This window comes from Sphingomonas cannabina (assembly GCF_021391395.1).
Classification (GTDB): domain Bacteria; phylum Pseudomonadota; class Alphaproteobacteria; order Sphingomonadales; family Sphingomonadaceae; genus Sphingomonas; species Sphingomonas cannabina.
This window is the reverse complement of sequence record NZ_CP090059.1, coordinates 3,747,239-3,804,909: the sequence shown is the minus strand read 5'-3', so window position 1 is coordinate 3,804,909 and position 57,671 is coordinate 3,747,239. Positions and strand designations below refer to the sequence as shown.

The window sequence follows — 57,671 nt, the reverse complement described above, 5'->3', positions numbered from 1 at the left end:
CGAAGGGTCGGTAGCCGTGAAGCTGCAGTTCGTTGAGGACATGGTCGGTGGGTGAGGATTCGTGGTGCGGTTCGCAGTCGTGGTGCTCGCGCATGGGATGCTCCGTCGGTTGGACCGCGACCGTCGCGGCCTTCATGGCGACGAAGCCCACGGGCCGGACGGGCGGGCACCCGGAGCGCAAGCGCAGGGCTCGATGGCTAAGGCCGGCTATTTTGCCTCGCGATGGAAAGCGGCCTTCAGGCCGCGCCGGAAAATAGTCGGCCGCCGCCATTCCCCGGCTGGCCGGCTTGTGGGCCGATCGCCCTCTCGAAGGCCGAGGCGCGGTCCCCCTCCGACGGATTGACGCATCCGCCGAGTACGGCGGCGGCCCGCACGTCCGTTCTCCTGTCGTCTATGCCGCCAACGCCATGAAGCGAGCGACGTCCTGCGGCGCGACCTGCAACCGGGCTTCCATGCGCAATGCGTCCAGGCCGAGGGTGCGCAGATCCTCGTTGAAGTCGCCCAGCTCCGGCGAGATGACAATCGCCTCGATCCCGGCCGTGTTCGCCCGTTCGATCAAGCTATCGCGCGCCCCGTCGCCGGCCGGATCGTTGTCGCGGACGATGTAGAGCCGCCGCAGCGTGTCGGGGAACAGGATGGCGGCGAGATGCGCCGCTGAGAGCGCCGCCAGCATCGGCATCTCGGGAAGGACCTGGCGGAGCGACAGGACGGTCTCGATGCCTTCGCCGGCCGCCATCACCTCGCCGCCGACGCCGAAGCGGACAGCGTTGCCGAGAAGATCGCCCATGGCCCGCCTTGGCGTGTCGATCGGCGCCTTGTCGCGGCGGTGCGGATCGAGCCAGGTGCGATGTGCGCCGGTGATTTTGCCGTCGAGGCTGGTGACGGCTGCGATCATCGCGGGCCATGTCTCTGTCGGGGAGTGCTCGTCCGGGCGATAATAGCAGTGCGGGTGGAAATGCAGACTTCCGGTTCCGCGTAAATCCGTAATGCCGCGTTCCCGGAGATACGCCTGTACGAGCGTGCCGTAGATCGGCTGCGACATGCGGATGAGACGGCGGGCCGCTTCGGGCGAGCCGTGCGGCGCCGGGCTCTGCCGCTGCTGCTCGCGAGGTTCCGGCTCAGGGGGTGGCATGCTGAGGAAGGTCCGGGCCTCCTCGGCGACGTCCTTGAAGTCGACAAGGCCGCAGCTTTCGCGGATGACGTCGAGAAGATCGCCATGTTCGCCGGTCGCTGCGTCGGTCCATTTGCCGGCTGGACCCTTGGGCGTGTCCTTGAGTCGGACATACATCGAGCGGCCGGGCGTATTACGCGCGTCGCCGACCAGCCAGTAGCCGCCCTCGCGGCGGCCGCTGGAGAGGTAATGGCTGCAGACCGCCTCAGCCCGATCGGCGAGACGGAGCGCAAGATCATGCGGGTTTTGCGCCATTGGTCGTCTTCCCATAAGAAGAGGCCCGCCGTTGCCAGCGGACCATACTGCAAGTCGTTGACGTTCTTCGGCCGCGGCCGCTTCGGGAGCGTCGTCGTCCATCTGATCTTTTGCGAAGAACTCGGTTTCGACTATGGCCTTTTCGCCGTCGATCGCCGTAGATTCCTGCCTGGTTTTGCCGGTTTTGGCGGCCGCCCGGCGCCAGGATGACGCGGCGGCGGCGCTGCAGCGCGAAGCCACCCGCGCGCTCGGCGGAGCTCCGCATAGCGGCAGGCCTCTAGTACCCACCAGATGTAAGGTTGACATTACATCTGGTGGGTGTAAGGTTGTCCTTACATTGCGGAGGTCCCCATGTTCACGCCGGCGGCAAACAATCGCTACACCTTCCAGACGGTCATCTGCTTCACAATCTACGGCTTGATCAATTCACTGGCGATGAGCGGCGCATTCGAAGATCTCGGCGCCGGTGCGAAGTGGGCGCTCGGGTTGGCCGTCGCGCTTCCCGTCCTCGGCCATGTCTGGGCTACGCTCCGGTTGATCCGCAGCGGCGACGAGTTCGCTCGCGCTCTGACATTGAAGCGGTTCATTCTCGCTTGGGGCATTAGCGTCACTCTCTTTGCCTCGTGGGGTTTTCTGGAGAGCTATGCGGATGTGGTCCACGCGCCGGGATGGCTGATCTATCCTCTCTTCTGGCTGGCTTTTGCGTTCATTACGCCTTTCGTCAAAACGAGCCGCGGATGAAGAACCACCTGCGGGAGCTGAGAAACGGACGGAAATGGACGCAGGAAGAGCTCGGCGCCCGCGTCGGCGTCTCGCGCCAGGCGGTGATTGCCCTGGAGACGGACAAGCACGATCCATCGCTCGATCTGGCCTATCGTATTGCCGCCGTGTTCGGTGCGGACGTGGAATCCATTTTTCCTAACCCGCACCTCGACGGCCTCCTTGGCGGATCGCGCTGACCGGCTATCGAACTTGACCGCTCCTTGCCAACCAGGGCTCGTCAGCGCCATTCTCTTTCTAGGGCTTATCGCCAGTTCACCGGCACATCGCTGGAACGTGCGACGCTGAAGCTCGGCGATTGCTCGCCGGGCGGCGTCGGGATCGGCGTCAATTGCATGACACAGCTCGTTCTGGGACCCGAAGACCGGCGCGGCTCCGCAGAACCGCCCGATGGCTTTGGGCGGGTCAACGGCAAACGGGAGGTCGCGGTCTGGTACAGGCGGGTAGCATCAACCGCGAGCTGGCGATCCGCGAGAGATCTGTTACGCGATCGCCATCGCCACCGAGCTGGTGCTTAAGGCGTTCCTTGTAGCTGAGGGCTGGAGCGACGATCGCTGCCGCCGAGATGTCCGCCACGATCTGGAGAAGGCGCTGGCCTTCGCCAAGGCCGCTGGCCTGAAGGCGACGGCCGAGCTGAATGGGATCGTCACCGTGCTGAACGCCTATTACCCGACGCATGGCTTCGACGGCTTCGTCGTGCCGGCCGGCGACGCGGCGTTTCCGGCTAGGGCCCGCGCGATCGTCGCGGACCTGTTCGAAGCCGTCCGGCTTCAGGTCGAGGCCTCGGGCGGACGATAAAGCTCGAACGGATTGCCGTCGGCCAGATGGCCGAACGGGGTGAACACATATTTCGCCGTCATCGCGCCCGACGGCGCAGATGACGTAGCGGGCCTCGCCCGTCGCGACCTCGGTGCATTCCATCAGCGCCAGGTCGCCGCTGGTCGCGGCGCGCAGCAGCGTCTGGAAGTTGGCGCGGGCATGGTGGGGAATGCTCATCGCACGCCTCCCTCGGCAATCCGGTCGGTGAGCCAGCGCCCGGTACTCATCCATTCGAGCGTCCGGCCGGTCGAAAGATCGAGGAGATGGGCGCCGCCGGAGAAGCCGTCGACGACGGGGTTCGAGGCGATGTTCGCCCATTGGAATCCCCAGCGCCCGGTTAGGCCGAGGGCCTCGGCGCAGCGGGTCACGAAGGTGATCGCGAGCTGCTGGTCAGCGCTGCCGGGATCGCGCAGCCAAAGGCGGGCCGGTCCGTATTCGGGCGAAAGCGAGAGCAGGAACGGCTCGGCCGGCGGGTCGTCGCGGGCGTTTTCGCCGATGAGCGCCGTGTAGATGTCGAAGGCGCGCGCCGCGTTGGCGGCGGTGCCGACGTCGAGCAGGCAGGAAAAGCGGCTGAGAAAATCGGTCATGGCGGGCTCCTGAAACGAAAAAAGCCCGGCGCTGGGCCGGGCTCGAAAGGGATTGAAAGGTGGTCGGGCTAGTAGCCGAACCGCCAGGACGGCCAAGCCTGGCCGTCGTCGGCGGCTCGCACGGCATCGTCGAGATCGGCGGGGTCGCCCTCGACGACGGTGGGGGCGCGGACTGGCGTCTCGTCGATGACGGTGACGCGGGCAACGAGCCCGTCCTCGACTTCGACATGCACGGGAACGAGATATTGGAAAACGACGCGCCGGGGCGCCGGGCTGGATTGCGACATGGCGCAGCTCCTTGGGTTGGAGGGATGGGCGGAGCGGCCGAAGCCGCCCCGCCTGCGCGATCACTCGGCCGCGACGAGGTGGCGTTCGTCCTCTTCGCCGGCGGACTCCTCGTCATCGCCCGCGAGGAAGTCGGGCAGCGCCGCACCCTCATCCTCGCCGCCGGTCTGGGTTTCCGGCGTCGACGCCTCGGCCTCGGCAACCAGGCGCAGCGGTTCCGGCAGCCAGCCCGTGTCAGCCAGCAGGCGCTCGGCCTCCTTGGCCATGTCGCCCTTTTTCAGATGGTCGATGAGCTGCGCGGCCTGCTCGCCGGCGCCCTCGCGGACCGCCTGCAGGATGCGGGGCTTGGTGACCCGGTTGAGGTAGTTGCCGAAGGTCGCACGCCAGCCGGCCTCGACAAGATCGAGCCCGGTCGCCCGGCTCAGGCGGTCGGCCTGGGCGAGCCGCATGTCGAGCGTGTGCTGCGACACGCCGTTGCCGCTGTACGGGTTCGGGCGCTCATAGAGCGCGTTTACGCCATAGCTGACGCAATGCGCCAGGAGCGCCATCCGGCTGGCGTCGTCCAGGCCCGCGAGCCAGTCCCAGAGGGCGTCGTCCTCCTTCGGGATGTCGCCCGCCCAGGCGGCGTGGCGGTCCTGCACCGCGCGCGCGGACGGGCTGTCCTTCAGCGCATCGTCCTGGGCCGGGAAGAAGACGTGCTTCACGCCGGCTTCCATGGCGCCCGTGTACATGCGGGTCATGAAGGTGTCCGAGACGAGCTTGTGGAGCAGCGCGGTCAGGGCGACGTGCGGGTTCTCCGCGACGGCGTTGCGCAGCGCGAGCGTGCGATAGGCCGTGAGCTCGATGACTAGGCGCTCCGGCAGCGGCTTGATGACGCCGTCATCCTCGTCGTCCTCGGGCTCGGCAGGCTGGCCGCCGATGGTGATGACTGCCCGCTGCACGACGGGCTCGGCCGGATCGCCGCCGGCGCCCACGCCGATCTCGCCCTCGGGCTCGATCGGCGCTTCATCCTCCGCCCGCACGTAGCCGCGGTCGATGTCGAGGCTGCCGTCATGGGCGACGCTGATGAACACGCCCGCGCGAGCGATGTCGTCCGCCTCGAAGCGCACCGGCCGTGTCTCAAAGGCGGCGAGCGCCGTCTCGATCTCGCCGAGGCGTTGATCGACCTCGTCCGGCAGCTCGTCGGCGTCTTCATAGTCGGCCTCGAGCTTCTGATATTCGGCGTTGAGCGCCTCGACGGTGGCCTGCTCCTCGGCCGAAAGGTCGAGCGGTTCGCCCTGCAGCTCGCGCAGGCCCCGCGTGGCGTCATAGGGGAAGCTGACCGCGACCTCGATCCACTTCCAGCCTTCGGCCGCGATCGTCTCGGCCGCGGCCTTCAGCTTCTCGGCGACCAGGCGGTCGAGCAGACCCGCGTCCTGCAACCAGCCGCCATCGTCGGATTGGAAGAGATCGCGCATGGTGAGGCCGCCGGCGGCCTCATAGGCCTCGACGCCGACGAACACCGCCCGCTTGTCCGAGGCGCGCACCGTGGTCTCGGTGAGCATGCGCCGGATTTGGTACGGCTCCTTGGACCAAGCGTCCTTGATCGCGTCCCAGACCTGTTCCTGGCGGGCATGGTCGTGCGACACGGTGAAGGCCATGAGCTGCTCCAGCGTCATGCCGTCCTCGGCATAGACGTCGAGCAGCGCGGGCGACGCGGACGCAAGCCGTAGACGCTGCTTCACGACTTGGGCCGGCACGAAGAAGGCTGCGGCGATGTCTTCCTCGCTCATGCCCTTGTCGCGCATGTCCTGGAAGGCGCGATACTGGTCAAGGGGATGGAGCGGCGCGCGCTCGATATTCTCGGCGAGCGAGACCTCCTCAGCGAGGATGGCGCTGTCTCGCTCGCGCACGACGCAGGGCACCGGCGCGATCTTGGCGAGGCGCTTTTGCTTGACCAGCATCTCCAGCGCCCGGAAGCGGCGGCCGCCGGCGGGCACCTCGAACATGCCGGTCTCGTTGCCCTCGGCATCGGCGACGGGCACGACGCTAAGGCTCTGGATCAGGCCGCGCCGGGCGATCGATGCCGCGAGATCCTCGATCGAGACGCCAGCCTTCACGCGCCGGACGTTCGACTGGCTCAAGACCAGCTTGTTGAAGGGGATGTCGCGCGAGGACGACAGGACGATCTTTTGAGCTGCAGTAGCCATCGGGATTTACTCCGCGACGGGCGGCCGAGAGCCTCTCTCTCGACCTCCAACCCGTCACGAAAATCCCGTCCTCCCTCTCACTCTCCACTGGCTGGCACCCCAGGCGTGGCGACGGGAGACGCCGAAACGCAGACCCGCCGCCACAGGATCTACGGATCTACGGATCTACGGATTTACGGACTTCCTGGACGTCGCGCTTCTGTGGACGGCGTGAAGCATGCGCTCGGCGTGGCGGATGCTACCGGTCCGGCGGGCCATCTCGGCCCAGGTTGATATCGGATAAAGGCCCTCGAAAAGGATATCGCGTTCGATGCCGAGACCGAGCGGCAGCCGCACGGCTATCATCTCGGCAAGACTGAAGGAGCCGAGCTCGGGTTCACCGAGATCGGCCAGGCCGAACAGGGTGTCGCCGTCCGCGTCGAGTTCTGTGGCGAGCCAGACCCCTTCACCGAGCGGGTTGAAGAACTTCACCACAGGGATGTGGTCGGCCTCGCGCTGGCGGCCGTTGGCGAGAAGCTGCTCGCGCAGTTCGGGCATGAGGAGGATCATGCCGCTCTCCTGTCGATCGAGGGCTCGGCTGAAACCTCGGCGCCTTCGGCCGGCACGAAGCCGAGCAGCCAGTCGGCCGCCTTGCTCGCTTGTGATGCGGCCCGGACGATGGCGCGGTTGTCGTCGCGCAGAACCTCCAGCCAGGAGCCGATATAATCCGCGTGCCGCACGGTCGGCACGATGCCGAGCGACGCGCAGCAGAAGGCGGCGTTCATTTCGGCGACCAGCTCCTCGAACGCGTACTTCTTGGTGCCGAAGCCGCCGGTCATATCGCGGCCGAGACGGGACAGGTGGCCAGTGGCGTGACCGAGTTCGTGCAGCGCGGTCCGGTGCCAGTTGATTGGTTCGAAATAGGCCTGGGGTGGCGGGACCTGCACATAGTCGAGCGCTGGAACGTAGAAAGCCCGGCTGCCTCCGATGCGGAAGTCGATGCTGGTCGCGCGGATCAACGCCTCGACCTTGGGCTCGATCAGACCGGGTTGGGGAGGCGGCGCGCCGGCCGCGACCTCCTCCGGCAGGCCCTCGCATTGCGCGGCGTTGAACACCGTGAACCGCTTCAGGAACGGGATCGCCTGGGCCTCGTCGCCGCTCTCGCGGGCGCGCCTCTTTTCATCGTCGGGCACGAAGCGGTCGGCATAGACAACTGTCGTGCCACGCTCGCCCTTGCGGACAATGCCGCCGAGCGCCAGCGCCTGACGGAAGGTCAGCCAGCTCTGGCCGGGAAAGCCGTGTTCGACGACAGCACCCCAGAGGATCAGCACATTAATCCCCGAGTAATGCCGGCCGGTGGCGGCATTACTCGGCATGGCGAGCGGCGCCTCCGCTGCCGCCGTCCCCCAAGGCTGGACCCAAGGGATACGGCCGGCCTCCAGCTCGGCGATGATCTTACCGGTGATTTCGTCATAGAGGCTCGCCCGGTCCTGGCCGGGGCGAGCAGATGCGGTCTTTCTGGACATCGCGGATCTCCGCGACGGGCGCCGGGAGCCTCTCTCCCAGCCCTCAACCCGTCACGGCAAGGCCGGGCCGCACTCTCACTCTCGGGGGCGTTGCGGGGTCTCCCCGCAGAAGGGGTCGGCCGAGACGGCAGGCTCGGCCGCAGGGGAAGGCTTTCCCCATACAATCGGTGCCAACCTCATTCGTAAAAATGGGGCGATCTCCGCACACGGGCCACAGGCTCGCGCATTGCAAACTGTCAGAAATCCACGCATATTTCTGACAGGGGGATGGCCATGCAACGCTTGACCGAACAGATTCTTTCGCACGCGAAGGGGCTGCCTGAAGGTACGCCGGTCGCGGCCAAGAGCTTGCTCCATCTCGGAAACCGGGCGGCGGTGGATCAGGCTTTGTCGCGCCTTGCCGAGCGGGGGCAACTGCTTCGGGCTGGGCGGGGTGTGTACCTGCTGCCTGTTACGAGTCGGTTTGGTGTGAGGGCTCCGTCTGTGGAGCTAGCAGTAGAAGCGATCGCTGCTCAGCGCGGTGAGGTCATCGTCTCGAGCGGCGCGGCGGCTGCTAACCGTCTTGGGCTTACCGCACAGGTGCCGGCTCGGTTGGTCTATCTGACGTCGGGGCGCTCCAGGAAGATGAGACTTGGAAAGCAGATCATTGAGCTTCGCCACGCGCCACGATGGCAATTCGCGCTGGCTCAGCGGCCCGGGGGGGAGGCGATACGCGCCTTGGCGTGGTTAGGACCCGACAGGGCCGAGATAGCCCTGCAGACCCTGAAGCGGAAGCTTGCACCCGTTGCATTCAACGAGTTGGTCGCGGCGGCGCCGCAGCTTCCGACATGGCTGGCGCGAAGTGTCGGGAAGGTCGCGCATGGCTGATGCTCTCCAACTCCCCGGGTTCGAGTGCGCGGTTGTCGTCCCTTCCGGCAACAAGTTGACCGCGGCGCCGATGTCCTGGTTCCGGAGCTAAGGCATTGCGACAGGCGGCGAGACGATCCCGAATAAGACGCGCACCGGCGATCGAACCTGCGCTTGGCTGGACCTATCTCTCGCGTGAAGCGCTCGCTCGCGCGAAGGCGCAGATGGACGAAGAGTCCATGGGCGTGCGCGACGAGATCGGCTTCCTGACGATTCACCAGCGATACGCCGACCACTTCTTTCCCGGTACGTCGGTCTTGCATACCCGCGCGCGTTACGCGTTGTTCGTACCCTGGTTGTTCGAGGATCTCGCGGGCATAATCGGACCGGCTGCGCAGCGCGCCTTGCGTGAACGCGAGAGATTGCTCGCAGGACGGCTGAAAGACGCAGGCGAAGCCCAGGTGATCGGCGGCCGTGTCTTTCCAAATCCCTCAAGTCAACCGCCGTCTACCGTCTATTGGAACGCGCTTGCGGTTTGGGGGATCTTGCGTCCGCGGCTGGACGGTCGGACGATTTCTCGTGGACAGGCGCATCGTTTACTGAAGACCGTCGGCTCGCCCACCGACGACGATGGTCAGCCTCTCCTGAGCTTCGAGCCGCCTTTCGTGCGACTTCCCGATCGTCCGAAGAATTGGCAGAGCGGAGACATCTCGCTTCGTCTGAAGAAGGCGGAGGCCGGGTTCCTGCGCGAGCGCCTAGCGCAGTTACGCGGCAATGGTGGCCGTGAACTGTCGCTGCTGGCGAGGCTGGTCAGAACCGAGGTTGCGGCTCCTGCCGAGATGTGGGCCAACGAAACATACGCCATCGCCGGCGCCGATCATGGCCCGCTCATCCGCGCGCGGCAGGCAGCTAGTCTCGCAGGCATCGGCCGCGCCGTCTACGACGCGCTGCTGGAGCGGATCGTCGAGATCGATGACAAGCGGCAAGTCTCGGCCCGTCACCGCGAGCATCTCGGGGTTATCCTCGCGGAGCAGGGTCCGATCGCAGCTGGGCTCGATATAACGGCGCTCGAAGCGGACATTGGACCTCTGCCGGCGAAATTGCTTGCTGTGGTGACGGCGACGAGGGACTGGATTGCTGCGGGATCGGGGAATCCTGTCGCGCTTTCCGACGTCTATACCGCAGCCGAGGCGCGCAAGGGACCGCGCGCGCGGCTTGCGCCGACCCCCAATGGGCGGGCTCGGCGACTCGAGTGGTCGAGTGATGAACATGGCTTGGCCGGACCCCTGCATTACCGGTGGCAGCAGGTCAGTACGCTTCTCGATGATCTGGCGGGTGCCGAATGAGCGGCGCGGCCGACAGTTGGCCAGCTCTTTCGTTTCTGGAAGGCCTGCGTCCCGGCCCTGACGAGAATGTCGAATTGGCGTTGCTGGCGTCTTATTCGGCAGACCTTGGATCCATCGGCGCGGCCTTGCTAGCCCTCGCCGGCAAGGACAATGAGGCAGGGCGAGGCAGCCCCTCCGATTTCGCCGATGCCGTTGAGCGTTTGCGCGGGAAGGTGCGGATCATCATCCAGCGCGGCCGGCTTGCGAAGATGCGGCGAACGCCGCGGATCGCGGCGGTGCTAGACCAATTCGTGCGGGAAGTCGATTTCGACGAAGCGACCCATAGCTGGCATCCCAAGGCAGCGCTGATGCGGACACGGAGCGAAAGCGGCGAGACCGGCTGGCGGCTCTGGATTGGAAGCCGAAATCTCACCGAGTGCGTCAATCGTGACATAGGACTTCTGCTTGTTTCGGGAGAGAATGGCGGAGGCCCGATCACAGGGGCAGGTGATCTGGCACGCGCGTTAGCTGAGCGTGCCGAGCTCAAGGGAGTCCGGCCTGCTTCCCTCGCGACTGCGGTTACGAAGATCCCGTGGCGCGCGCCCGCCGGCGTGCGCGTCGAGCGAATTCGCTGGTTTACGGGGACAGGAGAACTGCAAGCCCCAGTTCCACCGGCGGGGGCCGATGAAATCGTCGTCGTGAGCCCGTTCATCGATAAGAATTTCTTGGCCGGACAAGTGTCGAAGGGGCCGAAGCCGGCCCGTCGCGTGCTGCTAACGACCATGCGCGAGATCGAGCGGGTCGGCCCGTCGCTCTCCTCGTTCGACGATTTGTTGGCGCTGGATGCGCCGGATTATCCCATCGGCGACCCGGAGCCGGAGCAGGCGAACACCGGATCGGCATCTGACGCAGACACTGCGGATGACGAGGAGGCAGAGATCGGCCGAGGCCTCCATGCCAAATTGCTGTTCGTGCGCGCGGGACGAAAGCGGACCCTATGGCTCGGAAGCGCGAACGCCACCATGCGGGCGTGGACGGGCCGCAACGCGGAGGTCATCGCCGAGTTGCAGATCACCGAGGCTCTGGAGAAAGGTCTGAAGGCGTTGCTCGACTCGGCGCGGATCGTCGAGGCGCCGGATACCGAATATCAGCCGGACGCCGCGGCGCTGGAAGAAGAAGCGCTCGAGCGAGCTCGGGCGCAGGTCGCAGCGCGGTGGGCGAGCACGCTCAGCATCGACGGGGATGAGATCCGTCTCGTCCATGGTTCCGATCTCTATCCCGATGGACCGCATCCCGAGGAAGCCGACATCCTGCTCGAAGTCGGCGCCTTGCACGGCGAACTCAAAGCTTGGCTGCGGCGACAGACAACGGTGGCGCTTGGGCCGACGCTTCCTGCCGAACGGAGCGAATTCGTGCGCTTGCGTGTCAGCCGCGGTGCGAAGGGGCTTTCCTGGCTGCAGCGCGCCCCTGCCGACCCGCCTTTCGGCGAAGAGCGCGATCGTGCGGCCTTCGTGCGATTTCTGGGAGCGAGGGGCTTTCTTCTCTGGCTGGCAGGACTGTTGGCTGATGACGGCCGCGATGGGGAGGATGACTGGACGATCGAGAAGCAACAGGATCGTGCAGCCCCCGGTGCAAATCCAGCGCTTGACCCCGCACTGCCGACGCTGGAGGAGATGCTCGCGGCCTGGTCGCGCGATCAGAACAAGTTTCGCGAAATCGAACGCCGCGTTTCAGAATACCTGCCGGCGGTGCTGGAACAGGCCGGCCAGGAAGACCCGCAAACCGCTGCGATGCTGCGGCGCTTCGAGGAGCTTTGGGGCAAGCTGCGGGTCGGCCTCGGCGAAGAGCGCAAGGGGAAGCGTCGGTGAGCGCCCCCAAGCCGTTCCAGGCAGCGGCCGTCGATGCCGCGCTATCCGCCTTTGCGAATCAAGGCGGGCGCCGACGCTTTCTCGTGGCCGATGAAGTCGGTCTGGGAAAGACCATCGTCGCGAAGGAAGTCGCGCGCCGTATGTCGGAAGACGGTGAGCGGCCTCTCGTTATCTATTACATCGCCAACGGCCATGCGGTCTCCCATCAGAACAAGGGGCGCGTCGTCAGCTTCCTAGACGAGCCGGAACGTAAGGCGGCCGTTGCGACGCCGGATCGCCTTTCCCTCATCGCCGTCTCGAAGCGGCCCGACAAGCCGGTTCTGATCTATGCTCTGACGCCGGCAACGTCCTTCCCCGGCGCGCGTGCTCGTCTGACCGGCGGAAGAAAAGAAGAGCGGGCATTTCTCAAGGTGCTGCTCGACCGGGCTTACCCGGCGTTCGCTCGCGATCTCGATCCGGCCATAATGCGCCTGAGCGTTGGCGATTCCTGGGATTGGCTGGTCGAGGATGCCGAGAGGAAATTCGCCGCGGCGCCACCGCATCTGACACGGCGTTTTCGCGAGGCGCTGGCGGCTGAATTTGGAGAGCCCGTGCGCGAAAGGCTCGAGCAAGCTCTGTATGGTGACGAGGAGCGGAAGATAAAGCCGCTCAAACCGACCACCTTCGTCGGTCATCTTCGTCGGGCACTGGCGCTGGCGACCCTACGTCATCAGGCGCCCGATTTGGTCATTCTGGATGAGTTTCAGCGTTACAGGCAGCTATTGGACGAAAAGGACGCCGACCCGCTCCTCAAGGCCCTGCTGGAGCCGCACGGGTCAGTGGCTCGGCCAGCGATCCTGCTGCTCAGCGCGACACCCTACCGGCTGCTCAGTACCCGATGGGAGGAAGCCCAGGGCGCACTCGCGCACGCCGAGTTGCTGGAGTTGATCGAGTTCCTCGCCGGCTCCGATGTCCGTGACCGCGCAAAGTCTCTGTTTTCTGATTTCGGCGACAAGTTGCGGGACATCGCGGTGCATGCGGAGGCGACCGATCCCCGCCTGGAGATCGAGATCAACGAGGCTGCCGGACTCAGAGATGCTCTTCGCGCACTGCTGACACCGGTCATGTCCAGGACAGAGCGGGACAGCGTCGCCTCGGGCGATCCGTTGGCTGGAACGCAATTCCTTGCGGCGGAGCCGATAGCTGAAGACTTCCAAATCTATCGGCATCTGGCGGATAGCTTTCCTGAAGACGTGCGATACGAAGCGCTGCCCTATTGGTCGTCCGTCCCACTGCCGGCCCAATCCCTGGGGCCTCGGTACGCGGCTTGGAAGCGCGCAACCATCAAGGCCGCGCCGAAGCTCACGAAGATGACACGGGAGCGCCGCAACAAGCTGGATGCGCCAGCGAGGTGGCCTGACGCCAAACTCAGGGCACTCAGCGCCGCAGCGCCGGCGAAACTTCTATCCCTGCCGTGGGTAGCGCCATCCCTACCATGGTGGCCGCTTGCCGGCGGCTGGAAGGGTAAAGTCGCCGACCCGAAGCTGCTGATGTTCAGCCGGTTTCGGGCGACTCCGCCGAGCGTGGCGGCGCTCCTGAGTTTCGGCGTCGAAGCGTCATGCCTTCCCCAGCAACGCGGTGGCTACGAGAAAGCCTATCGGCGGCGTCGCTTCAAACTGGCGGCCGTTCCCGGACCGGTCATGGCCGCCTTTCATCCGTCTCCATGGCTCATCCGGCATACGGATCCGCTCGCGAAGGCGGGAGAGACGGTCGGTGCTATCCGCAAGCAGGTGAGACGGCAGATTCTCGCGGCGCTTCCCAAGGGGATCATCGGGAAGGACACGGTGAAGGCCCGTCGACGGCACCGATCCATCGGCCGGACCTTAGCCGCGATAGAGCGGGCGGCCGGGCTGTCGGAACAATCTGCCGCCGCCTGGAGCGGCGCCGTCGGTGAAGATCGCGGCGCCCGGTCCGCTGTCCTTAAATGGCGACAAACGCCGACGATCGAGCGCCTCTCGCCAGCCGAACTCGACGATCTCGTCGACTATGCCATCGGCGCGCCGGGCGTGGTGCTCGGTCGGGCGCTATTGCGCCATGACCCGACAATCCTTGATCCGGCGCGTTATGGTGAACTCGTACAATTGAGCTGGCAGGGCTTGCGCGCGTATCTCGACAATCCGGTGATCCTGTCGTCCCTGCCGGGCAAGAACGCGGTCGATCAGGTGATGGGCGCCGTCGTCGATGGCGGTTTCGAAAGTGTCCTCGACGAGCATTTCTGGCTTCGTGCGCAGAATCTTCCAGAGGGCGCAGCGGGCCTCGCCAAGGATTTGCAATCTTCGCTCGGCCTGCGGGCGGGTAATTTTAGCTTTCACAGTGTTGGCGGGCCAGCACACAAGATACCGGTACGATCCCATGTCGCTGTTCCGTTCGGCGACGCCGAGGCGGAACCGGCCGGCAAGGTGAATGGAGCACTCGCGTCATCCGCGCCAGCGCGGCCGGACGAAGTTCGCCGAAGCTTCAACACGCCGTTCTGGCCGCACGTGCTGGCAACGACGTCGGTGGGGCAGGAAGGTCTGGATTTTCATCCCTGGTGTTCGCATGTCGTCCATTGGGATTTGTCCTCCAACCCGCTCGACCTTGAGCAGCGCGAAGGTCGCGTTCAGCGCTATGCTGGGCTGGCGGTGAGGCGGCGACTTTCGAATATGTTGGGCGAAGAAGCTCTTGGACACGCGGTTGTGTCGGGCGGCTCTGCTTGGCATCACCTGCAGCGCCAGGCGGAGAAGCTGGTTGATGTGAGCGGCCTTCGACCTTGGTGGGTGCTTGAGAACGCTGAGATCAGCCGCCACGTCTTCGAACGTCCATTTGGCCGGGACATGAGCCGCTTCGCCCAACTTCGCGAGCAGCGCATGATCTACCGACTGGCGTTGGGCCAGCCCAACCAGGAGGACTTCATCGAGATTCTTGCGCGCGGCGGCGAGGCGACCCGCATGCTGCTGAGCCCGCTTGTGCTGGATCTCTCCGCTATGGGGCTACGTCAGGCGCCCGAACCGGCCACCCCAGATTGTCGCGGTGCCTCACGGTTCCCCCTTCCCTTGGAGGAAGGGGGATGATACAAATCCTCGGATAATAGATGTCACACTCCGAGCCTACATATCATGCCCGAAACCGCGTCCCAGCGCCACATTGCTCACTCCGTGCTGAAAGCGCGCGGTATTGCGCGTCTTGCCGAGCTGCGGACCGCGGGAGTGACCGCGGCAACTATGAGCCGCATGGAGCGGGATGGCGAGGTGCTCCGACTTGCGCGAGGGCTTTACCAACTCCCTGATGCGCCGCTCGACGCGCATCACAGTCTAGCCGAGGCAGCGAAACGGGTGCCTAAGGGTGTGGTCTGTCTCGTCTCGGCCCTCGCGTTCCATCAACTTACCGATCAGCTCCCAAGGCAGGTGTGGATCGCCATCGGCCAAAAGGATTGGGCTCCCAAGGGTGATGGGGCGCCAGTTCGGCTCGTGCGCTTCACGGATCGCCTCCTTACGGAAGGTGTCGAATCCCACACCGTCGAAGGGGTGCCCGTAAAGATTTTTGGGGTCGCCAAGACGGTCGCCGACTGCTTCCGGTATCGCAACAAGATCGGCCTGTCGGTGGCGATCGAGGGCCTCCAGGAGGCGCTGCGTCAACGCAAGACAACCCCTGGCGAAATCGTCAGGCAAGCCGAGCGAGGAGCGATCGCGACGGTCATTCGACCCTATCTCGAGGCGCTGACCGCCAATGGCTAAGGAGATCAAGAATATCGGCGCCTCGGTGCGCGCCCGCCTCCTGCAGGTCGCCAAGGCAAGCGGTCAGAGCTTTGATCTTGTCCTGACGCGCTTTGCGCTCGAACGACTCCTCTTCCGGCTCAGCCAATCACCGCATGCGGACCGCTTCGTTCTGAAAGGTGCGATGCTGATGATGAGTTGGTTTGAGGATCCATATCGCGGCACGCGTGACCTCGATCTGTTGGGGTTTGGTGACCCTGAACCAGAGGCGATGCTCGCGACATTTCGAGGCATCCTGGCGCTCAACGATGATGATGGTGCGGAATTTGACGTCGATGCTCTTCGCGTCGATCGCATTCGCGAAGAGCTCGAATATGGCGGGCTGAGGCTGCGGACAACCGCCTCGATCAGCGGCGCCAGGATCAATCTGACGATCGACATCGGCTTCGGTGATGCGATGGAACCCGGTGCGGAGATGCTCGACTATCCCTCCATGTTGGCGTTTCCCGCACCGCGTCTGCGTGCCTACGCGCGCGAAACTGTTATTGCTGAGAAGTTTCAGGCGATGGTCGCGCTCGGACGCGCGAACAGTCGCATGAAGGATTTCTACGACATCTGGATCCTCAGCAAGTCGTTCGATTTCGCCGGCGACAGGCTCGCCCGCGCGATCGCTGCAACGTTTGCCCGGCGCGAGACAGCGGTTCCTGTCGATTTGCCCGATGCACTAACGCCGGCTTTCGCCAACGATGAACAAAAACAGCGACAGTGGAACGCCTTTGTCAGGGATGTTTCCGCTAATCCGGGAAGCTTGGAAGATGTCGTGAACAGCTTGGCTGATTTTCTGATGCCGCACGCTATACAAGCGCGCGCTTCAAATAATAATGGTTCAAAGTTGTAATTCGGATATCTCTTTTGGAGATGACTGAAGAGGGGGTGTCGTGGATATATTCGATCTCGATCAGGCGTTGATAGAGCGATACGAATCGTTCGCGCGCTCCTTTTCGGAGATTCATGCGCCGGAAATCCGTGCTCAGGTTGATGCTGCATATAACGAGCAGCGTTTTTGGCCGGAGCCGCTCATTACCATCAATCCGCATTTCGAGGCCGGTCATTCTGTCGAACAGCTTGTCGCTCAAGGCGTGTTGGATCCGGCCCTCAGCAAGATATTCGCCAGCGGTTCGGATCGGGCGCCGATCAAGCTTCACCGCCACCAGGAGCGTGCTGTCGCGAAAGCGCGCAATGGTGAGAGTTTCATCGTCACAACCGGTACGGGGTCCGGAAAATCGCTCTGCTTCTTCCTGCCGATCGTCGATGCAGTCGTGCGCGCACGGCGCGCAGGCGAGGCGCAGCGGACGCGCGCGATCATCATTTATCCCATGAACGCATTGGCCAACAGCCAACTTGAGGAGCTCGAAAAGTTCATCGGTGGCTCAGGGGTGGAAGAGGAGTTACGCCCGACCTTTGGTCGCTACACCGGCCAGGAGAGCGATGCGGATCGACAAGCCATCGCCAAGGCCAAACCCGACATTTTGCTCACGAACTTCATGATGCTCGAATTGCTCATGACGCGTCAGGACGAGCTCGATCGTGCCGTCATCGCCAATGCGCACGGCTTGGATTTCCTGGTCCTGGACGAACTGCACACATATCGCGGCCGCCAGGGCGCGGACGTCGCGATGCTGGTGCGTCGCGTCAAAGACCGCCTCGTCAAAGAGGGCAAGCTGCTTTGCATCGGTACGTCAGCGACGATGTCGAGCGCGCAAGATGAGATCGAGCGAGCAAGTGCCGTTGCTCGTGTCGGCAAGCTCATTTTTGGCGAAGAACTGAGTTCAGCCTCGATCATTGACGAGAACCTCGCGCGGGCCACGGACCCCAACATCAAAAGCACCAGCCTCGGAGCATCCCTCGTGGATGCAATCCGAGCGCCTATCCCGGCTACGCTCACGGATAAGGAGCTGTACGGCAATCCGCTCGCCTGCTGGATCGAGACTGAGATTGGACTGTCCGAAGGCGAAAAATTGCGGCGTCGCCCGCCTATGACGTTGAGCGATGCGACTGCCAAACTAGCGGCTCAGACAAAGATCCTCCCTGAGGAATGCAGGAGCGCTCTTGCCGGAATGCTGTCTTTGATGGGGCGTCGCGAAGATCTTCGCGGCGGCATCAGCGATCGTGCATTTCTGGCGTTTAAGCTTCATCGCTTTATTTCCGGCGCGGGGCATGCCTACGCAACGATCGAACCTGCCACCGGCCGGCGCGTCATTTTGGAAGGGCAGGTCTTCCACCCCTCCGATCCGAATGCGCGCCTATATCCGGTCTTCTTTTGCCGGGAATGTGGCCAAGAACACCATAGCGTGCGCATTGAGAATGCGCTCGATGGTATCCGGGTTCTTGCGCGGGCCATCGACGAGCCGGCGAGTGAAGACCCAGAACCAGACGGTTCGCGAACCGGCTTCCTAATTCCCGCGGTCAATGCCGACTTTCAGTTCGGCGGCGCTGTCGCTGACTATCCGGACGATTGGCAGGAAACCACGCCGGCAGGCCAGGAACGCCTTAAAGGAGGACATCGCGGCAAGCACGAGGGGCAACTCCTCTTTGTGAAGCCCGATGGGTCGCTCGGCGACGATGGGGTGCCAGCATGGTTCTTCGGCGGCAAATATCGCTTCTGCCCCCATTGCCGCCATCAGCCGCCTCAACAGGCACGCGACATCAACAAGCTGGCGGGTCTGTCGGCTGAAGGCCGTAGTTCAGCGACGACGCTCATCGTCTCGACCATCCTGGCGTGGATGGAGGCCGACGGCACGCTTGAGGAAAGCACACGCAAACTCCTGGGCTTCACAGACAATCGCCAGGATGCGGCCCTGCAGGCAGGGCATTTCAATGACTTCATTTTCGTCTGCTTGCTCCGTGGCGGCATCTTACGTGCCGTGCGGGACGCGGGTCAGAAGGGCTTGGCGGACGTTCGGTTCGGGGAGGCTGTTCGCAAGGCGCTTGGTTTCGATCTGGAGGAATCTGAGCGGCTCTCCGATTGGATGGCCGATCCGCGCGTAAAGGGATTCCACAACCGGCAGGCGGCCGAGGAAGTGCTAACCTCGATCCTGGCACATCGCGTATGGGCGGATCTTCGGAAGGGTTGGCGTTTCACAAACCCCAATCTCGAAGAAGCCGGCCTCGTCGAGGTGCGGTTTCCCGGACTGGGTGAGCTGGCGGGCGACGACGAAGAGTTCGCTGGTAATCCACGGCTGGCGGCGAGCACACCCCAATTGCGGGCCAGACTCTTCACGCTGCTCTTCGACTATATGCGTCGCGGCCTTGCGATTGCCACCGAAGCGTTGGATCGCCAGCGGATATTGCAGGTCGCCGAGACGTCCAGAAATCACCTGCGCGATCCCTGGCTGATCGATCAAAACGAAGAACAGGAACTGCGGCAGGCCGGATTCCTAATGATTGATCCGCCGAGCAAGGCGGAGATTAGCGCTGCGGAAGATGTACTGATCGTGCGGGCCGGCTGGCGGACGGCGTTGGGTAAGAGCCTGCGCAGTAAGGATCTGTGGGGCGAGCCGCTTCCCGTTAAAGAATATGACGATGTTATCGCCACACTCCTGCGTGCTGCCGAAAATCACCAGGTCGTCCGGCGGGTAGTTACGGGCGGAGACGCTCCTGCGTGGCGTCTGTCATCGACTGCCTTGCGCCTATTTCCGGCAACCAAGAGGGCCGACGGCAAACGCGAAAATCCCTTCTTCCGTAAGCTCTATGAAGACGTTGCGGGGATGCTGGGGCAGGAGGGCAACTTGCCCTTCGCCTTCGAGGCTCGGGAGCACACCGCCCAGGTCGATCAGAAAGTTCGTGCTTGGCGGGAAGATCGGTTTCGGTTCGGGAAGTCAGATATCGAAAGGATCGCCGAGAACCGCGACGAAATGCGCCAGGAAGGCGAACCCGCCAGTTTTCTTCCGGCGCTGTTCTGTTCTCCGACGATGGAGCTCGGCGTCGATATCAGCGCGCTGAACGCTGTTTTTCTCAGGAATGCGCCGCCAACCCCGGCAAATTACGTGCAGCGAGCCGGCCGTGCCGGCCGCAGTGGTCAAGCAGCGCTTGTCGTCACCTATTGTGCTGCGCAGTCCCCCCATGACCAATATTATTTCAACAACAGGCAAGGGCTTGTTGCGGGGGTCGTAAAGCCACCAGCCCTCGATCTTGCCAATCGCGATCTGCTGCGGAGCCATCTCCATGCCGAATGGCTGGCGGCGGCCGTGGTGCCGCTGAAGCCGTCCATCCCTGAAAACTTGAACATGGCAACACCGGAGATGCCGATCTCCGATCCAATCCAAGCGGCGTTCGAAAAGCTTGCCGCAAGCGGAGCCGCAAAGCCCACGATGCGGGGCCTTCTTGATCAGACTGTCAGCGCGGTAGAGTTGGCCGACGCGCCGTGGCTGGCCGATATCGACGCCTTCGTCGATGAAACCAACCGGGAAGCCGCGCAGAATTTCGCAAGCAGCTTCAGTCGGTGGCGTGAGCTCTACCGAAGCGCACGCCGTGAGCAGGATGAGGCGCATCAAATCCAGCAGAAGACGTCCTTCAAACCGGGCGAACGCAAAGAGGCTGCGCGCCGTCATTTCCGGGCGACTGAAGAACTCGACATGCTTGAGCGCGGACAGGCTTCGAACGGGTCCGATTTTTACACTTATCGATATCTGGCGACCGAAGGATTTCTACCGGGATACAACTTTCCGCGTCTCCCGCTCTATGCTTTCATTCCTGCGACCAAACGAGCGGCCGTCCTGCAAAGGCCGCGTTTTCTCGCCATTTCCGAGTTCGGTCCCAACAGTCTGATTTATCACGAGGGGCGCGCCTACCGGGTTGTCCGTGCGAAGCTGCCGGCGCACGGTCGCCTCGACGATGGCAAACTGGCAACCACCAGCCTCATCCTGTGCGGCGAATGTGGAGCGGCTCACACTGATGACAAGCTTGAGCGATGCCACGCGTGCGGGGCGTCGTTGGCCGGTGTGGATCGGCTCGACAATGTCTATCGGATCGACAATGTCGAAACCGCGCCGTCGTCTCGCATCACGGCGAATGATGAGGACCGGCAAAGGCGCGGTTTTGAGATCCAGACTGTTTTCCAGTGGCAATTCGAAAAAGGCGTTCCCGATATCCGCACGCTCACCTTGCGTTCGGAAGCAGGGCCGTTGCTGCTTCTCGATTACGGCGCACGCGCGAAGCTATCGCGCGTCAACAAGGGGCTTCGCCGTCGGAAGTCAAAGTCGATAAACGGGTTCTGCATCGATCCGACGTCAGGCCGGTGGGTAAAGGATACGCTCAACGGCGGGGATGATGATGACATGGACGTCACGATCCCGAAGTCGCAGCGGATCGTGCCGATCGTCGAGGACCATAAGAACGCGCTTCTGGTACGGCCGCTTGCAAATTTTGACGAGCGGCAGATGGCAACCCTGCAGCATGCTCTTCTGCGGGGCATCCAGATTGTCGCCGAGCTTGAAGAAGGCGAACTCTTGGGCGAGCCGTTGCCTGCGCGCGAGGACCGCAAAGCGATCCTGCTTTACGAGGCGACGGAGGGGGGAGCAGGTGTTCTGAACCGCCTTGTCTCCGATCCGCGCCGAACGGCGGAGATCGCCCATCAGGCCCTAGATCTCATGCACTATGATTTCGCGCCGGACAGCGGCGACCTCAAGGAGCGGACGGATGCTTGCGTCGCCGGCTGTTACCGCTGCCTGCTTTCATACTTCAACCAGCCCGATCATAATCTGATCGATCGTCGCGACGCGGAGGTCACGGCTTTTCTCTGTCAGCTTGCGGAGCCTGAGGTCCTGCCCGCTGGAGAGGTAGAGGCCCCAAGCGGCTGGCTTAGTGCGATAGGCCGTTGGGGATTGCCAGCACCATCCCCGCGCAAGGTCGACGGCACTTTATACGAGCTTTATTGGCCAAGCTTTCAGGTGCTCGCGGTGTCAGGTCGTGTACCGGACAGGCTTGCCGCGGCATGCGCCGATTTGGGGGTGGATGTCGTCGAGCTACCGGAGGTGCCTGGCGAAGCCGCGCCGAGGGAATTGGTTGAGTTGTTGGGGGCGGCGTAGTGGAAGCGGTCAAATTTTCACCGGGAGATCTTGTCGAGGCGCGGGGACGCGAGTGGGTCGTCCTTCCGTCCCCGGATGACGACATCCTCAATGTGCGGCCCTTGTCAGGCTCGGAGGCCGATGCGCAACGAATTGCGCTAGCGCTTGAAGTCAATCCCGTCAGGCCTGCGCGATTTGCACCACCAACACCCGAGCGGCGAGACACCCAGGACGGTGCGCGGTTGCTGGCGGATGCGCTGCGTCTGTCGCTTCGCCGAGGCGCCGGCCCGTTCCGGAGCGCCGCGCATCTCGGCGTGGAGCCGCGCGCCTATCAGCTCGTGCCGCTGATGATGGCTTTGAAGCTGCCGGTGGTGCGGTTGCTGATCGCCGACGATGTGGGGATCGGCAAGACGATCGAGGCGGGATTGATCGTTCGCGAGATGCTCGACCGTGGCCTGATCGACCGCTTCTCCGTGCTGTGTCCGCCCCATCTCGTCGAGCAATGGGTGAGTGAGCTTGCGGAAAAGTTCGACATTGACGCTGTCGCCGTGACGTCCGCCAGGGCACGCAGCCTCGAGCGTGGCCTTCCCGCTGCTCAAAGCCTGTTTGAAGCCTATCCACACACCGTCGTCAGCCTTGACTACATCAAGGCCGACAGCCGCCGCGATGAATTCGCTCGGGCCTGTCCATCCCTCGTCATCGTTGATGAAGCGCATGCCTGCATCGGTGGGGACCGCGGCAGACATCAACGTTTCGAGCTTCTCGAACGCCTGGCTTCCGACGAGGAGCGTCACATGCTGCTGCTGACGGCAACGCCGCATAGTGGTGATGAAGCGGCGTTCGATCGTCTGCTAGGCCTCATTAGCCCGGACTTCGCGGGAGGTCCCCAAGGCGATGAAAATGCGCGCACGCGATATGCACGCCGTTTGGCGCAACATTATGTCCAGCGGCGCCGACCCGACATCACGGAATCCGGTTGGCATGAGAAACGGACTTTCCCTGTTCACCAGGTGAAGGATGAGCCCTTCAGTCTCAGCGGCGAATTCGGCGCGTTCCATGATCGTGTCTTGGACTATTGCTTGGCTGTTACGCAGCGCGCCGGCGCTGACCAGCGCAGTCGACGGCTTGCTTTTTGGGGGACGCTCGCACTCATGCGATGCGTCGGCTCCTCGCCGGCGGCCGCGACAAATGCACTGCGTAATCGCTTGTCGGGGGTGGCGGACGAAGAGGCAATGCAGCCCGTTGTCTTTGACGAAGACGAGGGCCTGCTCGACCAGGGCGACGTCGAGCCCGGCACGGCCAGCGCCAGCGCCGAAGAGCGCGGTGAACTCGCCGAGCTGATCGCGATTGCAGAGTCTCTTGATCGCCGCCGTCGCGAAGATCCCAAGCTGGCGCGGCTGCTAAAGGTTTTAGAAGGGCTGCTTCAGGAAGGAGCCAAGCCGGTCATCTTCTGCCGGTTCATCGCAACGGCGGAGGCGCTGGGCGAAGAGATCAAGCGCGCTTGGCCAAAGGCCGACGTGGCGGTCGTGACAGGACGCCTGCCGCCTGAAGAGCGGCGAACTCGCGTTGACCAGCTTGAAGACTACGAGAACCGAATCCTCGTCGCGACGGACTGCCTGTCCGAGGGCATCAATTTGCAAGCGCTGTTCGACGCTGTCGTACATTACGACCTGAGCTGGAATCCGACCCGTCATCAGCAGCGTGAAGGGCGTGTCGACCGATTTGGTCAGCGTTCGCCGGTCGTCCGCTCCGTGACGATCTTCGGCGACAACAGTGCGATCGATGGCGCAGTCTTGCAGGTCATCCTGCGGAAAGCGGACGCCATTCGTAAGGCGACGGGCATTTCGGTTCCGATGCCCGAAGACAGCGAAGGCGTGACCTCCGCGCTCATGCAAGCACTCATGCTTCGCGCCGGCGGACACCGAGAGCAGTTGGCTTTCGATTTCGGCCTTTCAAGCGAGCGCCTCGACAGCAAATGGCGCGACGCTGAGGAAAACGCGAAAGCAAGCCGCGCGCGCTATGCGCAAGGTGCGCTGAAGCCCGATGAGGTGCTGCCGGAGTGGCGGCAGATGCGCGCGCTGAACGGCGGCCCTACCGAAGTTGCGCGCTTCACGGAACGTGCTTTGAAGCGCGCCGGTGCGCCGCTGCAGAAGGCCGGTCAACATCATCTAGTGCATCTGGATGCGATGCCTGACGCCATCAAGGAACGCTTGGAAGCGCGTGGGCTGCGTGGGACGCGAAGGGTTGGCTTTGAGGATGAACCGGCGCCGGGTGTGACCCACCTCGGGCGTGTCCACCCCCTGGTTGCAAGTTTGGCAGAAAGCTTGGCGGAGGGGGCGCTAGATCCGGAAGGGGCAGCATTCCGTCCCCTTGGCCGGTGCGGTGCCTGGCGCACACGCGCCGTCGCCCAGATGACAACACTGATGCTGTTGCGCCTTCGTTTCAAGCTCATCACCAGCGGCCGCACAAACCGCCTGCTGCTGGCCGAGGAAGCGACGGGGATCGCGTTCGGCGGATTGGCTCCGGCCCCGATTCTCGAAGGACATTCTGCCATTGAGCTTCTCGAGGCGGAGGCGACCGGAAATCTTGATGAACTCGCCGCTGCGCGTCAGCTCCAGAGAGCTCACGAACGACTGGTGAGCTACCAATCGGCAATAGAGACCTTCGCAGCCGAACGCGGAGCGGCGCTTTCTGCCGACCATCTTCGGCTGACGGAAGCCGCGCGTGGCGGGGCGACGGTGGAGGTCGTTCCTGTTTTGCCAGCGGACGTCATAGGTCTCTATGTCCTCCTTCCGGAGGGCGAGTGATGGCCCGTCATCTCAAGCGCGCTGCCAATATCGGGCTCACTGCCGTCTCGATTGAGGGAGGATTGATCTCTCCCGATCAGGTTGCGGTGATCGCCGCCACCGCTCCAGACCAGAAAGCAGCCGCGGAATACGGCTGCCCCAAAGGAACGAACCTGCGTGACGAGATCACGCGTTATTTCAGGATCGGCCAAGCGCATTGGCAGGCATATGCCAAATTGGTTGCGCCGACCGAGATTCAGACTACCGCCTTTGTTAAGAGCCTGCTTGAGGAGGCGTTCGGGTTTGAAGGCCTGTACGGCCCAAATCTTCACCAGCAGGATGGTCATACCTATCGTATCACCCTTGAGGCAAAGGGCGGCAGGGTACCCGTCGTCGTGGCCGCACCTCTGTCTGACGGAGATGCGTTCACTAAATCGCTTCCGCACCTTGGCGACGATCATGGCGGCACGATCCCGAGGCGTTCGCCGAGCGTGTTGCTTCAGGACTGGCTAAACGCGAACGCCGAATTCTTATGGGGTCTAGTCTTTGCCGGCGACCGCCTCCGCCTCATGCGGGACAACGCCAGCTTCACCCGCCCAACCTATATCGAAGCGGATTTGGGGGCGATATTCCGGGACGAGATGTTCGCGGACTTCACTGCGACGTGGCTGCTGATCCATGCGACGCGTTTCGGCGGGGAAAATGCTGCGGCGGCCGATTGCGCGTTGGAGCGCTGGCGCGAGGCTGGATTACGAGCCGGAACGGCGGCGCGCGATCGACTTGGAAAGAGCGTCAAGGAAGCATTGCTGGCGCTTGGCCAAGGGTTCCTGGATGCAAACCCCGACCTGCGGGTGAAGCTCGACGAAAATCATACCAGCGTGCATGCCTGGTTTGAGCAGCTCTTACGCGTTGTCTATCGTTTGATCTTCTTGGCGGTCGCGGAGGATCGCGAGCTTCTACATGGACCGGATGCATCGGAGTCGGCTCGTGATCTCTATGCATCCGCTTACGGCTTCAGCCATATGCGAGATCGGTCGGCTCGACGTTCTTCGCACGATCACCATCACGACGCTTGGGAGGCAGCGAAGATCGTCTTCCGGGGACTGGAGCACGGCGAGAAGCTACTCGGATTGCCGGCGTTAGGCGGCCTTTTCACGCGCGGTGAGACTCTCGATCTTGACGATGCGAAGCTGCCGAACCGCGCCTTCCTACGGGCCATCTTTAACTTGAGCTGGCTCATCGAAGATGGGCGGCGTGTGCGCGTAAATTGGCGTGACATGGCCACGGAGGAGCTCGGCTCCGTCTATGAAGGCTTGCTTGAGCTTGTTCCTGTCCGCGAGGAGCATGGCCGGCGCTTTGGCTTCGCTGAAGCCGATGAATCGAAGGGCAACGCGCGTAAGACCTCCGGCAGCTACTACACACCAGACAGTCTCGTTCAGACGCTGCTCGATTCGACACTTGAGCCCATACTTACGCGGGCCGAGGCAGAGGGGGGCGCCGAGGCGATCCTCCAGCTTTCGGTAATAGACCCCGCCTGCGGTTCTGGCCATTTTCTGCTCGGTGCGGCCCGTCGCTTGGCCGCCCGCGTTGCTCAACTGCGTGACAGCGAAGCGCCGGATTATCCAGCGGCAATGCGGCACGTCGTACGCCATTCTATTTACGGCGTGGACCGAAACCCAATGGCTGTGGAGCTTGCGAAGGTCGCGCTTTGGATTGAGGGGCTTGAACCAGGTAAGCCGCTCACGTTCCTAGACAGTCATATACGATGTGGTGATAGTCTCGTCGGTGTCTTCGACGTCACAAGTCTCGCAGGCGGCATTCCCGATGCAGCCTACGAAGTGCTTGAGGGTGACGATGCAGAAGTCGCAAAGGTTCATGCCCGCCGCAATAAGGAGCAGCGGGAAGGCAAGGGCGCTACCGGCCTTTTTGCTGAGTTGAAACCACCTCCTGGCCTCATCGGCGCGGCCGAGGCGTTGACGGCCATGCCGGAGGAGACGCTAGCCGATGTCGCCGCCAAAGAAGCTGCCTTCGCGCGACTGCATGGTGGGGCCAACTGGCTGCGGTTGAAGACCGCCTGCAATACTTACGTCTCCGCGTTCTTTGTTCCTAAAACCGCAGAGCGTTCCGGCATTGCTCTGTCGTCTATGCCGGAGACTGATCACGTCTGGATGGCAGCGAGGGGGCAAGCGCTCAATGCCTCTCTTCTGGCGGAGGTGGAGGCAATCGCTCATTCGGTGAGCGCCTTTCACTGGCCGCTCGAGTTCCCGGCGATTATGGCGCGCGGTGGCTTCGATGTAGTGGTCGGAAATCCACCATGGGAACGAATTAAACTTCAGGAAAAGGAGTTTTTCGCCTCTCGCGACCCCGATATTGCGAAGGCTCGCAACAAGGCCGAACGCGAGAAGCTCATAAAAGCACTTAAGAATGCCGTGCCGGGTACTCCCCAATTCCAGTTGGCGGAGGAGTTTGAGTTCGCGAAACGCGCGTCCGAAGCCGCGAGCGTGTTTGTGCGCAAGACAGAGCGCTTCCCATTGAGTGGCGCAGGTGATGTGAACACATATGCGTTGTTCGCGGAGCTCTTTTCCCAGTTGACGAGGGTGAGTGGGCGCGCCGGAATAATCGTGCCGACTGGTATCGCAACGGATAGCTCGACAAGTGTATTTTTCCGCGATCTTGTCGCCAGCCGGAGGATCTTCAGTCTCCATGATTTTCAGACTGGGCTCGGGTACTTTGACGATATCGGTCACGCGCGATTTAAATTTTGCCTCTTGACCGTGGGTCAGGCAAATACTGGACCTGCCGCGATCGACCTAAGCTTCTTCTCTCGGACGGACGAGGAGTTTGGAGACAAGCGCCGTCATTTCACACTCACGCCCGCTCAGATACTTGAGCTGAACCCGAACACTGGCACATCACCTATCTTCAGAACCGAATTTGATGCGGACCTAACTCGTAAAATCTATCGCGCGGCGCCGATTCTCATCCGCGAGCGGCCGGAGCATCCGGACGGCGATGACAATCCGTGGAGTATCACCTTTCAGCGACTTTTTGACATGTCGTCAGACAGTAAGTTGTTCCGAACGGCGGCGCAGCTATCCGGCGAAGGGTTCAGCCGCGACGGAATGGATTGGCGCAACCGCGACAGCCAGATTTTCGTGCCGCTCTACGAGGCCAAGATGATCCACCATTTCGATCATCGCTTCGGTTCTTATGCGGGCCTTTCGGAGCGCTCAGGCGAGGGTTCGCTGCCGCCGACGTCGGATGCCGTCAGAAACGATCCAGATTACGAAGCAGAGCCGTGGTACTGGGTACCACAAGCTGAGATGGAGTTGCGAGTGGCTCGCTTGCCCGCCCGTCTCAAGCAGTATTTTCGAAAGGAAAATGCGGATGGCTGCTTAAAGGTGTTAGCGGAATGGGTGATCAGCACGCTCGACTCAGCCGATTTGCAGCCGAGTAATCTCGCGCGTTCCGCTGATCGCGCGGGCGCGCTTTTGCGCGATGTGCTGGGACAACGCGCGCTTGATCGCGGCATCGTTGGTACCAAATTTGCGACATGGCTACACAAAGCGGCGGATAGCGCCCGGGAGATGAACCGCGACACGCCGCTTTTGGAAGATGATCTCGCCTTCATCAAGGCAGGACCGGCTGATCCGCTGGCACTTACTACGGCCCTGATCAGCCGCAAGCAGCCGCGCTGGCTAATGGGTTGGAGGGATATTTGTCGCTCCACCGACGAGCGAACGGTGATTGCAAGCGTGTTCCCGAAAGCGGGGGTAGGAGACAAGATCCTTGTGATGCACCACCCATTGGGAATCCAATCGGCGCTCCCGATTGTTGCGAACCTAACTTCGATTCCCCTCGACTTTGCGGCGCGCCAAAAGGCTGGAGGGACGTCGTTCAAATACTACTACATGAAGCAACTGCCGATTCTCGCTCCGCACCAATTCAACCGCAGCGACTATGCCTTCCTGACCGAGCGGGTGCTTGAGCTCACCTATACCTCTCACTCCATGCGACCGTGGGCCGAAGATCTTGGATACGGAGGGTCGCCGTTCGCTTTCGATCCCGCCCGACGCGCGGACGTCCGAGCAGAACTCGATGCCTTCTTTGCACTAAAATACGGTCTTTCGCGTGATGAGCTTCGCTATGTGCTCGATCCAGCCGACACGCATGGGGCAGACTATCCATCTGAAACCTTCCGTGGCCTAAAGCGCAATGAGGAGTCCGCACTAGGCGAGTTTCGCACGCGCAGGCTCGTGCTTGACGCCTACGACCGCCTATCTGCCACGCACGTGGCGAGCACACCCATCGAGGTTCGCCGGCCGCTTGCGGCCTCGTTGCCTAACAACGCATGGGCCAGGACTGCCCAATCGCACCTCGGTGACACGGGTGCTGTCTTGGCAGCCATTCTCAAAAAGATGGTTGGGCCGAGGCCGTTCCCAGATGTTCGTCTCGCAGCCGCCTTCGTCTTGGAACCGCGTCTACTGGCTCCGCTCCTGCCGATCGCCAGGGCAGCAGAATGGCGTCGCTTGGTGGGGGTGGAGGCCGATCCTCTTGCCGGCAATGTCGCGACATTCGTCGCACGAAACAACACAGGATGGGGCGCGGCTCTGCGAAACCACCGCGGCAATGGACGGCTGGTTGAAGATCTCCAGCGGGGGACATGGGCATCTGGTCCCGGTTTGGAGGCCATCGACACTTCCGGATGGCCTGACGGTCGTGCAGGCTTCGTGTTCGGTGCTCTGGAGAACATCAATCTAGACGCGGCGGTGGATTCGCTGCCCGCTGAGATACAGCAGTGGGTGATCAATGCCGCAGCAGCCTGACCTTCTCGACCCGCAGCTTCTGACGGTAAGCCCCGCTGAAGGGTTCGAAGGGCCGCGGCTTTGGGTTCGACGACTTGTCATATGGAAGGAGCCTGGTGCGGAGAAGGTGCGGGACATCGAGCTTCGCCCCGGCCTGAACATCGTCTGGTCACCTGATGGAGCAGACGATGCCGCTCTGGCGGGTCAAACAAATGCCGTCGGGCATGGTAGCGGCAAAACGCTTTTCTGCCGACTTATCCGCTATTGCCTTGGCGAGGATCGCTTCGCCACCGAGCCCCAGCGTGATCGGGTCGGTACTGCATTCTTGAACGGCATCGTGGGTGCCGAGGTCATACTAGACGGAATCTGCTGGGCGATCGTTCGCCCACTTGGCGTGCGTCGGCGACATATGGCTGTACCGGGCGGAAATCTCGACGAGATCGCCGCTGGTGAGGGCGCTTCAACGGGAATGGAGCCGTTCGTCGAGGCGATCGATCAGCAAATCATCACCCCCGCGCTTGCCCAATTGGTTCGCCCGCAAGCAAACGGGCCTATATGGCCGATCGCGCTCGCCTGGCTGACCCGGGACCAAGAGTGTCGATTTGACGATGTCCTTGACTGGCGATCGCCGACCTCGGACTCCGATTCACCGATGCCCGCGAGCGGACAGGAGAAGGGACCGAGGCTTGAGGCGCTCCGTTCGTTTCTGATGGCGATCACGCCTGAGGAACAGGCCACGCGTGGTGAAGTGAATAGCCTCAGCGAGGAACGCCGAGTCCTGGATCAAGAGATTGGCCATCGCCGGTGGGAAATCGAACGCACGCAAACACGGCTCGTTACGGGTCTCGGCCTTGAGGGGCAGTCGCTTCCAGAGATGCCATTGCTGATCGACCTCATGCGCAGGTCCGCCAGCACGCGCTTGGCGTCGGCAAGCAAGATTCCGACTGGCGGCGACGCTGAACTCGCCGCAGCACGCGAGCAACGAGAGGCCGCGAGAAATGAATGGGCGCGCCTAGAAGGCGAACGTATCCGTATCGGGGCGCTAATCCCCGCTGAAGAACGCACATTGGCGATGATACGCGGGGAATTGCCGGGGCTTTCCTATTCGAAAGTCGAAGCCGAAAGCCCGATCTGCCCGATATGCGAAGTCCCCATCGACCGCGCTCTGGCAGAAGGCTGCAAGCTCTCCCACAAAATTCCGGATGCCGACGCCTGTCGGCAGCGTTGGTATCAACAACAAGCTGATCACGACTCCCAAGCGAAGCGAGTTGAGGAACTGCGGCAAGAGCAGATGAAGCTCTTGCCCCAGATTGCTCTGGCCAAGCAGCACTTCGATCGATCCGTCGATCACGTCACGAACATCGAGAAGACCCGGGATGCCCGAGAGTCCACTTGGTACACCGCCCGCAGGCTGCAAGACGATGTTGAGCGCCTTGCAGAACTCCTCGAAACGCAGGAGGCGGGTATCAAGCGCCTGCGCGAATTGGGCACAAAACTAGAGACTGAGAGAGAGCGGCTGAGCGCCTTTCGTGACAAACAGGCCCGGGTTTTCGGACGCTTGAGCGAGAAGTTCGACCCGATCGTCCGACGGTTGGTCGGCCACGATGCAAAGGGCCGGATCACCCTTAGCGGGAACGGGCTTGATCTGTCGGTAGACATGGGCGGCGACCGCAGGACGGCCGCGATCGACTCTCTCAAGGTTCTGGCTTTCGACCTCGCTGCGATGTGCGTGAGCATCGAAGGAGCGACACGTGTGCCGCCATTTCTGCTTCACGACAGCCCGCGTGAGGCCGATCTTGGCTTGTCAATTTATGGACGGCTTTTCGATATCGTTCAGGATTTGGAGCGCGTCGGCGGAAAGCCACTGTTTCAGTACATCGTAACAACAACCACGGCACCTCCGACCGAGTTCAGGGAACGTCCCTACCTGCAGCTAAAATTGCATGGCGATCCGCCCGCGCAGCGCTTGCTCGGGGTTGACCTATGAGCGGCACCGAAGAGCGTCTTCTGGCTTATCCCTTCGTCCTTCTTTCTGAGCTGCGCGATGCCGCGAACGAGCATGGATACCGTATTGGTCCTGAAGAGGCTGGTGGATGGATCTTCTTCCGGTCGGCCAGTGCGCCAGGGGAGATCGGACTGGCCGCCGCAAACGGCACCGGTCCATTCTTTCTGTCTCTGATGCTTCCGGGAGTGGCGCGGGCGCTGGACGCCCAACCCGCGGCACCTTGCGCCAAAGGTCATGCAGGGGCCTTCATGTTTGCAACGCGTGATGAGTTGCATGCCGGGGTCCAAGCTGTGTACCGCCTGTCAGTTAGCTTGCCCAACTTTCCCCTTGAGAAGTATGAAAACGCTGTCGCGGGGGTCGGCGAGACTGAAGGCGAACGCGCGCAAAAATTCAGGATCGGGCAGAACATCTTTCGCGATGCCTTGATGGAATACTGGAGCGGAACCTGTCCGTTGAGCGGAATTTCCAGTCCCGAGCTGCTGAGAGCCTCGCACATGATCCCATGGTCCGATTGCACGACCGACGCACAGCGCCTCGACGTGCATAACGGACTTCTGCTGTCCGCTCTGTGGGACGCTGCATTTGATGCGGGGCTAGTGACATTCGACGACGATGGCGCGATTTTAACCTCTCCTCAGTTGGAGGTCGCCGCGCATCAAGCGTTGGGTGTAGGAAAGACGCTACGGTTGGCACTACGGGACGAGCATCGGCCCTATTTAGCCTATCACCGTAACCACGTTTGGATGCAGAGATAGGCAAGGGAAGCGGAGCGCTCGCGATACGTCCGGTCGCGGCTTAATGGCGCTCCGTGATGAAGCGTGATATGGCTCGAGTGACGGTACTTCTTGAGGTGCGCAGAATGGCTCAGTGGAGCGCCGCGTCGGTAGTCATCGGCCGATTGATGTCGATAGATGGCGAAGTCGCAAGATTTTTTTCCCGACGATTTTCCCCTTAAAATCAACACCGTAAGATTTTGACGGCCCATGGGTCGGCTTCCGGCGTCGAAGACAAGAAAAAAGCCAGCTATATCAATGACGTATCTGGGTTTAGAATGATCGAGTGGGAATAGGGGACGGCATGCTCTGGAGGGCTATCGTCAACGCTTTCATTCCATCTCGCGATCGAGGTCGGCGAAGACGCCGGCCGTCCGCCAGAGCTCGCGATTGCCGACGACGTAGAGAGCCTCCTTCGCGCGTGTGACCGCCACGTTGAGGAGGTTTGGCTCGCGTCCCGCCCAGGTTCGAGCGCCTTGCTGGTCCGGATTGGGGGCGCCGAGGACGAAGATCACCGCTTCGGCCTCGCGGCCCTGGACAGTGTGGATCGTACCGACGCGCTCGAATACCCAGCGATCGATGTCTGGAACCGCGGCGGCCAGTGCCTGGCTGTCGCGGAGAACGCGGCGAAGTCCGTCGGCCACCTGGACGAAGGGCGTCACGATATAGAGATCAGGGGCAACACCGGCTGCGAGGATTTGCTCGAACAGCTGGAGGACGACATCGCCCTCGGCCGGGGACCATTTGTCCGCCCCGGAGCCGGCGACATGCAGCCAGCGCGAGGGGGCGAGCAGATCGCGGATGGCCGAAGGCTTGGCCTGCTTGGCTTGCACCATCAGATTTTCGTACGCCACGCGGTTGGCGATCTCGAACATCGGCGCCGAGCATCGGCGATGGACGAGCAGCGGCACGCCAACCGTGCGGCTGCCGATCCGCGTGCCGAACTCGGCGAACCACGAGATTTCTGCGGATTTTAGCGGTATCCCAAGCTCGATTCCGCGGGTCAAGAAAAATAATGGCATAAATCATGACATGGGAATGGTAGTAGTTTCCCATCACCGCGGCATCTGCTTGGCGCCCATTTCCGGCCGTTCAGTGACGGAAACCACATTTCAATCAATCCGCCACCATGTCGCGAAAGGAGCATGTCGCCGGCACGAAATGGCCGGCCCAATGGGCCGGCCACAGGTTGGGGAGTGGCGAATCTGCGGACGTGCTACTGACCGAATTCCCCCTGTCGTCTACAGCTTCGCCGATCACAGCCTCGCCACCTCGGCCCCCGACCGCAACCCTAATCGCAACCGATTCCGGGCGTATCAGGGAGCGGCGGCTATGGTGGTCCAGCTCTCCAATTTAGCCGGCGGGGCAAAGTTCATCGGCTGCCGCAGCCGCTTCCTCGAGCGGGTCGGAGAGCCTGTGTCGGCTTCCGGCCGGGTGAGAGAGGGCTGCAGCGAACATATGTATTTTGTTCGGTTTGAAGGCGCGCGCCTTCGGGATATCTTTCCTCGAATGGATCCGCCGCCGTTCGACTCACTGACTGCCAAGGAGCGGGCCTGTCTTCGCTTGGTGGGCGAGCTCAAGAAGACGGAGGCGATCTCCTTCGAGATCGGCCTCTCCCCCAACACGGTCAATTCCTACATCGCAAGCGCGATGAAGAAGCTCAGGGCACGCAACCGTCGCGAGGCGGCGCTGATGCTGCGCGCTTATGAATCGCAGCTACCTGAAAAATTCGTATCTGAATCTGAGCGGCTTGTGGATCGTCCTGATCCGTCCATTCTGCCCAGGCCAGCACCGATGCAAGGCGATCAATCGCGCCTGAACGACGTGCTGGTCGAAATGTCGAATGAGGACGGGTCAGCCATTGCCTGGCTCTCCTCGAAGCTGGGGAGAAATCGCAATGGTTTGACCGTGTCGCAACGATTGCGGGCAGTCTTCGTGATTGTCGTGGCCACCGTCGTGGTCTCATTCCTGATGTTTGCCGCCTTTGAATCGCTGCAGCGCGCTCTCTGGCGGCTCGCACAGTCCAACTGAAACTCCAGCCTATCTCACCACGGGGCCTGCGCTTCGCGGAAAGGGGGATCTATGCTCAAAGTACGTCGCGCCGCCGCAGAGGCGGTTCGCTCAGCCTTTCTACCGGCCGAAGCCGCCCAGGATCTCGCCGCGCGAGAAGCGGCTCGCTGTCTGTCCGTGGCGCTGGAGGCCCGTGCCGAAGCCAATCTCGGCCTTGGTATCGGGCTGAATGCCATCAGCCTTCTGTCCAAGGGCGTCGCCCACGCAGTCGAGGCCCGCCAATCGATGATCGAGGCACACCGTGCGCTTGCCCTGATTCCGGCCGAGATCGGCTTGACGAGGGCATGGGGCGAGGAGGGCGATTGTCCGCCGATCGAGCAGCCGGCTTTGGCTGGAATCGCGACACCTTCACTTCGCGTGGTGGCGTGATCCACGCTCGACTTGACGGGACGCCGGCATTGGCGTCCCGGTCCTGCGATGTTCGGCCTTCCCATCTTCCTCTGTGTTCTGGTGCCTGTATGCGGATATGCATTCTGGCGCGGTGGCGCGCCCGAGCGCGTCGTTGCTGGCTTGTTCATCGCCGCGTGGGCCGTGACGATGATCGGTCATCTCCCCTTCGGTCGGCGCTATTATCAAGTCGATCCGCTCGTCTTCAGCGTCGACGCATGTCTGTCGATTTGTCTCTTGTGCGTAGCCTTGCGGGCGGACCGTCACTGGCCATTGTTCGCGAGCGCATTCAATTTCGTGATCCTGCTCGCTCATATGATCAAGTTTCTCGATCCGGATCTGATCCGGCGAGCCTACGCGATCATGATATACCTGTGGCCTTATCTGCAGCTTGCGGTGCTGGCGATCGGAACCTGGCGGCATCGCAGGAGGCTGATCCGCAAGGGCACAGACAGATCCTGGTCGACCTTTTTGGTACGATCGACCGGCTGAAGGCGGGGTGCTGGGCCGACATTCTGATCCGGCGATACAGCGTTATCAGCAACATTTTCGCCGCCGATCCGGTCGGCGTTAGCGATATTCTGGGCGATAGCCGCCCCGCTTTCTTGCTCAGCACCACGCGCGGCGCGATGCTCGCCTCATTGCGCGAACGAGCCGTCGACGCGCTGCGCATCAACTGCCTTGAAGACCTCAAGGTCTATCTGCGCGCTGACATGGCAGCCCTGCCATGTGAAGTCGTTCGCCTGATCCTTCTCGACAACTCGCGTCGTCTCCTCCTCGATGAGACCGTGGGGCTCGGAACGATTGATGAGGTCTCCGTCCATCCGCGCGAGATCGTGCGCCGAGCGCTGGAGCGAAACAGTCGTGGGGCCATCCTCGTCCACAACCATCCGTCCGGCTTGGCGAAACCGAGCCGCGCAGATCGCGAACTCACCAAGTCGATCTGCACAGCACTGCAGCTGGTCGGTGTGACGCTGATCGATCATCTCATCATAGCAAAGAGTGAGATCTTCAGCATGCGTGAGGCGGAGATGATTTGATGACGATAAAGGCGATAGATTTAAGATAACCTCGTCATGATAACTAAATTATGAATTTTAGGGCATTCATAATATGTCTTCAGATTATATTGAATCTCCTATCGGAAATATCCGACAAGGTAATAGTTTAAGTGATATTGCTCGAGATGGAGTTGGTAATAGCTCTCTCGTGCGAGAAGCAAAAACTATGAAAGGTGCTCGCGCTATATTCTCAAGCATATTTCCTGGTAGTCTTTTCAGAGATTCGGCTTGGGACATGATGCTGGAGCTATATATAGTCCAAGCGGAAGGTCGGAGCATATTCATGAAGCAGCTCGCGGCTGCTGTCGGCGAAACCTCGACTGGTGCAGCCCGGCGCATCGGTGGCTTGGAGCGAGCTGGCCTGGTCACTCGACGCGTCGATCCAGAAGATCATCGGCGTAGCGAAATCGCTCTTACTCCAACAGGCGAGGCGGCGATCACGACATTGCTGAAGCATATTTTCGATAATCAACCTGTCGAGAACATCGGTTCGAAGATCAGGCCGGTGTCATTTCATCCGGAAGAATCACGCGGGCGCCGTTGATCGGCCGGCATTCCATCGAGGCGCATGGCGATCGCGATCAGAAGCTGCACGCGACTTTCATTGCCGGCGAGCGCGGCTTCGCCGATAAGCGCGAGCAATTGCCACGGCGCCTCGTCACCATGTTCCTTCAGCAGTGTTTCGGTGATCTCCCCGAGCTTATCCTCGCTGGTTATCGCCCCGCAACTCTCCACTTTTATATCGACGTTTGGCAGCTTTCATCTCCTGCTCAGCGGCGTGGCGCATGGATTGTGCATGCGTCGCTTGATCATTGCCAGCAACGAAGGCCGTCGCGGCATCAGGCGCTATCAGGGAACGGGCCATAAGATCGCCACCTGAACGGCGCGGCGTTCGGATGATGTGTCGCCTGCCCAAGTGCCCGACGCTCGCGCCTTGGCGATGGCCGCGCTCGGCACCGCGTTGCCTGTATCCCACGGGATTTTGGCTTCCGCACCTGAAAAGCAGCGCGTCACAATTAGCTCCGAAATCGGAATTCTAGAGGCCGCCACCGATAATGTGCAGTATTTGTCATGATGACGAGAGCGCGCTGGCAAGCTCTTGGAGAATAGCTCTCCAAGGGGAAAGGTGAGTTCGGCCTGCTCTCGCGATGTTCCATCGGTCTACGAGAGGAGACGGTGATGGCTGCGGAAGTGATCGACAAGGCAACTGGCGCAATCCGCTCTGTGCCATTGGATGCAATCGATCTCGACAAGCCCAGCGTTGTCCGCTTGCAGATCAGTCGCGCAGATGTCGCTGGATTGTACCGGGATGGTAACGATCTGATCGTACGTTTGCGATCCGGTGAGGACATCAGGGTCGTCGACTTCTACAGCGCATCGAACGAAAATGGCACGAACGACCTGGTCCTCAAGGAATCCGACGGCACGCAATGGCTCGCGCATCCCAGCGGGGCGACGAGCCGCTATTCGATTCTGAACGATCTCGATGAGCTTCTGGCGGGCAGTGGCGGCGGTGAAGGCGGCTCTGGATTCCTCGTACCGGGTCTGCTCGGCGGCGCTGCGGTGATCGGAGGGATCGCCGCTGCTGCGGGCGGTGGTGATGACGACACCGACGCGGATGCTGACGCCGACGCGGATGCTGACGCCGACGCGGATGCTGACGCCGACGCGGATGCTGACGCCGACGCGGATGCTGACGCCGACGCGGATGCTGACGCCGACGCGGATGCTGACGCCGACGCGGATGCTGACGCCGACGCGGATGCTGACGCCGACGCGGATGCTGACGCCGACGCGGATGCTGACGCCGACGCGGATGCTGACGCCGACGCGGATGCTGACGCCGACGCGGATGCTGACGCCGACGCGGATGCTGACGCCGACGCGGATGCTGACGCCGACGCGGATGCTGACGCCGACGCGGATGCTGACGCCGACGCGGATGCTGACGCCGACGCGGATGCTGACGCCGACGCGGATGCTGACGCCGATGCGGATGCTGACGCCGATGCGGATGCTGACGCCGATGCGGATGCCGATGCCGATGCGGACGCTGACGCTGACGCCGATGCGGATGCTGACGCCGACGCGGATGCCGATGCCGACACCGAAGCTCCGCCTCCGCCTACGGCGACGGTCAACGCCACGGGCACGGCGGTGACGGGAGATGGTGAGCCCGGTGCTACCGTTCAGATCTACTCGCCTGACGGCACATTGATCGGGACGGGAACGGTTGCCGCGGACGGGTCCTATTCGGCGGCCGTCTCACCGGCGCAGACCAACGGCGAGAGGCTGACCGTCACGCAGACCGATGCTGCGGGGAACGTCTCCGATCCGACCATCGCACTGGCGCCCGACATCACCGCGCCCGACGCGCCGACCGCGGAGGTCAACGATGCCGGCACCGTGGTGACGGGCCGGGGCGAGCCCGGCGCCACTGTCACCATCCGCGATCCGGCGGGCACCGTCATCGGTACGGGCCCGGTCGGCACGGACGGCACCTATACGATCACGCTCACGACGCCGCAGACCAATGGTGAGAGTCTGACGGCCACGCAAGCGGATGCTGCCGGGAACGTCTCCGATCCCACGGCGGCGCTCGCCCCCGATCTCACCGCGCCATCAGCCCCTTCGGCGACGGTGGACGCCACCGGTACGACCGTGACCGGCGAAGGCGAAGCGGGGGCGAGCATCACTGTCCGCGATCCTGGCGGCAACGTCATCGGTACGGGGACGGTCGATGCCGACGGCCATTATTCGGTCACGCTGACGACTCCGCAGACGAACGGGGAAAGCCTGTCGGTCACGCAGAGCGACGCTGCGGGGAACGTCTCCGATCCGACGACAGCGCTGGCACCCGACATCACCGCGCCGGATGCGCCGACGGCCGATGTCAACGACACCGGCACGGTGGTGACCGGCACCGGCGAGCCCGGAGCAACGGTGGAGGTGCGTGATCCGGACGGCAATCTGATCGGGACCGGCACTGTCGATCCCGACGGCAACTACACGGTGACGCTGACGGAGCCGCAAGCCAACGGCGAGACGGTGACGGTCACGCAGACGGATCCGGCGGGCAACATCTCCGATCCGACGACGGCGCTCGCACCGGATATCACCGCGCCGGATGCGCCGACGGCCGATGTCAACGACACCGGCACGGTGGTGACCGGCGCTGGCGAGCCCGGAGCAACGGTGGAGGTGCGTGATCCGGATGGCAATCTGATCGGGACCGGCACTGTCGATCCCGACGGCAACTACACGGTGACGCTGACGGAGCCGCAAGCCAACGGCGAGACGGTGACGGTCACGCAGACGGATCCGGCGGGCAACATCTCCGATCCCACGACGGCGTTGGCACCCGACATCACCGCGCCCGATGCGCCCACCGACCTTGCGGTGAGCGATGACGGCACCGTGCTGACCGGCACCGGTGAGCCTGGCGCCAGCGTCGAGGTCACGGACGAGAATGGCGCGGTGATCGGCACCGGCGCGGTCAATCCGGACGGCAGCTTCTCGGTGACATTGACTGAACCCCAGGTCAGCGGCGAGACGCTGGGCGTCACCCAGACCGACGCCGCTGGCAACGAATCCCCCCAGGCGGACGTCGTCGCCCCGTTCGACATCGACGCGTTCGACAACAGCGCTACGGCTGGGATCGACCTGGTGCCGGTCGTCACGCCGGTGGACCATGGCGACGCCAATTATCTGGCGCTGGTGTCGCTGGTCGGTCTCGACCTGCAGGTGCTCGGCGTTCCGAACGTGGCGTTCACGGTGGAGCCGGGGCATAGCTTGGATGCGGTGTTCGAATATGACGCGCTGGCCAACATCGGGGTGCTCAGCGATTATCGGGTGGTGGTCCAGAAGTGGGATGGCACCCAATGGACCAGCATCGACGGCTCGGGGCAGATCACGCTGCTCGATCTCGGGCTGCTCGACGGCAATGCGGTGGCGAGCGAGGCGCTGGGACCGGGCGAGTATCGTGCGTTCCTGACGTTCGAGGGCACGCTCGGCCTGGGGCTGCTCGGCAGCCTCAGTGTCACCGGCACGGACTCCGACTTCACGGACATCGCCAGCGTCGATCCGATCCCGGCGAGCGGCAACGTCATCACCGATGCCGGTCCCGGCGGCGAGGTCGACGTGGTGAGCCCGGCGACGGTCGTGCACAGCGTCACCGTGAACGGCGTCACCACGGATGTGACCGCGGACGGAACGACGGTCACCGGTCAATTCGGCACGTTGGTGATCAATCTCGACGGCAGCTACACTTACACGCCCCATGCCGACGCGTCGGCGATCGGGCAGGCCGAGCAGTTCCAGTACACCATCCGCGACAGCGATGGTGAGCTGGAGACCGCCAATCTCACCATCACCATCGGCAGCGACGACATCACCGGCGCTCCCGTGGCCAATGACGACCAGGCGCGCGTCGACGTCGTCTACGAGAATGTCGTCGACACGATCGATCCGACGGTGGAGTTCAGCTTCAACACGCCGGGCCTCCTTGGGACGGGATCGGGCAGCGACACCTTCACCGTTGCAGCGAACACCAGCTCCGACGTCACGATCATCGCGGTCGGAGGAGGGGCGCTGTCCGCCCTGCCGACGTTCACGATCACGATACGCGATGCCGGCGGCGCGGAGGTACAGACGATCACGGCCACCGCCCTGGCGAATGTGCTCGGCCTTGGCGCGGGCCTGTCGCTGACGGTCCAGGATCTGCCTCCCGGTACCTATACCTTCGAGGTGTCGAGCTCGAGCGCGGTGGGGCTGCCCTTCGATACCGACGTCTATCTGGGTCAGACGATCACGCATCTCGACGACTTCCAGGTACAGAGCACCACCAACGCAGAGGGCAATTTGCTCGACAATGATGTGGCCGGCTCTGCCTTCACCGAGCTGTGGGTGAGGGACGGGACCAGCTTCGTCGAGGTCGAGGATGGCGGACGCGCGATCACCGGCCTCTATGGTACGCTGACGATCAGCGAGACTGGCGACTATGTCTACACGCCCCAGGCGGACCTGCCGCATTCGGCGTCGGACCTGATCGACAGCTTCACCTACCAGCTCGTCTCGCCTGACGGGCGAACGGAGACCGCCACACTCCAAATCGTCCTCGACGTCTCCGGCGCCGGGACGACCGACGACCCGGATCCGCCCACCGCTACCGTCGCGCCCGATGGGGCGTCGGTCACCGGCACGGGCGAAGCGGGGGCAACGATCACCGCCCGCGGGTCGACTGGCAATGTGATCGGCACCGGCCTCGTCGGTCTCGACGGCAACTACACCGTCGCGCTGACGCCGCCGCAGATCAATGGCGAGCGCCTGACCGTCGTCCAGACCGACATTGAGGGGAACGTCTCCGATCCGGTGACAGCGTTCGCCCCGGACATCACTGCGCCCGACGCGCCGACGGCCGACGTCAATGATGCAGGCACGATCGTGACCGGCACGGGCGAACGCGGCGCGACCGTTACCGTCCATGATCCGAGCGGCGCGACGATCGGCACCGGCACCGTCGGTCCCGACGGCACCTATACAGTGACGCTGACCTCGCCGCAGACCAATGGCGAGGACCTGACGGTCACGCAGACCGACGGCGCCGGCAATACGTCCGCGCCCGCCACGGTCACGGCGCCCGACTCCACCGTCCCGGACGCGCCCACGGCATCGATCGATGCCGCCGGCGCGGTCGTGACCGGAGACGGTGAGGCGGGGGCGACCATCACCGTTCGTGATCCTGGCGGCAACGTCATCGGCACGGGTACGGTCGGTGCGGACGGCCATTATTCGGTCACGCTGACGACCCCGCAGACGAACGGCGAAAGCCTGTCGATCACGCAGACCGATCCGGCGGGCAACATCTCCGATCCGACGACGGCGCTCGCACCCGATATCACCGCGCCCGACGCGCCGGTGGCGGCGGTCTCGCCTGACGGCACGGTCGTGACAGGCACGGGTGAGCCCGGGGCGAGGGTGGACGTCCACAGCCCCGACGGTGACCTGGTCGGTACCGGCCTGGTCGGCCCCGACGGCAACTATACCGTCACGCTGACGGAGCCGCAGGCCAATGGCGAGACAGTGACGGTCACGCAGATGGATCCGGCGGGTAACATCTCCGATCCCACGACGACGTTGGCACCCGATATCACCGCGCCCGATGCACCCACTGGCCTTGCGGTGAGCGCCGATGGCACCACCTTGACCGGTACCGGCGAGCCTGGCGCCAGCGTCGAGGTTACCGATACGGCCGGCGCCGCGATCGGGACCGGCACGGTCAATCCGGACGGCAGCTTCTCGGTCACGCTCACTCCGGCGCAGACGCATGGCGAGGAACTGGGCGTCACCCAGGTCGACGCGGTGGGCAATGTTTCGCCCGAAGCGACCGTGTTCGCCCCCGTCGACATCGACGCGTTCGACAACAGCGCTACGGCTGGGATCGACCTGGTGCCGGTCGTCACGCCGGTGGACCATGGCGACGCCAATTATCTGGCGCTGGTGTCGCTGGTCGGTCTCGACCTGCAGGTGCTCGGCGTTCCGAACGTGGCGTTCACGGTGGAGCCGGGGCATAGCTTGGATGCGGTGTTCGAATATGACGCGCTGGCCAACATCGGGGTGCTCAGCGATTATCGGGTGGTGGTCCAGAAGTGGGATGGCACCCAATGGACCAGCATCGACGGCTCGGGGCAGATCACGCTGCTCGATCTCGGGCTGCTCGACGGCAATGCGGTGGCGAGCGAGGCGCTGGGACCGGGCGAGTATCGTGCGTTCCTGACGTTCGAGGGCACGCTCGGCCTGGGGCTGCTCGGCAGCCTCAGTGTCACCGGCACGGACTCCGACTTCACGGACATCGCCAGCGTCGATCCGATCCCGGCGAGCGGCAACGTCATCACCGATGCCGGTCCCGGCGGCGAGGTCGACGTGGTGAGCCCGGCGACGGTCGTGCACAGCGTCACCGTGAACGGCGTCACCACGGATGTGACCGCGGACGGAACGACGGTCACCGGTCAATTCGGCACGTTGGTGATCAATCTCGACGGCAGCTACACTTACACGCCCCATGCCGACGCGTCGGCGATCGGGCAGGCCGAGCAGTTCCAGTACACCATCCGCGACAGCGATGGTGAGCTGGAGACCGCCAATCTCACCATCACCATCGGCAGCGACGACATCACCGGCGCTCCTGTCGCCAACGACGATCAGGCGGCCGCTGGGGTCGTCTACGAGAATGTCGTCGACACGATCGATCCGGCGGTCGAGTTCAACTTCAATACCGGTCCGGGACTCGTCATCTTGCCTTCGACCGGATCAGGCAGCGACACCTTCACGGTCGCAGCGAACACCAGCTCCGACGTCACGATCATCGCGGTCGGAGGAGGGGCGCTGTCCGTCCTGCCGACGTTCACGATCACGGTCAAAGACGCCGGCGGCGCGGTAGTGGAGACGGTGACCCAGGTTGCGCTGGCCAATGTTCTTGGACTGGGCGCGGGTCTCAGCCTGACGGTCGATGACCTGGAGCCGGGCACCTACACGTTCGAGGTGTCGAGCACGAACACGGTAGGCCTGGGCTTCAACACCAACGTCTATCTGGGTCAGACGATCACTCATTTCGACGATTTCCAAGTGGCAAGCACGACCGAAGCCACGGGGGATTTGCTTGACAATGACGTGCTGGGTTCGGCGTTCATCTCGTTGCGGGTGAACGACGGGACCGGGTTCGTCGAGGTCGACGATGGCGGACGGGCGATCACCGGCCTCTATGGCACGCTGACGGTCAGCGAGACGGGCGAGTATAGCTACGCGCCCCGCACCGACCTGCCGCATTCGGCGTCGGACCTGATCGACAGCTTCACCTATCAGCTCGTCTCGCCGGATGGACGAACCGAGGCCGCCACGCTCGACGTCACCATCGATGTCTCCGGCGCTGGAACGACGGGGTTCGCTGCATTCGCGGCCACGACATTCGGTGCGGAGACGGCCGATGTGATCGAGTTGGGCAGCCTCGCTGCCGCGCCGGCCGAAGCCGCCGGTGCCGATCCGTCGACGATGGCCTCACTCCTCTATGACATGTTCGAGGGACGCGGTGATCTCGAGAATGTGCTCCAGGCTTATCTCGACGAACCGAAGGACGATTCGACAATCGGAGCCGATGCTGATAATGGTATACCAAATACCACTGAAGTGATGACGGTTCAATCTGAAGTTAATGATCCACTGTCATACATTACTATTGTCGATGATCCCGAAAGGGACCAAATAAATTCTACTCATTTAATCTGATAAATAATAGAATTTTACATGTACGGGTGTCGGTTGGCTTGAACCGGCACCCGTTTTTTGCTTATCTTTAATCAGTTTGGGCGAAAGTGTTGTGGCCCAAAGGATAATGCCACTTATGGCGAGTCGTGCCCGTCGCGTCCCTTCCAGCCTCTTCGCTTGCAGCATCCTGTTGTTGTGCGCCTCCGGAACAGCAGGCGCTGCCCCCGATAATACCGGTCCAGTAACGCTGGAGAGTGCGGCGCGCGAAGCGGTGGCGTGGCATCCGTCGGTGATCGAGGCGGTGGGGCGACTGAATGCCCGCGCCGAAGAGGTGCATGTCGCCCGCGCCGGCTATTATCCGCAGATCAGGGCCGGGGTCGGCTCCGGCTACGACAACCGGCTCAGCAACCAATGGCGGCCGCGGCCGCAGGTCACGGCATCGCAGATGCTCTACGATTTCGGCAAGGTCGCGAGTTCGGTCGAATCGGCCCGCGCGGGCACCCGGATCGGGGAGGCGCAGGTCCTGCTGGCGATCGACGGGCTGATCCGCGACACCGCCTATGCGGCGATCGAGGTACAGCGCGGCGTGGCGCTTCATCAGGTGGCACTGGATCAGCTCGCCAGCGTCCGACAGATCAGCGAGCTCGTCCGCAATCGCTACACGCGCGGGGCCGCGACGCGATCGGATGCGCTCCAGGCCCAGGCGCGGGTCGAGGCGGCGGAGGCGACCCTCACCCAGATCGAGGCCGCGCAGCGGCGCTGGGCGAGCAACCTCGCCTTCCTGCTCGGCCGCAACGCTCCGCCGCAGGTGATGCCGGACGTGCCGCAGTGGCTGGCGTCCGCCTGTCTGGGCGGGACGCCCGATTGGGCGCGGGTCCCCGCGGTCATGGCAGCCGAGGCCGGGCGCGACCAAGCGAGCGCCGACCTGAAGCGCAGCCGGGCCGAGCGGATGCCGACCCTCTCGGTCGAAGGCGGAGCCGCGGCCGACCTCAGCTCGCCGTTCTCAGACCGCAGCCAGTATAATTTCGGGCTCTCGGTTTCGAGCAGCGTGTTCAGCGGCGGCGCGCTCAGGGCCCGCCAGCGTGGTGCCGCCTTTGCGCTCGCCGCCGCCGAGGCGGCCGTCGCCGACGCCCGCAACGAGACCGGCCAGCGCCTCGCCGAGGCGCAGCAGCAGATCGCCAGCTTCTCGCAGCTCCTCGACACGCTGGCATCGCGCCAGGCCAAGATGGCGGAGACGGGGCGGCTCTATCGCCTGCAATATCTGGAAATGGGGACCCGGACGCTGGTCGATCTCCTCAATGCCGAGCAGGAACTCCATCAGGTCCGCTTCGATGCTGCAAACACGTCGCACGACCTCCGCCGGCTGGAGGTGGACTGCCTCTATTATTCGGGCAGCGCGCGCGCGGCGTTCGGCCTCAGCGGCACCGTCGTCCGGGGAGTGACGCTGTGAACGCACACCTGCCGCCCCGGCCGCCGCAAGCGGTCGAGCTCGAGGCGTGGCTCGATATGCTGCAGCAGACGGCGCAGCATTTCCGGCTACCGGTGTCGGTCCAGACCGCGAAGCTCGCCGGCCTGTGGCGCGGCAGCGATGACGAGCAAGGGCGCGTGCGGGCACTCGCCCGCGCCGTCGGGCTTAGCGTGCGCTTCGTCCGGCCCGAGGCGATGCGGCTCACGAGCTGGCGGCTGCCCGTGATCGTCAGGCTCGCGAGCGGCGACCTTGCGCTCGTGACCGCGATCGACGGCGAGGGGGAGGCGAGCCTGACGCTGACCGGCGAGAGCGGCATGCAGACGCGGATGCCGCTCGCCGCGCTGACTGGCGATGCCGAGCTGTTCGTCGTTCCTCGCCCGGCGCGCTCGGCGCCCGATGCGCGGGTCGACGCCTATATCCGCCCGTACGAGGAGCATTGGCTGCGGCGCATCCTCATGCAGGACATCGGCGCCTATGGCCATGTGCTCGTCGCGTCGCTGGTCGCGAACTGCCTGGCACTGGCCGGAGTGCTGTTCTCGATGCAGGTCTACGACCGGGTGGTGCCGGCCCAGTCCTTGCCGACGCTCTACATCCTCTTCGCCGGCGTGCTGCTCGCGATCGGATTCGACTTCCTGCTGCGGCGGCTGCGGATGAGCATCATCGACGTGCTGGGCAAGCGCGCCGACCTGCGCCTGTCGGACCGCGTGTTCGGCCATGCGTTGCGCGTCCGCAACCGCGCGCGGCCGGCCTCCACCGGCAGCTTCATCGCTCAGCTCCGCGATCTCGATCAGGTGCGCGACCTCCTGACCTCGACCACCGTCGCGGCGGTCGCCGACCTGCCGTTCTTCGTCCTGTTCCTCGCCATCTTCTGGTCTATCGGCGGCTGGCTGGTGCTGATCCCGCTGGGGGCACTGGTGCTGCTGGTGCTGCCCGGGCTCGCTGCGCAGCGCCACCTCCGCGCCTATGCGACCGAGGCGACGCGCGAATCCTCGCTGCGCAACGCCATCCTGGTCGAGGCGGTGCAGGGCATCGAGGACATCAAGGCGCTGCAGGCGGAGAACCGTTTCCAGCTCCAGTGGAACCACTACAATTCGGTCGCGGCGGAGGCGCAGCTCAAGCTGCGCGGGCTGACCAACAGCCTCACCGTCTGGACGCAGAACGTCCAGAACGCCGTCTACGCGACGACCATCCTCTTCGGCGCGCCGATGGTGATGGCAGGGGACATCACCACGGGCACGCTGGTCGCCGCGTCGATCCTGGGATCGCGGATGATGGCGCCGATGGCACAGGTCAGCCAGCTCCTCAGCCGGTTCCAGCAGGCGCGCGTGGCAATGGGCAGCCTCGATCAGATCATGGCGCTGCCCGTCGACAATCCTGACGACGAGCACCGTATCCAGCTGCCGTCGGTCGCGGGCGGCTTTGCGGTCCGCGCGGCGGTGTTCCGCTATGCCGACCCCAATTCGCCGCCCGCGCTGACGGTGCGCGAGCTCGACATCGCGCCGGGCGAGCGGATCGCGGTGCTCGGCCGCAACGGCGCGGGCAAGTCAACGCTGCTCCAGGGTCTGTCGGGCATGTTGCAGCCGGTGTCGGGTGAGGTGCTGCTCGACGACCTCGCGCTCCACCAGATCGATCCGGCCGACGTCCGGCGTGACGTTGGCCTGCTCACCCAGAGCAGCCGCCTGTTTCACGGCACGCTCCGCGAGAACGTCACCCTCGGCGCGCCCCATGCGACGAACGAGGAAATCCTGGCTGCCCTCGCCATGGCGGGTGCCGACAATTTCATCCGCCGCCTGCGTGACGGGCTGCAGCATGTGGTCCAGGAGGGCGGCGTCGGGCTGTCGGGTGGGCAGATCCAGGCAGTGCTGCTCGCCCGGCTGCTCGTGCGCCAGCCGACCGTTGTGCTGCTCGACGAGCCGACCGCGTCGATGGACGAGATGGCCGAGCGCCATTTCATCCAGCAGTTCAAGGAATGGAGCCAGGGGCGGACCGTGGTGGTCGCTACGCACCGGCTGCGTGCGCTCGACCTCGTTGAGCGGATCATCGTCGTCGACGGCGGCGCGATCGTGCTCGACGACCGCAAGGATGCGGCGCTGCGCACCATGCAGGAAGGGAGGGGGAAGGCCGCATGAGTGGCGGGATCGCCGTCGCCGGTCCGGATTTCGTGGACGAGGGCAGCGCGCGCCTCTCCACCTCGTCGCGGCTCATATGGCTTCTCTGTGCGCTGTTTGTCGCGGGGCTTGCCTGGGCCTGGCTGGCCAAGCTCGACGAGGTCGCGACCGGCAGCGGGCGGGTGGTGCCGACCAGCCACGAACAGGTGCTCCAATCGCTCGAGGGCGGGATTCTGGCGAAGCTGATGGTGCGCCAGGACGACATCGTCCAGCCCGGCCAGATTATCGCGCAGCTCGATCCCACCCAGGCCGGCTCCACCGTCGAGGAAAGCGCCGCCAAATACCGCGCCGCGCTCGCCGCCGTGTCCCGGCTGCGCGCGGAGGTGAACGGCACCCCGCTCAGCTTCCCGGCGGAGCTCGACGCCTATCCGGAACTCAAGGCGACCGAGACGCGCCTCCACGAAGCACGGTTGCGCAGCCTCAACGATTCGGTCGCGCTGGTCGACGAATCGCTGCGCCTCATCAACCGCGAGGTCGGGATCGGCGAATCGCTCATCCAGGTGGGGGCGGCGAGCAACGTTGAGGTGCTGCGGCTGCAGCGCCAGCGCGCCGAGCTCCAGCTCAAGAAATCGGACATCCGCTCGCAATATCTGGTCGAGGCGCGGCAGGACCTCGCCAAGATGAGCGAGGAGATGGAGGCGCTCGCGCCGGTGGTGCGCGGCCGCTCGGACACGCTCCAGCGGCTGACGCTGCGCTCGCCGGTGCGCGGCGTGGTCAAGAATATCGAGGTCTCGACGATCGGCGGGGTCGTGCCGCCAAACGGCAAGATCATGGAGATCGTACCCCTCGACGACAAATTGCTGATCGAGGCTCGCATCGCGCCGCGCGACATTGCCTTCATCCATCCGAGCCAGCGCGCCAGCGTCAAGATCACGGCCTATGACTATTCGATCTACGGCGGTCTCGAGGGCGAGGTGACGAGCATCTCTCCCGACACGATCCGCGACGAGGTCAATCCGGAGATCTATTATTACCGGGTCTTCGTCCGCACCGGCTCGGACGCGCTGGTCAACAAGGCGGGCAAGCGGTTCCCGATCGTCCCCGGTATGATCGCGACGGTCGACATCCACACGGGGCAGAAGACCGTCCTCCAATATCTGCTGAAGCCGCTCAATCGCGCGCGCGAGGCCTTGCGAGAGCGATGAGCGCGGCGCTGGAGGCCCGGCTCGCCCGCCTTGCTCCCGACGTCCGGGACAGCCCTTCGTTCATGCTGGACGGCGTCGCGCGGTCCGTTCTCTTTTTCTCCTTCACCGACGGCAGTGGGCGGGCGACCACCTTCTCGGTCGGCGGGCCGGACGCGGACGCCGCCTGGGCCGTCGGCGCCGAGCGGCTGCGCGAGCGCGGGGACGCGCGGTGGCTGCGGGTGGATTGGGTGAATGCCGCTGAGCGGACATGTTGGAAGGATCTCCGCACGCGGCTCGCGCGGACCAAGCGCAATTATTTCCGGCTCGGCATCGCCCTCGACGCAAGGTTCGAATGCGCTTTCCTGGAGACCGAGCTCAACGCCAACGCGATGCTCTACGGCGGCCCAACGGTGCCGACCGCGGTCGTCAATGAAGGGAATTTCACCCGTTACGCCGCGCAGCGTCACGGGCTCGCGGCAGTCGATTTCGACGATGAGACCCCGGTCTGGCTGTTCTCGACGAAGGGCCTGTTCGTCGGGGACGACCTGGCGCTGCACCGTCTCGACGGACTGGGGCGCGACGCCGGACGGCGCAGCATCGCCCGGCTGGACCCGGACCTGCTGCTCGACCTCATCCGCAGCGGGAGCGGCTATCTCGCCTCGCAGGTCCGGGAGGACGGCCGCTTCCACTATGGCTGGCATCCCTGCTTCGATCGGCCGATCCCCTCCTACAACAGCCTGCGCCACGCCAGCTCGCTCTACGCGATGCTGGAAGCCTGGGAGGTGACGCGCGATCCGGTGTTGCAGGGCGCGATCGATCGCGCGCTCGCCTATCTCACCGGTGAGTTGATCAAGCCGGCCGTGCTGCCGGGCGGCGAGAACGCGGCGTTCCTCGTCGACCCGGGAGCGGAGATCAAGCTCGGCGGTAACGCGGTCTGCCTGCTCGCGCTGGTCAAGTACAGCGAACTGATGGCGACCGACGCCTATCGGCCGCTGCTGGAGAAGCTGGCGCTCGGTATTCTCCATATGCAGGACGCGACGTCCGGCCGTTTCGTCCATGTCCTCCACCATCCTTCGCTGGAGGTGAAGCAGCCTTTCCGGATCATCTATTACGAAGGCGAAGCCGCCTTCGGGCTGATGCGTCTGTTCAACCTGACCGGGGACAAGCGCTGGTTGGCGGCGGTGGAGCGCGCGTTCGGCCATTTCATCCGGTCCGAGCATTGGCAGGCGCATGACCATTGGCTGAGCTACTGCGCGAACGAGCTCACGCGGCACCGGCCGCGCGAGGAATATTTCCGCTTCGGCCTCGCCAACATCGCCGACCACCTCGACTTCGTTCTCGAGCGGATCACGACCTTCCCGACACTGCTCGAACTGATGATGGCGGCCGAGCGCATGGTCTCGCGCCTGCGGGCCGACGCGGCGTCGAGGCATCTCCTCGCCGGCTTCGATCTTCCCAAATTCTACCGCGCGCTCCATTTCCGCGCCCATTACCTGCTGAACGGCCATTTCTGGCCCGAGCTTGCGATGTTCTTTGCCGATCCGGCGAAGATCACCGGCAGCTTCTTCATCCGTCATCATGCGTTCCGGATCCGGATCGACGATGTCGAACATTATCTGTCCGGGCTGATCGCCTACCGGCGATATCTGATCGAGCGCCCGGCAGGGCATGAAGACCTGCTCGAAAGCGTGGACACGGAGTCCGGCTGGACCGCCGCTTCGGTCGCCCGCGCTGCCATCGGGCGCTGGATCGTGCCTCCGCCGGAGGGTTGGTCGGCAAGAGGATTGTGCATCTTCGGGCCGGCCATGCGCGCGCGCGACATGGTGGTGGTCCGCCAGCCCGGCGAGGAGCGCGGCATCCCGCCGTCCCGGCTCGCTGCGCTTTCCCACCCCCCGGCCGCGCTCATCACCACAGCGCCCGACGCCGTTCGGACCAGCGACGCCCCGATCCTGTCGGTCGCGAACTCGGACGCTGCGGTCGTCGCGCTCGGTGCCCATGCCCGCGCACACATGACCGGCAAGGTGATCGGCGTCACCGGCAGTGCCGGCAAGACCACGGTCGTCGCGATGCTCACCCGAGCGTTGGCGCCATGGGGCCCGGTCGGCCGGACGCGCCGCAACGCGAACCTGCCGCACGGCATCGCCTGGAACCTCGCGTCGATCCCCTGGGATACGCCGCATACGGTGCTGGAACTGGCGATCGGACGGATGCGGCACAATGCGCGGCTGGCGCGGCCGGACGTCGCGGTGTTCACCAACGTCCTCCCCGCGCATCTCGAATATCATCGCGACCTGCGGACGATCGCCGAGCACAAGAGCGCGATCTTCGAAGGCATGGCGCCGGGGAGCGTCGCCGTCCTGAACCGCGACATGACCGAATGGGCCTATGTCCACGATGCGGCGCAGGCCCGAGGGCTTCGGACGATCGAGTTCGGCCGCTCGGCGGAGGCGGCGTTCCGGCTGCTCGATCATGATCCCGAAGAGGCGATCGTTGCCGCACGCACGCCGGAAGGGGACATTCGCTATCCGCTCGCGGCTCCGGGCGAGCATATGGCGCTCAACAGCCTCGCCGTGCTCGCGGTGCTGTCGGCATTGGGTCTGCCGTTGGCACCAGGCGTCGCTGCCTTGCGCGGCTTCACGCCGCTCGCCGGCCGGGGCGACGAGTTTCTGCTTCCGGTGAGCGGAGGCGTCGTCACCGTGATCGACGACGCCTACAACGCCAACCCCGGCTCGATGGAAGCGGCGATCGGATTGCTCGCCAGAAAGGCTGCGGCGCGACGGATCGCCGTCCTGGGCGAAATGCTCGAGCTGGGCGCTGATGCGCGGACCTACCATACCGCTCTTGCCGCGCTGGTGAACGCATCGGGCGTGGATCGTGTCTATGTCATCGGCCGCCTCTATATTGGCTTCTGGGAAGCGCTGGCTCCTGCGCGCCGCGGCGGCTTCGCCGCCTCGCTCGAGGAACTCAAGTCGCAGCTGCAGAGCGCTCTAAGGGTAGGCGATATCGTCCTTTTCAAGGGCTCCCACGACAGCGGCATCCACCAAATCGTGCATTGGCTCAAATACGATCGCTTTCAGCCGACCGCTGGCGAAGCCATAGCCTAGAGGACTTATATATCTGAAGTTCTTATGGTTAGTATTTGAAAAGTATATTTAATACTGGCGTGTTAACTTCTTCTTTACCAATTCGAGGCTAGCGTTTCGCGAGGAGTAAATCGGTGTTGATCGTATGAAGCCGCGTGCTGTCACCGACACCTTGTCGAACCCGTTAGAGGCCGTCGACGTGGACCGGCTTGCTCCTCGCCATATCGGCCGACCAGAGCCAGCGACGCGGCCACCGGTCTCTTTCATGCCTTGGCGCCCCCTGTTGGATTTCGCCCACCGGGTGATGGATGCGCGGGCGAAATGCGCTGCCTATTTTCCGAAGGGCGTTTTCCGCGATTCCGCCTGGGACATGATGCTCGAACTGTTCATCGCAGGGGAGGAGCGACGGGTCGTCTGCGTGAAACAGCTCATGGCTGTCTCAGGCGAAAGCTCTACCGGCGCGATGCGTCGGATCGACCGGCTCGAGGAGGTACGGCTGATACGACGCCGACCCGATCCGGAAGATCATCGCCGCGTGATTGTGAATCTCACCGATTCCGGTCGTGAGGCGATGACGGCATTGCTCACCAATCTTATCAAGGCGGATGCTACTTCCGGCGCTTGATGAGACAGCCTCAGCCAAGGCCATCGGCGAGTGGGCGCGAGGCGATGCTGCCGCTACGGCGAGCGGGGCGAGGCCGGCCACGCCGCGCGCAACATTGTAGCAGAAGCCGAGACCCGAACCGCGCAGCCAAGCAGGCGCGCGAGAACAACCTCGGCGAACGTGTGCTCGTATCGCTCGGCACGCTTCATTTCGGCTGGTTCCGCGTGGAGCGATCAAGATCGCCTATGGCCTGCTGGGCCTAGGCCCCAGCTATCTCGCCGCGGGTGGCGTCTGGCTGGCGCGGCGGCGCGACAAAGGCGCTCCCCAGCTATCTCGACGGCGTGCTGCCGAAGACCGCGGCCTCTGCCAGCGAATGAGGACAGGGCTCGGGGACTGGCCAGGCCTCACCGCCTATCGCTCTTCCCCGTCTACCTACCCCCCTGGTATTGACCGGGCTGACGGGTGGCCGGTCGGAGATTGCGGCCGACGAATTGTCGACGCTGACCTTGCTGCCGGACCATGACGGGTCGCGCTGATTCCGAGCGGCCAGAGAAGATATTCCGGCATCGCTCAGCTTCGCCCGGGTCGATTACCCAATCACGAGCTCAACGTCAGCGCGGATTGCGCGGGCGAGCCGCGAGGCTGCCGGCCTGAATCTTCTCCCAAGCCGGAGCGGCAGCGGCGAAGATCATGGCGTGTAGAACCGCGCGTCCAGCCTGCTTCGCGGGTGCGGCCCGCCGCTGGTGGCGGGACTGCCGGTCCGCTCCTGCCGCCCACCCTGCCGTTCCGGCGCCGGGTGCGGTGGTTTTTGGAGGAAGGAGCGAGGATCATGAGGGGGGTGACCCGACGGGTGATCGCCGAGCTGGAGCAGGGGCGGCTGCCCTGGGTGCAGTCGTGGACAGCGCACGGTGCGGCTGCGCACTGCCGGCCAATGCCGTGAGCGCGCGGCACTATTCGGGGATCAACGTGCTGATCCTGTGGGCGGCAGCAGTCGCGCGCGGCTATGCGACGCAGCGCTGACTGACCTACCGCCAGGCCCTTCTCCTCGGCGGGCATGTCCGCGAGGGCGAGCAGGGCACTGCCGTCTGCTATGCCGATCGCTTTACGCCGAAAGGCGAGGCCGAGCGCGCTCGACGAGGGACGCGAGGCGCGGGCGATGCGCGTCGGCGCGTGCTCACCTTTCTCCGTCCAGCAAGGCCTTGTCGCGCAATTGCGGCCGCTCTGGGCTGCCTTTGACGACGCGGTGCGAGCGCTCGATGCCGAAGCCGGCAGAGTGACTGAGGCGCTGGCGGGACTTGAAGAAGCACTCGCGCGAAAGTCACTGTTCGAGCGCATTGCCGATGGTGCAGCGAGTAGAATCTAGCGACCTCCTAATCCGTCATTTTGGTGGGACGGGGGGCGCTTCGCGATCCAGCTCCCCAAAGTGACCGCTCGATTTCAGCCATATCCACCCACGACGGGTAAGCGCCCTCAATCGGTCATTCAACGGACTCAGCCGCGCTCCATAAGCCGACGTGCAGTCGAATGGGAGCGCTCTACTCGCGCCAGCAACAAGTCCTTTCGCGCGGCAAGAGTATGCATAGAGGCGCCCCGAAGCCATTGGAGTCATTGCCAGCATCGCGGTGACTGCAACCTACTAAGCCTCTAGATTTGATGTCCGAATGCGGTCGAACTGAAGCTGACCATCGTGGGCCCGAATATTGATACGGCCGTGATTCTGGTCCTTGACTCTGGCCGTGTCTGGCCGAGCTTAGTCGGCTTAGATGACCCATCGTGGAACAACCATCATGTCGCGCACGATAATCGCCACGCCGGCCGCCCCAGAGGCGCCACCCTCCTATAGCCAAGCGGTCAAGGCCGCGGGATTGGTTTTCGTATCAGGAACTGCGCCTATTGACCCAGTCACAGGCTGCCTCGTGAGCGGTCCGGTGCAGGCCCAGGTCGCACAATGCCTTCGCAACATCTCTGCTATTCTGGAGGCTGCCGGCACCAGTTTGGACAAGGCGGTCAGTGCCACGCTGATTGTAGCCGACGAGGAAGACTTTGCGGGTGCCAATGAGGAATGGCTTAAATGGTTTCCTAAAAGCCCACCTGCCCGACAGGGAGCGAAGATGCCGGTGCGCATATCCGATATGAAAGTCTCGATAGCAATGATCGCAGAGGCATAAGCCTCTCAGCTTCACCATGAGCTAAAATGGCCGTTAGCTGCTATTCGCGCGCGGTCGCGAGGAACGGCAGCTATTGCCTGCCAGCACCTTAGAAGTGGACGAGCGGAAAACGGCCCAACTGCCGTCGTCCACATGATCGATGCGGCTCGCTGTTCTAGAGGATATGTTCCTGCGTACCGAGGCGCTCGGGCGGCTTCTTGGCCGTTGACGCTGCTGATCGGATATGGGCATGGGCCATAGCGACGTCATCGATCAGCGGTGGGCTATGAGCACAGAATCGATCGAATTGCGCCAGATTAAGCTGCTCAGTGACGAGATCATGCCACTCGTCTTCGAAGCGGAAAGCGAAGGCCATCGCTTTGTGAGACGTCTGCGTGACGAGTGGAATTCTGGCGTAAACCGCTTTCAAGGCACCGGCGAGTTTCTATTGTCAGCGCACCTCGGTGGATGCCTGGTGGCGGTAGGCGGGCTTAATCATGACCTCTATTCTTCTACGGAGGGTGTTGGTCGCCTGCGCCACGTTTACGTTTCCTCTGGTGCGCGGCGTCAGGGTGTCGGGACAATGTTGGTAAAGCGCATAATGGAAAGCGCGGCGCAGACGTTCTCCACTCTGCGGCTCCGTACCACAACGACCGACGCTGCGGCGTTTTACGAACGGCTTGGTTTCCAAAGCACCAAAGAAGAGACTGCGACACACATCATCAAACTCCGCGCCTCGTAGTCCACCTTCCCTGTCGTGGGTGCGTCGGCGTTCGGGAATCAGCACGGCGGTTCGCGTTATTCGTAGACGAGAAGGTCGCCCGGCTGGCAATCGAGCTCTCGGCAGATCGCCTTGAGCGTCGAGAAGCGGGATCGCCTTGGCCTTGCCGGTCTTGAGCATCGACAGATTGGTGAGCGTGAGGTCAATCCGTTCGGAAAGCTCGGTAAGCGTCATCTGCCTGTCGTGAAGCAGCGCGTCGAGCTTGATGATGATGGCCATCAGACCGTGCCCTCGACCGTTGACCTGGGTGGCTCCAGACTAACTCAAACGAAGGATCACCATTGTTAGTTCGCGATCTGACGGCTCTCGCTGCCGAAGGCAGAATGGATCGACAAGCGTTGCTCAGTGACTCGCCGTTTCCCCCTCGGAGCGCAGGCGCAGATACTTCTGCGTGATTGCCGGTAGGGTTTCATCGCAGAACTGCGCCATCGCCAACTCCTCCCTCAGCGTCTGTCGAAGCAGCGGCGCGGCGTCGCCGAAGTTCCCGACCTCGGCGATCGTGATCAGCGCCTTGTAGCTCGCTGCCTCGAAGTTCTCGAAAGCGAAGTTGACGAAGCTGTTCTTGAGAATCTCGTCGGGCGCGATCGTATGGCCGAGCGCCATGAGATTCCCGGTCAGGCTGAGCGCGGTGTCCTTGAGCGTCGAATGACTCTCGTCTAAACCGTCGAGGATTTCCTCCAGCCGCTTGATCTGCTGTTCGGTTTCAATCCTGTGGGCGCGCAGCCGCTCCTCGAGTTCGGGGTAGCTGGCAAGATGATCGATCTGCCGGTCCATCAGCGCGAGTGCCTGATGCTCCAGTGCATGCGCGTCGCGCAGGCCGGTGACAAATACCGAGCGCACGATATCGGGTCGTTCGAGTAGGGTCGCCATGAAACTCTCCTGCTGTCTGGTTCTTGATCTCCCCAGCCGGTCAGGCCGGGGTGAGGTTCCGGGCCTGCTCGACGGCGTCCTGCATGTTCGCCGCACCGCCGAGGTCCTCGTCGCTCGTCCTGCCCGCGCCCGGACCGGCACCGAGGTCGGCGCCGGTGGTCGGCGTCGCCTGCGGATCCGACATGGTGCGCTTCGCCAGCGCCTGCGCGATCGCGAGCTGATCCGCCGAGAGCTGGACGGTCGCCTGCCCGTTGCCGCCGTCGAAGGGCAGGTTCGCCGCGATGTCGTCGACGCGCTCCCATTGCTCGCCGCTGTTCCACGCCCCCTCGAGGTCGCCTTCGCCTTGCGAGGTGTTGACATAGGTGCTGGCGAACCGCTCGAGTCCCGGGAGCTTGCCGGGCGGGAAATTGTCCCGGATCGAATAGAGCGCCTTCTCGAAGCTCTTCTGGTGCGCGACCTCGCGGGTCATCAGGAAGCCGAGCGCGTCCTTGATGCCGGGATCGTCGGTAATGTTGATCAGGCGCTCGTACACGATCTTGGCGCGGCTCTCGGCGGCGATGTTCGAGCGCAGATCGCAGGTCGGATCGCCGCGGCTGTCGACATAGGCGCCGCTCCACGGCACGCCCGAACTGTTGGTGAGCGACGGCCCGCCGCCGTAGAGGATCGACTGGGTGTGGCTGTCGCCGCCAGCCCCCATCTTCATGTACAGCTCGGCCTCGCTCATCGCTCCCTCGGCAAGCTCGGCCTTCACGCCCTTGTTGAGCATCGCGACGATCGAGCCGATCACCTCGAGATGGCTGAGCTCCTCGGTGGCGATGTCGAGCAGCATGTCCTTGCGGCCGGGGTCGTCCTCGCCGAGCCCTTGGGTGAAATAGCGCATCGCCGCGGCGAGCTCGCCGTCGGGGCCGCCGAACTGCTCGAGCAGGAACGAGGCGAGCACAGGGTTCGGCTGCGAGACCCGGACGGTATATTGCAGGCGCTTGTTGTGCATGAACATGGCGGTCACTCCCTGGCGGACGTGAGCGCAAACCATCCGTGATGGCGGCGGTTCCGGCTAAAGCGTTCAGAATAACCTATGTTTATCAAATAATTATAGCGATTGCGAAACGGCTTTTCCGCGACTGACGCGCAGCGGCGGCAATCGGGATTCGAGCTTATCGCCGAGGTCTAGGCGTCGTGCGGCTTGGCCTGCTTTCGGTGCATCTCGGCGAGTACCGACTGCGGCATCACCCCCGATCCGGCCACCTGCAGCTTGTTGAAGAGGCCCGAGACGACATGTCCTTTCCCCGCCATCAACGCCTCCCATCCATCGCGCGCGACCTCCGCCGGGTCGGCCTTTTCCGCCTGCCCGATCTCGGTATCGAGCATGTCGGCGCGTGCGAAGAATTCGGTATCGGTCGGGCCGGGCATCAGCGTCGTCAAGGTGACGCCTGTCGCCCCCTTGAGTTCGTTGCGCAGCGCTTCGGTGAAGTTGTCGAGGAAGGCTTTTGTGGCGTTGTAAACCGCGTTGAAGGAGCCTGGAATATAGCCGGCGATCGAGCCCGTCACGAGCACCTTGCCGGCATCGCGGGCAACCATCGGCCGTAGCGCCTGCTGCAGTAGATAAATGGTGCCGGTGATGTTGGTGTCGATCACGTGGCGCCAGCGCGCGACCTGCTGATCCAGAAAGGCGCCGCCCTGGCCGGTTCCGGCGTTGGCGACGAGGACGTCGACTGGGCGGCCGGCCGCGGCGTCGAGCAGCCGGTCGACGCCTTCGAGGGTCGCCAGGTCGGTCTCGACGGTAGCGATGTTCGTCCCCTCGGCGCGGAGCTGCGCGCCGGTATCGGCCAGCGGCGTGTCGGCCGCCACGAGCAG

General features: G+C 63.5%; 41 protein-coding genes and 3 pseudogenes (2 of these 44 running past the window's edge). 31 read left to right on the top strand and 13 right to left on the bottom strand.

Translation table 11 applies throughout. From position 1 onward, the window contains the following. Positions 1 to 94, bottom strand: partial view of a DUF2493 domain-containing protein gene (locus LZK98_RS17820; RefSeq protein WP_233783857.1) — the beginning only. It extends 830 nt beyond the left edge of the window; the window shows 94 of its 924 coding nt (coding positions 1–94); it begins with the start codon at positions 92 to 94; the stop codon falls past the left edge of the window. A gap of 297 nt (positions 95 to 391) precedes the next feature. Beyond that, positions 392 to 1,426, bottom strand: a complete 1,035-nt coding sequence (locus LZK98_RS17815) for a DUF7146 domain-containing protein (protein ID WP_233786631.1) — start codon at positions 1,424 to 1,426, stop codon at positions 392 to 394. Between the two features lie 351 nt (positions 1,427 to 1,777). Here LZK98_RS17815 and LZK98_RS17810 point away from each other — a divergent pair, with 351 nt between their 5' ends. Then, entirely contained in the window at positions 1,778 to 2,167 is a 390-nt protein-coding gene (locus tag LZK98_RS17810; protein ID WP_233783856.1) for a hypothetical protein, read from the top strand. Then, positions 2,164 to 2,385 carry a helix-turn-helix transcriptional regulator gene (locus LZK98_RS17805; protein ID WP_233783855.1) on the top strand — a complete coding sequence of 74 codons (222 nt, stop codon included), beginning with the start codon at positions 2,164 to 2,166 and terminating at the stop codon, positions 2,383 to 2,385. The genes LZK98_RS17810 and LZK98_RS17805 overlap by 4 nt, the downstream gene beginning before the upstream one ends. Positions 2,386 to 2,611: 226 nt before the next feature. Here the strand turns inward: LZK98_RS17805 and LZK98_RS20755 are convergent, their stop codons facing one another. The 6 genes from LZK98_RS20755 to LZK98_RS17770 form a co-directional block, all read right to left on the bottom strand. After that, positions 2,612 to 3,202 carry a DUF6117 family protein gene (locus tag LZK98_RS20755; RefSeq protein WP_454877247.1) on the bottom strand — a complete coding sequence of 197 codons (591 nt, stop codon included), beginning with the start codon at positions 3,200 to 3,202 and terminating at the stop codon, positions 2,612 to 2,614. After that, entirely contained in the window at positions 3,199 to 3,612 is a 414-nt protein-coding gene (locus LZK98_RS17790) for a hypothetical protein (protein WP_233783853.1), read from the bottom strand. The genes LZK98_RS20755 and LZK98_RS17790 overlap by 4 nt, the downstream gene beginning before the upstream one ends. Positions 3,613 to 3,680: 68 nt before the next feature. Then, positions 3,681 to 3,899: a hypothetical protein gene (locus tag LZK98_RS17785; protein ID WP_233783852.1), complete on the bottom strand. Its 219-nt coding sequence runs from the start codon at positions 3,897 to 3,899 to the stop codon at positions 3,681 to 3,683. A 60-nt stretch (positions 3,900 to 3,959) separates the two neighbouring features. Beyond that, positions 3,960 to 6,086 carry a ParB/RepB/Spo0J family partition protein gene (locus tag LZK98_RS17780; protein ID WP_233783851.1) on the bottom strand — a complete coding sequence of 709 codons (2,127 nt, stop codon included), beginning with the start codon at positions 6,084 to 6,086 and terminating at the stop codon, positions 3,960 to 3,962. 165 nt (positions 6,087 to 6,251) lie between these two features. After that, on the bottom strand, positions 6,252 to 6,635 hold the full coding sequence (locus LZK98_RS17775; RefSeq protein WP_233783850.1) for a DUF2958 domain-containing protein: 384 nt from the start codon (positions 6,633 to 6,635) through the stop codon (positions 6,252 to 6,254). Then, complete coding sequence (locus LZK98_RS17770) at positions 6,632 to 7,591, bottom strand: ArdC family protein (protein WP_233783849.1); 960 nt, start codon at positions 7,589 to 7,591, stop codon at positions 6,632 to 6,634. The genes LZK98_RS17775 and LZK98_RS17770 overlap by 4 nt, the downstream gene beginning before the upstream one ends. A 273-nt stretch (positions 7,592 to 7,864) precedes the next feature. Here LZK98_RS17770 and LZK98_RS17765 point away from each other — a divergent pair, with 273 nt between their 5' ends. From LZK98_RS17765 to LZK98_RS17715, 11 genes are all read left to right on the top strand, one after another. Next, positions 7,865 to 8,458 (top strand): DUF6088 family protein, encoded by a 594-nt coding sequence (locus LZK98_RS17765; RefSeq protein WP_233783848.1) that lies wholly within the window; start codon positions 7,865 to 7,867, stop codon positions 8,456 to 8,458. A gap of 95 nt (positions 8,459 to 8,553) precedes the next feature. Continuing rightward, a complete protein-coding gene (locus tag LZK98_RS17760) occupies positions 8,554 to 9,783 on the top strand; it encodes a DUF6361 family protein (protein WP_264757857.1) in 1,230 nt (409 codons plus the stop codon). Beyond that, entirely contained in the window at positions 9,780 to 11,630 is a 1,851-nt protein-coding gene (locus LZK98_RS17755; RefSeq protein ID WP_233783846.1) for a phospholipase D family protein, read from the top strand. The genes LZK98_RS17760 and LZK98_RS17755 overlap by 4 nt, the downstream gene beginning before the upstream one ends. Further along, the gene (locus LZK98_RS17750) at positions 11,627 to 14,719 is read left to right on the top strand and encodes a C-terminal helicase domain-containing protein (protein WP_233783845.1); all 3,093 of its coding nucleotides are present in this window, start codon (positions 11,627 to 11,629) and stop codon (positions 14,717 to 14,719) included. The genes LZK98_RS17755 and LZK98_RS17750 overlap by 4 nt, the downstream gene beginning before the upstream one ends. A gap of 45 nt (positions 14,720 to 14,764) precedes the next feature. Then, on the top strand, positions 14,765 to 15,382 hold the full coding sequence (locus LZK98_RS17745; RefSeq protein ID WP_233783844.1) for a type IV toxin-antitoxin system AbiEi family antitoxin domain-containing protein: 618 nt from the start codon (positions 14,765 to 14,767) through the stop codon (positions 15,380 to 15,382). Continuing rightward, a complete protein-coding gene (locus tag LZK98_RS17740; protein WP_233783843.1) occupies positions 15,375 to 16,259 on the top strand; it encodes a nucleotidyl transferase AbiEii/AbiGii toxin family protein in 885 nt (294 codons plus the stop codon). Before LZK98_RS17745 ends, LZK98_RS17740 begins: the two co-directional genes overlap by 8 nt. Before the next feature lie 40 nt (positions 16,260 to 16,299). Beyond that, positions 16,300 to 21,447, top strand: coding sequence for a DEAD/DEAH box helicase (locus LZK98_RS17735; RefSeq protein ID WP_233783842.1), 5,148 nt, complete (start codon positions 16,300 to 16,302; stop codon positions 21,445 to 21,447). After that, complete coding sequence (locus LZK98_RS17730) at positions 21,447 to 24,233, top strand: DEAD/DEAH box helicase (protein WP_233783841.1); 2,787 nt, start codon at positions 21,447 to 21,449, stop codon at positions 24,231 to 24,233. Before LZK98_RS17735 ends, LZK98_RS17730 begins: the two co-directional genes overlap by 1 nt. Next, positions 24,233 to 29,038 carry an Eco57I restriction-modification methylase domain-containing protein gene (locus LZK98_RS17725; RefSeq protein WP_233783840.1) on the top strand — a complete coding sequence of 1,602 codons (4,806 nt, stop codon included), beginning with the start codon at positions 24,233 to 24,235 and terminating at the stop codon, positions 29,036 to 29,038. The genes LZK98_RS17730 and LZK98_RS17725 overlap by 1 nt, the downstream gene beginning before the upstream one ends. After that, entirely contained in the window at positions 29,022 to 31,004 is a 1,983-nt protein-coding gene (locus LZK98_RS17720; RefSeq protein ID WP_233783839.1) for a chromosome segregation protein SMC, read from the top strand. The genes LZK98_RS17725 and LZK98_RS17720 overlap by 17 nt, the downstream gene beginning before the upstream one ends. Next, positions 31,001 to 31,777 carry an HNH endonuclease gene (locus LZK98_RS17715; RefSeq protein ID WP_233783838.1) on the top strand — a complete coding sequence of 259 codons (777 nt, stop codon included), beginning with the start codon at positions 31,001 to 31,003 and terminating at the stop codon, positions 31,775 to 31,777. The genes LZK98_RS17720 and LZK98_RS17715 overlap by 4 nt, the downstream gene beginning before the upstream one ends. A 350-nt stretch (positions 31,778 to 32,127) precedes the next feature. Here LZK98_RS17715 and LZK98_RS17710 read toward each other — a convergent pair whose 3' ends face one another. Continuing rightward, positions 32,128 to 32,802, bottom strand: coding sequence for a DEAD/DEAH box helicase (locus LZK98_RS17710; RefSeq protein WP_233783837.1), 675 nt, complete (start codon positions 32,800 to 32,802; stop codon positions 32,128 to 32,130). Positions 32,803 to 33,127: 325 nt separating this feature from the next. Between LZK98_RS17710 and LZK98_RS17705 the strand changes: the two genes are divergently transcribed. From LZK98_RS17705 to LZK98_RS17620, 18 genes and pseudogenes are all read left to right on the top strand, one after another. After that, positions 33,128 to 33,826, top strand: coding sequence for a helix-turn-helix domain-containing protein (locus tag LZK98_RS17705; protein ID WP_233783836.1), 699 nt, complete (start codon positions 33,128 to 33,130; stop codon positions 33,824 to 33,826). Positions 33,827 to 33,877: 51 nt separating this feature from the next. Then, entirely contained in the window at positions 33,878 to 34,234 is a 357-nt protein-coding gene (locus LZK98_RS17700) for a hypothetical protein (RefSeq protein WP_233783835.1), read from the top strand. 48 nt (positions 34,235 to 34,282) lie between these two features. Next, positions 34,283 to 34,744 carry a hypothetical protein gene (locus tag LZK98_RS17695; RefSeq protein WP_233783834.1) on the top strand — a complete coding sequence of 154 codons (462 nt, stop codon included), beginning with the start codon at positions 34,283 to 34,285 and terminating at the stop codon, positions 34,742 to 34,744. After that, on the top strand, positions 34,627 to 35,292 hold the full coding sequence (locus LZK98_RS17690; RefSeq protein ID WP_233783833.1) for a JAB domain-containing protein: 666 nt from the start codon (positions 34,627 to 34,629) through the stop codon (positions 35,290 to 35,292). Before LZK98_RS17695 ends, LZK98_RS17690 begins: the two co-directional genes overlap by 118 nt. A 304-nt stretch (positions 35,293 to 35,596) precedes the next feature. Then, positions 35,597 to 35,857: a MarR family winged helix-turn-helix transcriptional regulator gene (locus LZK98_RS17685; RefSeq protein WP_233783832.1), complete on the top strand. Its 261-nt coding sequence runs from the start codon at positions 35,597 to 35,599 to the stop codon at positions 35,855 to 35,857. Continuing rightward, a complete protein-coding gene (locus tag LZK98_RS17680) occupies positions 35,854 to 36,180 on the top strand; it encodes a hypothetical protein (RefSeq protein ID WP_233783831.1) in 327 nt (108 codons plus the stop codon). Before LZK98_RS17685 ends, LZK98_RS17680 begins: the two co-directional genes overlap by 4 nt. 312 nt (positions 36,181 to 36,492) lie before the next feature. Next, positions 36,493 to 36,813 (top strand): annotated as a pseudogene (locus LZK98_RS20735) (BapA/Bap/LapF family prefix-like domain-containing protein); the annotation flags it as partial. A gap of 100 nt (positions 36,814 to 36,913) precedes the next feature. After that, on the top strand, positions 36,914 to 37,474 hold the full coding sequence (locus LZK98_RS17675; protein WP_233783830.1) for a hypothetical protein: 561 nt from the start codon (positions 36,914 to 36,916) through the stop codon (positions 37,472 to 37,474). Beyond that, positions 37,471 to 43,593, top strand: coding sequence for a BapA/Bap/LapF family large adhesin (locus LZK98_RS17670; RefSeq protein ID WP_233783829.1), 6,123 nt, complete (start codon positions 37,471 to 37,473; stop codon positions 43,591 to 43,593). Before LZK98_RS17675 ends, LZK98_RS17670 begins: the two co-directional genes overlap by 4 nt. Before the next feature lie 250 nt (positions 43,594 to 43,843). Next, on the top strand, positions 43,844 to 45,022 hold the full coding sequence (locus LZK98_RS17665; protein ID WP_233783828.1) for a TolC family protein: 1,179 nt from the start codon (positions 43,844 to 43,846) through the stop codon (positions 45,020 to 45,022). Beyond that, positions 45,019 to 47,169, top strand: coding sequence for a type I secretion system permease/ATPase (locus tag LZK98_RS17660; protein WP_233783827.1), 2,151 nt, complete (start codon positions 45,019 to 45,021; stop codon positions 47,167 to 47,169). Before LZK98_RS17665 ends, LZK98_RS17660 begins: the two co-directional genes overlap by 4 nt. Further along, positions 47,166 to 48,353 carry an HlyD family efflux transporter periplasmic adaptor subunit gene (locus tag LZK98_RS17655; RefSeq protein ID WP_233783826.1) on the top strand — a complete coding sequence of 396 codons (1,188 nt, stop codon included), beginning with the start codon at positions 47,166 to 47,168 and terminating at the stop codon, positions 48,351 to 48,353. Before LZK98_RS17660 ends, LZK98_RS17655 begins: the two co-directional genes overlap by 4 nt. Further along, positions 48,350 to 51,436 (top strand): Mur ligase family protein, encoded by a 3,087-nt coding sequence (locus tag LZK98_RS17650; RefSeq protein ID WP_233783825.1) that lies wholly within the window; start codon positions 48,350 to 48,352, stop codon positions 51,434 to 51,436. Before LZK98_RS17655 ends, LZK98_RS17650 begins: the two co-directional genes overlap by 4 nt. Positions 51,437 to 51,698: 262 nt before the next feature. Further along, positions 51,699 to 52,040 (top strand): winged helix DNA-binding protein, encoded by a 342-nt coding sequence (locus LZK98_RS17645; protein WP_233783824.1) that lies wholly within the window; start codon positions 51,699 to 51,701, stop codon positions 52,038 to 52,040. Between the two features lie 669 nt (positions 52,041 to 52,709). After that, positions 52,710 to 53,255: pseudogene (locus LZK98_RS20625) on the top strand (ArdC family protein). Then, positions 53,176 to 53,382, top strand: a complete 207-nt coding sequence (locus LZK98_RS17630; RefSeq protein ID WP_233786678.1) for a hypothetical protein — start codon at positions 53,176 to 53,178, stop codon at positions 53,380 to 53,382. Before LZK98_RS20625 ends, LZK98_RS17630 begins: the two are co-directional and overlap by 80 nt. Before the next feature lie 424 nt (positions 53,383 to 53,806). After that, positions 53,807 to 54,187, top strand: coding sequence for a RidA family protein (locus LZK98_RS17625; RefSeq protein ID WP_233783823.1), 381 nt, complete (start codon positions 53,807 to 53,809; stop codon positions 54,185 to 54,187). 223 nt (positions 54,188 to 54,410) lie between these two features. After that, positions 54,411 to 54,908 carry a GNAT family N-acetyltransferase gene (locus tag LZK98_RS17620; protein WP_406693446.1) on the top strand — a complete coding sequence of 166 codons (498 nt, stop codon included), beginning with the start codon at positions 54,411 to 54,413 and terminating at the stop codon, positions 54,906 to 54,908. A gap of 56 nt (positions 54,909 to 54,964) precedes the next feature. On the opposite strand, the pseudogene LZK98_RS17615 reads toward LZK98_RS17620, so the two are convergent. From LZK98_RS17615 to LZK98_RS17600, 4 genes and pseudogenes are all read right to left on the bottom strand, one after another. Next, positions 54,965 to 55,166, bottom strand: a pseudogene (locus LZK98_RS17615) (helix-turn-helix domain-containing protein). 123 nt (positions 55,167 to 55,289) lie between these two features. Next, positions 55,290 to 55,817: a ferritin-like domain-containing protein gene (locus tag LZK98_RS17610; RefSeq protein ID WP_233783821.1), complete on the bottom strand. Its 528-nt coding sequence runs from the start codon at positions 55,815 to 55,817 to the stop codon at positions 55,290 to 55,292. Between the two features lie 40 nt (positions 55,818 to 55,857). After that, positions 55,858 to 56,814 (bottom strand): manganese catalase family protein, encoded by a 957-nt coding sequence (locus LZK98_RS17605; RefSeq protein ID WP_233783820.1) that lies wholly within the window; start codon positions 56,812 to 56,814, stop codon positions 55,858 to 55,860. A gap of 170 nt (positions 56,815 to 56,984) precedes the next feature. Next, positions 56,985 to 57,671 carry the 3' portion of an SDR family NAD(P)-dependent oxidoreductase gene (locus LZK98_RS17600; RefSeq protein ID WP_233783819.1) on the bottom strand. The gene runs 87 nt beyond the window's last position, so the window shows 687 of its 774 coding nt (coding positions 88–774); the start codon falls outside the window, past its right edge — the gene reads right to left on this strand; the stop codon is at positions 56,985 to 56,987.

Bases quoted from the DNA above. Each gene is read 5' to 3' on its own strand.
- LZK98_RS17765 (WP_233783848.1), top strand. From the start codon at position 7,865: ATGCAACGCTTGACCGAACAGATTCTTTCGCACGCGAAGGGGCTGCCT.
- LZK98_RS17630 (WP_233786678.1), top strand. From the start codon at position 53,176: ATGCGCGTCGGCGCGTGCTCACCTTTCTCCGTCCAGCAAGGCCTTGTC.
- LZK98_RS17625 (WP_233783823.1), top strand. From the start codon at position 53,807: ATGTCGCGCACGATAATCGCCACGCCGGCCGCCCCAGAGGCGCCACCC.
- LZK98_RS17720 (WP_233783839.1), top strand. From the start codon at position 29,022: ATGCCGCAGCAGCCTGACCTTCTCGACCCGCAGCTTCTGACGGTAAGC.
- LZK98_RS17610 (WP_233783821.1), bottom strand. From the start codon at position 55,817: ATGGCGACCCTACTCGAACGACCCGATATCGTGCGCTCGGTATTTGTC.
- LZK98_RS17785 (WP_233783852.1), bottom strand. From the start codon at position 3,899: ATGTCGCAATCCAGCCCGGCGCCCCGGCGCGTCGTTTTCCAATATCTC.
- LZK98_RS17805 (WP_233783855.1), top strand. From the start codon at position 2,164: ATGAAGAACCACCTGCGGGAGCTGAGAAACGGACGGAAATGGACGCAG.
- LZK98_RS17740 (WP_233783843.1), top strand. From the start codon at position 15,375: ATGGCTAAGGAGATCAAGAATATCGGCGCCTCGGTGCGCGCCCGCCTC.
- LZK98_RS17620 (WP_406693446.1), top strand. From the start codon at position 54,411: ATGGGCATGGGCCATAGCGACGTCATCGATCAGCGGTGGGCTATGAGC.
- LZK98_RS17605 (WP_233783820.1), bottom strand. From the start codon at position 56,814: ATGTTCATGCACAACAAGCGCCTGCAATATACCGTCCGGGTCTCGCAG.
- LZK98_RS17700 (WP_233783835.1), top strand. From the start codon at position 33,878: ATGCTCAAAGTACGTCGCGCCGCCGCAGAGGCGGTTCGCTCAGCCTTT.
- LZK98_RS17770 (WP_233783849.1), bottom strand. From the start codon at position 7,591: ATGTCCAGAAAGACCGCATCTGCTCGCCCCGGCCAGGACCGGGCGAGC.
- LZK98_RS17715 (WP_233783838.1), top strand. From the start codon at position 31,001: ATGAGCGGCACCGAAGAGCGTCTTCTGGCTTATCCCTTCGTCCTTCTT.
- LZK98_RS17695 (WP_233783834.1), top strand. From the start codon at position 34,283: ATGTTCGGCCTTCCCATCTTCCTCTGTGTTCTGGTGCCTGTATGCGGA.
- LZK98_RS17790 (WP_233783853.1), bottom strand. From the start codon at position 3,612: ATGACCGATTTTCTCAGCCGCTTTTCCTGCCTGCTCGACGTCGGCACC.
- LZK98_RS17780 (WP_233783851.1), bottom strand. From the start codon at position 6,086: ATGGCTACTGCAGCTCAAAAGATCGTCCTGTCGTCCTCGCGCGACATC.
- LZK98_RS17705 (WP_233783836.1), top strand. From the start codon at position 33,128: ATGGTGGTCCAGCTCTCCAATTTAGCCGGCGGGGCAAAGTTCATCGGC.
- LZK98_RS17755 (WP_233783846.1), top strand. From the start codon at position 9,780: ATGAGCGGCGCGGCCGACAGTTGGCCAGCTCTTTCGTTTCTGGAAGGC.
- LZK98_RS17810 (WP_233783856.1), top strand. From the start codon at position 1,778: ATGTTCACGCCGGCGGCAAACAATCGCTACACCTTCCAGACGGTCATC.
- LZK98_RS17675 (WP_233783830.1), top strand. From the start codon at position 36,914: ATGACGACACCGACGCGGATGCTGACGCCGACGCGGATGCTGACGCCG.
- LZK98_RS17725 (WP_233783840.1), top strand. From the start codon at position 24,233: ATGGCCCGTCATCTCAAGCGCGCTGCCAATATCGGGCTCACTGCCGTC.
- LZK98_RS17650 (WP_233783825.1), top strand. From the start codon at position 48,350: ATGAGCGCGGCGCTGGAGGCCCGGCTCGCCCGCCTTGCTCCCGACGTC.
- LZK98_RS17815 (WP_233786631.1), bottom strand. From the start codon at position 1,426: ATGGCGCAAAACCCGCATGATCTTGCGCTCCGTCTCGCCGATCGGGCT.
- LZK98_RS17655 (WP_233783826.1), top strand. From the start codon at position 47,166: ATGAGTGGCGGGATCGCCGTCGCCGGTCCGGATTTCGTGGACGAGGGC.
- LZK98_RS17775 (WP_233783850.1), bottom strand. From the start codon at position 6,635: ATGATCCTCCTCATGCCCGAACTGCGCGAGCAGCTTCTCGCCAACGGC.
- LZK98_RS20755 (WP_454877247.1), bottom strand. From the start codon at position 3,202: ATGAGCATTCCCCACCATGCCCGCGCCAACTTCCAGACGCTGCTGCGC.
- LZK98_RS17685 (WP_233783832.1), top strand. From the start codon at position 35,597: ATGAAGCAGCTCGCGGCTGCTGTCGGCGAAACCTCGACTGGTGCAGCC.
- LZK98_RS17745 (WP_233783844.1), top strand. From the start codon at position 14,765: ATGCCCGAAACCGCGTCCCAGCGCCACATTGCTCACTCCGTGCTGAAA.